General features: G+C 37.4%; 52 protein-coding genes and 1 riboswitch (1 of these 53 only partly in view). Of the genes, 7 read left to right on the top strand and 45 right to left on the bottom strand.

Annotated elements, in window-relative coordinates; translation table 11 throughout:
• Positions 1–297 precede the first annotated feature (297 nt).
• The 3 genes from IGI49_RS03630 to clpB form a co-directional block, all read right to left on the bottom strand.
• Positions 298–1,617, bottom strand: coding sequence for a nucleobase:cation symporter-2 family protein (locus IGI49_RS03630; protein ID WP_429964960.1), 1,320 nt, complete (start codon positions 1,615–1,617; stop codon positions 298–300).
• Entirely contained in the window at positions 1,614–2,195 is a 582-nt protein-coding gene (locus tag IGI49_RS03625) for a xanthine phosphoribosyltransferase (protein ID WP_429963386.1), read from the bottom strand. Before IGI49_RS03625 ends, IGI49_RS03630 begins: the two co-directional genes overlap by 4 nt.
• A gap of 72 nt (positions 2,196–2,267) precedes the next feature.
• A riboswitch (purine riboswitch) is annotated at positions 2,268–2,365 on the bottom strand.
• Between the two features lie 103 nt (positions 2,366–2,468).
• Positions 2,469–5,072: an ATP-dependent chaperone ClpB gene (gene clpB, locus IGI49_RS03620; protein ID WP_429963385.1), complete on the bottom strand. Its 2,604-nt coding sequence runs from the start codon at positions 5,070–5,072 to the stop codon at positions 2,469–2,471.
• A 151-nt stretch (positions 5,073–5,223) separates the two neighbouring features.
• Here clpB and IGI49_RS03615 point away from each other — a divergent pair, with 151 nt between their 5' ends.
• Positions 5,224–6,234, top strand: coding sequence for a zinc-binding alcohol dehydrogenase family protein (locus tag IGI49_RS03615; RefSeq protein WP_207703325.1), 1,011 nt, complete (start codon positions 5,224–5,226; stop codon positions 6,232–6,234).
• 16 nt (positions 6,235–6,250) lie between these two features.
• Here the strand turns inward: IGI49_RS03615 and IGI49_RS03610 are convergent, their stop codons facing one another.
• From IGI49_RS03610 to pcrA, 31 genes are all read right to left on the bottom strand, one after another.
• Positions 6,251–7,300 (bottom strand): lysylphosphatidylglycerol synthase transmembrane domain-containing protein, encoded by a 1,050-nt coding sequence (locus tag IGI49_RS03610; protein WP_429963384.1) that lies wholly within the window; start codon positions 7,298–7,300, stop codon positions 6,251–6,253.
• Between the two features lie 147 nt (positions 7,301–7,447).
• Positions 7,448–8,677 carry a peptidase T gene (pepT, locus tag IGI49_RS03605; protein WP_429963383.1) on the bottom strand — a complete coding sequence of 410 codons (1,230 nt, stop codon included), beginning with the start codon at positions 8,675–8,677 and terminating at the stop codon, positions 7,448–7,450.
• 22 nt (positions 8,678–8,699) lie between these two features.
• Positions 8,700–9,815, bottom strand: coding sequence for a Nif3-like dinuclear metal center hexameric protein (locus IGI49_RS03600; RefSeq protein ID WP_429963382.1), 1,116 nt, complete (start codon positions 9,813–9,815; stop codon positions 8,700–8,702).
• Entirely contained in the window at positions 9,802–10,512 is a 711-nt protein-coding gene (locus IGI49_RS03595) for a tRNA (adenine(22)-N(1))-methyltransferase (RefSeq protein ID WP_429963381.1), read from the bottom strand. Before IGI49_RS03595 ends, IGI49_RS03600 begins: the two co-directional genes overlap by 14 nt.
• A gap of 114 nt (positions 10,513–10,626) precedes the next feature.
• Positions 10,627–11,553 (bottom strand): primosomal protein DnaI, encoded by a 927-nt coding sequence (gene dnaI, locus IGI49_RS03590; RefSeq protein ID WP_429963380.1) that lies wholly within the window; start codon positions 11,551–11,553, stop codon positions 10,627–10,629.
• Positions 11,553–12,881 carry a replication initiation and membrane attachment family protein gene (locus tag IGI49_RS03585; RefSeq protein ID WP_429963379.1) on the bottom strand — a complete coding sequence of 443 codons (1,329 nt, stop codon included), beginning with the start codon at positions 12,879–12,881 and terminating at the stop codon, positions 11,553–11,555. The genes dnaI and IGI49_RS03585 overlap by 1 nt, the downstream gene beginning before the upstream one ends.
• Before the next feature lie 64 nt (positions 12,882–12,945).
• Positions 12,946–13,434 (bottom strand): transcriptional regulator NrdR, encoded by a 489-nt coding sequence (gene nrdR, locus IGI49_RS03580; protein ID WP_429963378.1) that lies wholly within the window; start codon positions 13,432–13,434, stop codon positions 12,946–12,948.
• A 94-nt stretch (positions 13,435–13,528) separates the two neighbouring features.
• A complete protein-coding gene (coaE, locus tag IGI49_RS03575; protein ID WP_429963377.1) occupies positions 13,529–14,128 on the bottom strand; it encodes a dephospho-CoA kinase in 600 nt (199 codons plus the stop codon).
• A gap of 5 nt (positions 14,129–14,133) precedes the next feature.
• Positions 14,134–14,964: a DNA-formamidopyrimidine glycosylase gene (mutM, locus tag IGI49_RS03570; RefSeq protein WP_429963376.1), complete on the bottom strand. Its 831-nt coding sequence runs from the start codon at positions 14,962–14,964 to the stop codon at positions 14,134–14,136.
• A gap of 45 nt (positions 14,965–15,009) precedes the next feature.
• Complete coding sequence (polA, locus tag IGI49_RS03565) at positions 15,010–17,649, bottom strand: DNA polymerase I (RefSeq protein WP_429963375.1); 2,640 nt, start codon at positions 17,647–17,649, stop codon at positions 15,010–15,012.
• 156 nt (positions 17,650–17,805) lie between these two features.
• Positions 17,806–18,486, bottom strand: coding sequence for a Bax inhibitor-1/YccA family protein (locus IGI49_RS03560; RefSeq protein ID WP_429963374.1), 681 nt, complete (start codon positions 18,484–18,486; stop codon positions 17,806–17,808).
• Positions 18,479–18,934, bottom strand: a complete 456-nt coding sequence (locus IGI49_RS03555; protein WP_207703368.1) for a MaoC family dehydratase — start codon at positions 18,932–18,934, stop codon at positions 18,479–18,481. The genes IGI49_RS03560 and IGI49_RS03555 overlap by 8 nt, the downstream gene beginning before the upstream one ends.
• A gap of 146 nt (positions 18,935–19,080) precedes the next feature.
• A complete protein-coding gene (gene murC / locus IGI49_RS03550; RefSeq protein ID WP_207703313.1) occupies positions 19,081–20,415 on the bottom strand; it encodes a UDP-N-acetylmuramate--L-alanine ligase in 1,335 nt (444 codons plus the stop codon).
• 112 nt (positions 20,416–20,527) lie between these two features.
• Positions 20,528–20,983, bottom strand: a complete 456-nt coding sequence (locus IGI49_RS03545) for a SprT family protein (RefSeq protein WP_429963373.1) — start codon at positions 20,981–20,983, stop codon at positions 20,528–20,530.
• Entirely contained in the window at positions 20,976–23,156 is a 2,181-nt protein-coding gene (locus tag IGI49_RS03540; RefSeq protein ID WP_429963372.1) for a Tex family protein, read from the bottom strand. Before IGI49_RS03540 ends, IGI49_RS03545 begins: the two co-directional genes overlap by 8 nt.
• A gap of 87 nt (positions 23,157–23,243) precedes the next feature.
• On the bottom strand, positions 23,244–24,149 hold the full coding sequence (locus IGI49_RS03535) for a DMT family transporter (RefSeq protein ID WP_429963371.1): 906 nt from the start codon (positions 24,147–24,149) through the stop codon (positions 23,244–23,246).
• 111 nt (positions 24,150–24,260) lie between these two features.
• Complete coding sequence (locus IGI49_RS03530) at positions 24,261–24,992, bottom strand: metallophosphoesterase family protein (protein WP_429963370.1); 732 nt, start codon at positions 24,990–24,992, stop codon at positions 24,261–24,263.
• 35 nt (positions 24,993–25,027) lie between these two features.
• Positions 25,028–25,399, bottom strand: a complete 372-nt coding sequence (locus tag IGI49_RS03525; RefSeq protein ID WP_429963369.1) for a VOC family protein — start codon at positions 25,397–25,399, stop codon at positions 25,028–25,030.
• Between the two features lie 69 nt (positions 25,400–25,468).
• Complete coding sequence (locus IGI49_RS03520) at positions 25,469–26,860, bottom strand: L-cystine transporter (RefSeq protein ID WP_207703307.1); 1,392 nt, start codon at positions 26,858–26,860, stop codon at positions 25,469–25,471.
• A 205-nt stretch (positions 26,861–27,065) separates the two neighbouring features.
• Positions 27,066–27,452: a DUF1149 family protein gene (locus IGI49_RS03515; RefSeq protein ID WP_429963368.1), complete on the bottom strand. Its 387-nt coding sequence runs from the start codon at positions 27,450–27,452 to the stop codon at positions 27,066–27,068.
• Positions 27,453–27,484: 32 nt separating this feature from the next.
• Positions 27,485–28,099 (bottom strand): HAD-IA family hydrolase, encoded by a 615-nt coding sequence (locus IGI49_RS03510; protein ID WP_429963367.1) that lies wholly within the window; start codon positions 28,097–28,099, stop codon positions 27,485–27,487.
• Between the two features lie 34 nt (positions 28,100–28,133).
• Positions 28,134–28,802, bottom strand: coding sequence for a 2,3-bisphosphoglycerate-dependent phosphoglycerate mutase (locus IGI49_RS03505; RefSeq protein WP_429963366.1), 669 nt, complete (start codon positions 28,800–28,802; stop codon positions 28,134–28,136).
• Positions 28,803–28,849: 47 nt separating this feature from the next.
• Complete coding sequence (locus IGI49_RS03500; protein WP_429963365.1) at positions 28,850–29,269, bottom strand: hypothetical protein; 420 nt, start codon at positions 29,267–29,269, stop codon at positions 28,850–28,852.
• Between the two features lie 782 nt (positions 29,270–30,051).
• Positions 30,052–30,183 carry a hypothetical protein gene (locus IGI49_RS03495; protein WP_278253114.1) on the bottom strand — a complete coding sequence of 44 codons (132 nt, stop codon included), beginning with the start codon at positions 30,181–30,183 and terminating at the stop codon, positions 30,052–30,054.
• 3 nt (positions 30,184–30,186) lie between these two features.
• Complete coding sequence (gene rlmD / locus IGI49_RS03490; protein WP_429963364.1) at positions 30,187–31,551, bottom strand: 23S rRNA (uracil(1939)-C(5))-methyltransferase RlmD; 1,365 nt, start codon at positions 31,549–31,551, stop codon at positions 30,187–30,189.
• A 121-nt stretch (positions 31,552–31,672) separates the two neighbouring features.
• The gene (locus IGI49_RS03485; RefSeq protein ID WP_207703302.1) at positions 31,673–32,680 is read right to left on the bottom strand and encodes a diacylglycerol kinase; all 1,008 of its coding nucleotides are present in this window, start codon (positions 32,678–32,680) and stop codon (positions 31,673–31,675) included.
• 13 nt (positions 32,681–32,693) lie between these two features.
• On the bottom strand, positions 32,694–34,124 hold the full coding sequence (gene gatB / locus IGI49_RS03480; RefSeq protein ID WP_429963363.1) for an Asp-tRNA(Asn)/Glu-tRNA(Gln) amidotransferase subunit GatB: 1,431 nt from the start codon (positions 34,122–34,124) through the stop codon (positions 32,694–32,696).
• Entirely contained in the window at positions 34,124–35,593 is a 1,470-nt protein-coding gene (gatA, locus tag IGI49_RS03475; protein WP_429963362.1) for an Asp-tRNA(Asn)/Glu-tRNA(Gln) amidotransferase subunit GatA, read from the bottom strand. Before gatA ends, gatB begins: the two co-directional genes overlap by 1 nt.
• On the bottom strand, positions 35,593–35,898 hold the full coding sequence (gatC, locus tag IGI49_RS03470) for an Asp-tRNA(Asn)/Glu-tRNA(Gln) amidotransferase subunit GatC (RefSeq protein ID WP_207703299.1): 306 nt from the start codon (positions 35,896–35,898) through the stop codon (positions 35,593–35,595). Before gatC ends, gatA begins: the two co-directional genes overlap by 1 nt.
• Before the next feature lie 190 nt (positions 35,899–36,088).
• On the bottom strand, positions 36,089–38,119 hold the full coding sequence (gene ligA / locus IGI49_RS03465) for an NAD-dependent DNA ligase LigA (RefSeq protein ID WP_429963361.1): 2,031 nt from the start codon (positions 38,117–38,119) through the stop codon (positions 36,089–36,091).
• An 11-nt stretch (positions 38,120–38,130) separates the two neighbouring features.
• Complete coding sequence (gene pcrA / locus IGI49_RS03460) at positions 38,131–40,377, bottom strand: DNA helicase PcrA (protein ID WP_429963360.1); 2,247 nt, start codon at positions 40,375–40,377, stop codon at positions 38,131–38,133.
• 161 nt (positions 40,378–40,538) lie between these two features.
• On the opposite strand from pcrA, the gene IGI49_RS03455 reads away from it, so the two are divergent.
• Positions 40,539–42,080, top strand: a complete 1,542-nt coding sequence (locus tag IGI49_RS03455) for a ClC family H(+)/Cl(-) exchange transporter (protein WP_429963359.1) — start codon at positions 40,539–40,541, stop codon at positions 42,078–42,080.
• A gap of 68 nt (positions 42,081–42,148) precedes the next feature.
• On the opposite strand, the gene IGI49_RS03450 is transcribed toward IGI49_RS03455, so the two are convergent.
• Positions 42,149–43,609, bottom strand: a complete 1,461-nt coding sequence (locus tag IGI49_RS03450; protein WP_429963358.1) for an alpha-amylase — start codon at positions 43,607–43,609, stop codon at positions 42,149–42,151.
• A 161-nt stretch (positions 43,610–43,770) separates the two neighbouring features.
• Here IGI49_RS03450 and IGI49_RS03445 point away from each other — a divergent pair, with 161 nt between their 5' ends.
• From IGI49_RS03445 to IGI49_RS03435, 3 genes are read left to right on the top strand one after another with little or no spacing between them, the layout of a single operon-like run.
• The gene (locus IGI49_RS03445; RefSeq protein ID WP_429963357.1) at positions 43,771–44,523 is read left to right on the top strand and encodes a DeoR/GlpR family DNA-binding transcription regulator; all 753 of its coding nucleotides are present in this window, start codon (positions 43,771–43,773) and stop codon (positions 44,521–44,523) included.
• The gene (gene pfkB / locus IGI49_RS03440) at positions 44,520–45,434 is read left to right on the top strand and encodes a 1-phosphofructokinase (protein ID WP_429963356.1); all 915 of its coding nucleotides are present in this window, start codon (positions 44,520–44,522) and stop codon (positions 45,432–45,434) included. Before IGI49_RS03445 ends, pfkB begins: the two co-directional genes overlap by 4 nt.
• Before the next feature lie 12 nt (positions 45,435–45,446).
• Positions 45,447–47,363, top strand: coding sequence for a PTS fructose transporter subunit IIABC (locus IGI49_RS03435; RefSeq protein ID WP_429963355.1), 1,917 nt, complete (start codon positions 45,447–45,449; stop codon positions 47,361–47,363).
• A gap of 46 nt (positions 47,364–47,409) precedes the next feature.
• Here IGI49_RS03435 and IGI49_RS03430 read toward each other — a convergent pair whose 3' ends face one another.
• Both IGI49_RS03430 and IGI49_RS03425 read right to left on the bottom strand, forming a co-directional pair.
• Entirely contained in the window at positions 47,410–47,592 is a 183-nt protein-coding gene (locus IGI49_RS03430) for a hypothetical protein (RefSeq protein ID WP_429963354.1), read from the bottom strand.
• 15 nt (positions 47,593–47,607) lie between these two features.
• Positions 47,608–48,933: a hypothetical protein gene (locus IGI49_RS03425; protein ID WP_429963353.1), complete on the bottom strand. Its 1,326-nt coding sequence runs from the start codon at positions 48,931–48,933 to the stop codon at positions 47,608–47,610.
• A gap of 122 nt (positions 48,934–49,055) precedes the next feature.
• On the opposite strand from IGI49_RS03425, the gene IGI49_RS03420 reads away from it, so the two are divergent.
• Positions 49,056–49,208, top strand: a complete 153-nt coding sequence (locus tag IGI49_RS03420) for an SPJ_0845 family protein (protein WP_429963352.1) — start codon at positions 49,056–49,058, stop codon at positions 49,206–49,208.
• Here the strand turns inward: IGI49_RS03420 and yihA are convergent.
• The 8 genes from yihA to IGI49_RS03380 all read right to left on the bottom strand — a co-directional run bounded on the left by yihA (position 49,205) and on the right by IGI49_RS03380 (position 57,072).
• Positions 49,205–49,801 (bottom strand): ribosome biogenesis GTP-binding protein YihA/YsxC, encoded by a 597-nt coding sequence (gene yihA, locus IGI49_RS03415; RefSeq protein WP_429963351.1) that lies wholly within the window; start codon positions 49,799–49,801, stop codon positions 49,205–49,207. The genes IGI49_RS03420 and yihA overlap by 4 nt on opposite strands.
• A 52-nt stretch (positions 49,802–49,853) precedes the next feature.
• Positions 49,854–51,098, bottom strand: a complete 1,245-nt coding sequence (gene clpX, locus IGI49_RS03410) for an ATP-dependent Clp protease ATP-binding subunit ClpX (protein ID WP_207701616.1) — start codon at positions 51,096–51,098, stop codon at positions 49,854–49,856.
• Between the two features lie 154 nt (positions 51,099–51,252).
• Entirely contained in the window at positions 51,253–52,674 is a 1,422-nt protein-coding gene (locus IGI49_RS03405) for a GH25 family lysozyme (RefSeq protein WP_429963350.1), read from the bottom strand.
• A 169-nt stretch (positions 52,675–52,843) separates the two neighbouring features.
• The gene (gene tig, locus IGI49_RS03400) at positions 52,844–54,127 is read right to left on the bottom strand and encodes a trigger factor (protein ID WP_429963349.1); all 1,284 of its coding nucleotides are present in this window, start codon (positions 54,125–54,127) and stop codon (positions 52,844–52,846) included.
• Between the two features lie 101 nt (positions 54,128–54,228).
• Entirely contained in the window at positions 54,229–55,164 is a 936-nt protein-coding gene (locus IGI49_RS03395) for a hypothetical protein (protein ID WP_429963348.1), read from the bottom strand.
• On the bottom strand, positions 55,151–55,732 hold the full coding sequence (locus tag IGI49_RS03390; RefSeq protein WP_429963347.1) for an RDD family protein: 582 nt from the start codon (positions 55,730–55,732) through the stop codon (positions 55,151–55,153). Before IGI49_RS03390 ends, IGI49_RS03395 begins: the two co-directional genes overlap by 14 nt.
• Before the next feature lie 3 nt (positions 55,733–55,735).
• On the bottom strand, positions 55,736–56,758 hold the full coding sequence (gene sppA / locus IGI49_RS03385) for a signal peptide peptidase SppA (RefSeq protein WP_429963346.1): 1,023 nt from the start codon (positions 56,756–56,758) through the stop codon (positions 55,736–55,738).
• A 26-nt stretch (positions 56,759–56,784) separates the two neighbouring features.
• Complete coding sequence (locus IGI49_RS03380) at positions 56,785–57,072, bottom strand: hypothetical protein (RefSeq protein ID WP_429963345.1); 288 nt, start codon at positions 57,070–57,072, stop codon at positions 56,785–56,787.
• Positions 57,073–57,462: 390 nt separating this feature from the next.
• On the opposite strand from IGI49_RS03380, the gene glmS reads away from it, so the two are divergent.
• On the top strand, positions 57,463–57,671 hold the 5' portion of the coding sequence (glmS, locus tag IGI49_RS03375) for a glutamine--fructose-6-phosphate transaminase (isomerizing) (protein WP_429963344.1). 1,600 nt of this gene lie beyond the right edge of the window; 209 of the gene's 1,809 nt are visible here — the first part of the coding sequence; the start codon lies at positions 57,463–57,465; the stop codon falls past the right edge of the window.

Below are 57,671 nucleotides of genomic sequence, written 5' to 3'. Positions count from 1 at the left end.
CCTTTCATTATGTCATTCACATTTTAACAAGCAATTAAAATGAAGTCAAAACAATATTCGAATAATAGACATAGAATCTCAGCTATTGTTCGTATTTAATTAGATATATTGGTCAAAATTTCTGATTTTCCACATAGATTACTGAGATAGTTACCATTTCCTTAATGAGCATTCTAAATAATATTTTTCTAAACAAAAAGGCAATCCAAAGAGCAATTTGTAATGACCATAAAAAGTTAAATTTTTAATCTAACTCTTAGGGATCGAAACAATTAGCAGTTTGGATTACCTTGCTATTTACGTATGTGAATTAGTTGCTTTAATCGAAGCTTTTGTTTTACCAGAATAACCGTGAAAGACTAGATTTAAAACAATTGCTGATAAACTGCTCATAACAATTCCGTTACCAGTAAACATTTGAACAGTTGCTGGCAGCTGATTGAACAAGGTCGGCATTGCATTGAAGCCTAGACCAAAACCAATTGAAATTGCAACAATCAACAAATTTTTTTCGTTATGAAAATCAATTGTTGAAAGCATCTTCATACCTTGAACAGCCACCATGCCAAACATTACCAGCATGCCGCCACCTAATACAGGCTCAGGAATAATTTGTGCTAGCGCCCCAATTTTTGGAAATAAGCCTAAGATAATCAGAAAAAAAGCTGAGAAATAAATTGGTTTACGGGTCTTAATACCGGATAGTTGAACCAGACCTACATTTTGCGAAAAACCAGTATAAGGGAAAGTATTAAATATTCCACCTAAAACAACTGCCAATCCCTCTGCACGATATCCTCGTTTCAAATCATCTTCTTGTATTTTCTTTCCTGTGATATCACCAAGCGCAAAATATACACCCGTTGACTCCACCATACTAACAATTGAGATAATAATCATCAGTAGAATTGAAGAAATATCAAAAGTCGGCGTCCCAAAGTAAAAAGGCTGCGGCACATGAAATAACGGAGCATGACCAATTGCCGAAAAGTCTACTCGATTTAAAACCATCGCTAAAAGTGTTCCACCAACTAAACCGACTAACACTGCAATGGAACGAATAAAACCTTTACCAAAAATTTGAATGACTAATATAAGTGCGATAGTTACGAAAGCCAACAACAAGGTTGTCGGATCACCAAAATTCGAAGCAGAAGCATCACCACCACCCATTTTTGTGATCGCAACTGGAATTAGAGTCAATCCGATCGTTGTAATTACCGTACCGGTAACTACTGATGGAAACAGCTTTTCAACCTTTGAAAAGAACCCTGCAATCAAGACAATAAATACTCCAGCAGCAATGATCGAGCCATAAATAGCACCGATACCCTTTGTCTGACCGATTAAAATTAATGGTGCTACAGCTTGAATTGCACAGCCTAAAACAACAGGTAGCCCAATCCCAAAAAACTTGTTTACTGTTAGCTGAAGTAATGTGGCTATTCCACACATAAAAATATCAATGGAAATTAGATACGTCATTTGTGATTCGTTAAATCCTAAACCTGTTCCGATTAATAAAGGAACAGCTACCGCTCCAGCATACATCGCTAATAAATGTTGCAGCCCTAAGACAGCGGCCTTTCCATTTCCATTTTGATTTGACAAAATTATGCATCCTCCTCTAAAAATGCTACTTTACCGTCATGAAGTGAAGCAATTCTAGCAAGTGAAACAACTGGAATACCCATGTCTTCTAATAATTGACGTCCATCTTGAAAAGATTTTTCAATTAAGATACCAATGCCAGCTACCTCAGCACCCGCTTGGCGACATAATTCGATCAAGCCTTTGGCAGCTTGGCCATTTGCTAAGAAATCGTCTATCAAAAGTACACGGTCTTCACTAGACAAGAATTTTCGAGAAATTGAAATAGTGCTAGTAAGCTGTTTAGTAAAAGAATAGACAGAAGAAGTTAATAATTCTTCATCCATGGTTAGGCTCTTTGACTTGCGAGCAAAAATCATTGACACTCCTAACGCTTGAGCAGCATAGACTGCTGGAGCGATTCCGGAAGCTTCGATAGTAACTACCTTTGTAATTTTTTGATCTGCAAAGACTTCAGCAAAACGTTTACCAGTTGCTTCCATCAATATTGGATCGACTTGGTGAGTCACAAATTCATCGACCTTAAGTACCCCGTCGCCTAATACACGTCCATTTTTTTTGATGCGTTCTGTCAATTCTTTCATAATCCTCTTCCTCTCTATGGTAAGTTTAAACAAAAGACGCACCAATTCTGCATAAAGCAAAAAAGGTACGCCAAACGTACAATTTTTGCTTATAGTCTTGCGTTTACGGCACAAGGTAGAAACTGTCATCCCTATCATGACGATATATAAGCTTTAAAAATATAGTAGCATTATCCACATTTTGAAAAGAAAAAGCAAGTAAAAATGATGATTCATGAAAACTTTCATCACAAATTCATCATTCTCACCTGCTCCGTTAATTAAGTGTAGGAATTATTCTTCGATCGGTTCTTTTAGAAATACTAATTGATCATTTAATAATTCGAGTGTTACCCGTGTTTTTGGCAATATTCGCCCCGCAATAATTTCTTTTGCCAGCGGTGTCTCTACTTCACGAGTAATGAAACGTTTCAGAGGTCGTGCCCCGTACTGAGGTTCATACGCATTTTCAGCAATCCAAGATTTTGCCTGATCAGTAATAATCAATTGAATTTCCTGATCCTCTAACCGAAGTGAAAGCTGAGCAACTAATTTTTCTACGATCCCTTTCACGTTTTCCAAACTTAATGGTGTAAACAATATTGTATCATCAATTCGATTCAAGAATTCAGGCTTAAAGTGCCCTCTCAGCATGTTCATAACCTGTTCCTGAACTGATTCAGGTATTTCTCCATCAGCAGTTACACCGTCTAACAGTACCTGTGAGCCGATATTACTAGTCATAATTAACACAGTATTTTTGAAGTCTACGACACGACCTTTAGAGTCGGTCAGACGCCCATCATCTAACACCTGCAACAAAATATTGAAAACATCCGGATGGGCCTTCTCAATTTCATCCAATAAAATGATGGTATATGGATTGCGGCGAACCGCTTCTGTCAGCTGACCGCCCTCTTCATAACCTATATATCCTGGAGGGGCTCCAACCAATCGTGAAACAGCATGTTTTTCCATGTATTCACTCATGTCTATTCGAACCATATGGTCCTGTGAATCGAACAGATTTTCAGCTAATGCCTTTGCTAATTCCGTTTTTCCGACACCCGTTGGTCCCAAGAACAGGAAAGAACCCAATGGGCGATTTGGATCTTGCAACCCAGCTCGAGATCGAAGCACTGCATCACTTACTGCATCAACTGCTTCATCTTGTCCGATTACACGTTGATGCAATGTATCGTTTAGGTTCAACAGTTTCGCTCGGTCACCCTCTACTAGCTTAGTTACCGGAATACCCGTTGAACGAGCAACCACTTGGGCAATTTCATTTTCAGTCACCGATTCTTGAACCATCCGAATATCATTGCTTTCATTCTTAGATTCAAGGTCTTCTAATTCTTTCTCCAACTGAGGGATTGTCCCATGACGTAACACTGCGGCTCTTTCTAAATCATAATTATTCTCTGCATCTTCTAATTCATGTTTCGCCTGATCAATTTCGGCTCGTTTATTAGAGACCGCATTAACTTCTTCCTTTTCTGTTTCCCATTGCAAACGCATGGCATTCGCTTCTTCTCGCAAGTCTGCTAATTCTTCCTGCAGATTACCTAAACGTTTCTTACTAGCATCGTCAGTTTCCTTTTTCAATGCAGCTTCCTCAATCTCCAACTGCATTAAGCGTCGAGTAACTTGATCCAGCTCTGTCGGCATAGAATTCATTTCTACACGAATGCTTGCACTAGCTTCATCCACTAGGTCTATTGCTTTATCAGGTAAAAAGCGATCCGTAATGTATCGATCAGATAATGTGGCAGCAGCCACTAATGCATTATCATGAATATTAACACTATGATGGATTTCGAAACGCTCCTTTAATCCTCGCAAAATACTAATTGTATCTTGGACTGTCGGTTCTTTTACCAAAACTTTTTGGAAACGACGTTCTAACGCTTTATCTTTTTCCATATATTGTCGATATTCATCTAAGGTTGTTGCACCAATTAAATGCAATTCTCCACGAGCTAGCATGGGTTTTAGCAGGTTTCCAGCATCCATACTTCCCTCCGTTTTACCAGCACCTACAATATTATGGATTTCATCAATAAAGAGTAGAATTTGTCCGTCGGATTTTTTAACTTCCTTTAAGACAGATTTTAATCGTTCCTCAAATTCTCCCCTGAATTTTGCTCCAGCGATAAGTGATCCCATATCTAGCGAAAAAATAGTTTTGTTTTTTAGATTTTCCGGTACATCTTTGCGAACAATCCGTTGGGCCAATCCTTCCACGATAGCCGTTTTACCAACTCCAGGTTCACCAATTAAGACCGGATTATTTTTGGTCTTACGAGATAGAATTCGGATGACATCTCGAATTTCTTCGTCCCGACCAATAATTGGATCTTGTTTACCATTTTTTACTTGTTGAACTAAGTCAACTCCATATTTTTCTAATGCTTTATAGGTTTCTTCTTGATTTTGAGAAGTCACACGATCTCCCCCTCTAATATCTTCAATATTTTTTTGTACTTCTTTTTTGTTTAACCCAACTTGATTAAGGTATTTCGTCAAGCGATAATTTTTCAAGCTCATTAATGCAAGTATTACAATCTCAGTAGACAAATATTCATCTTGATAGTGTTCTCTTAATTTATCTGCTTCCCTTAACAAGGAAAACAAATTTTGGCTAAGATTTTGTCCGTAAACAATATTTTCACCGGCGACTGTAGGATAGTCATCTAGCGCACGATCAATTTCTATTTCAAATGCTTCCACATCTATACCAGCATCTGTGTAAAAATTGCGGCCGAAATGATTAGGCTGTAATAATATTTTCCATAGATGGGCAATATCAATTTCTTGATGTTGACGCGTCATAGCAATTTGTTGAGCCTCAGCAATCGCCTCTTGTAAGGTAGTAGTCATTTTTTCAATATTCATTCAATTACCTCCTCTAAACCTTTTGAGGTTTCCCTCACGAATAAAATTATACTCTTTTGGTCAGAATTGGTCAAAAGTTTTCTATTTGAAAAGCATAACTTTCGTAGACTTTTAAGTAAAATGCTACAATTTTATCAAAGGAGATGAGTAGATGATTTCTAGAGCCATTGGATTTGAGAAAGGGTTTGAATTATCAGAAGGTAATTTTTTTGAAACTTTCGAAATTATGCTGCCTAAACTAATGAAATATGACGTGATGGTTCAAAACATCGCGATATCAATAAATCCTGTTGACACTAAATTACGTCAAACAGGAAAAGGAACTAAAGCTCCTCACATTTTAGGTTTTGACAGTGTTGGAATTGTTACACAAGTGGGCGATCAGGTTCCTCACCTTGTTGCTGGCGACCGCGTAATTTTTGCGGGAACAACCAACCGCTACGGCAGCTACAGTGAAAAACAAATTGTGGATTCACGCATCGTTGCAAAACTACCGGAAAACATTCCTGCTGAAAAAGCAGCAGCCTTGCCCTTAACATTTTTAACAGCTTATGAACTACTTTTCGAGAAAATGGATTTGGTTTCAAAAGAAAACGGAAATGATGCAACATTATTAATCATAAATGGTGCCGGCGGAGTAGGTTCGATCATGATTCAATTAGCTAAGTGGGCAGGTCTTACAGTTCTAGCAACTGCTTCAAGGCCAGAAACAGCAGATTGGTGCGAGAAGTTAGGGGCCGATCAAATCCTGAATCATCATAAAGACTTGACTAAGCAAGTCAAGAAGTTAGGTTACGATGCCCTTCCTTATATTGCTGTCTTACATTCTTCTGACCATTATTATGATGAAATGGCTGACTTATTAAGTCCTTTTGGTTATCTTGGTTCAACTGTAGCAACTGCTAAGGATCATAATCTGGCTAAGCTAAAAGCAAAATCAGGCAGCTTTGTATGGGAGTACATGTTTGCAAAAACTGATTATGACTATCATATTAAGTCACAGGGAGAAGCCTTAACACTCTTAACTCATCTATTGTCTACCGAAAAAATTCAATCGACCCTGACCGAAACCTTAGATGGACTTTCCCCTGAAACATTTTATCATGCTCATCAAATAGTAGAAGCGGATAAAATGATTGGTAAATTGGTTATCCGCTATTAATACAAAAAAAGGAAGCCTATGACTGGTTGTCGGCTTCCTTTTTATTTTCTTTTGCTTCTTCAAATTCTGTTTTAATTTCTTTTTGTTTTGTCACTAGCACATAGACCATTCCTATAAAGAAAGGCATTAAGTAAGTTGCATACCTATAAAGCAGCAATGAGGATACAGCATCTACATTACTAACAACATGTTTAAAGAGCAAGACGTAAACAAATTCTAACCCACCAATGCCTCCAGGTGCTGGTAAAACTCCGCCTAAAGTAATTGTAAAACTAATAAGTGCTATCGACAAAGATAGTGAAAGGTTGGGATAACTCTGACTTAGAATAAAATAAGGAATAGCATACCAGACAGCTAGCTTAGCCATATTTGAGGCAAATACCTTAACCACTACATGTTTATTTTTGATAAAAGTTTGAATCGTTTCTCTCAATGAATAAAACTGCAAATTGGCCTTGTCTACAAGATCACGCCAGCGTTGTCTTTTAAAGATACGATTGGAAATTTTCACAAAAATTACTTGTGCACTGACATTCAAGCTAAAAAGCAATAATACTGTTACGATTGCTAACGTTACCGACATACCAATTAAAACCAGCATAATGCCATTCGGTACTTCTTGACGCAAAACATCTGATTCCAAGACCAAAAATACTAAGGCCCAAATCATAACAGCAATTTTATAAGTTACCATTCGTAAAGCAGTGACACCCGTTCCTTGTGAAAGCTTCAAGCCTTTTTTTCGATAATAGATAACTTCAGCTACTATTGACCCCGTTCCGAACGTGACCACTCGATAAAAAGTCGCATAAGCTGATCCAAAGAAACCATCCATAATTGTAAACGATGGATTATACTCTGAAGCAATATTTTTTATTGTGTAACCTTCAATCAATTGACTCACTACACCTAATACTGTAACACCTAATACAATTGGCCAGGATGTTGTCGTTAGTTCTTCGAAAATCTCACCTAAAGAGTCACGGATTACAAAAATTATTAATCCGATAACAACCAAAAATAAAAGGATGTTTAAGATCAACTTTCGATTAACAGAAAGATTCATTTGGGACCCTCATTCATCTATTTTGTACTAGCCTATCATACTATTTATTCTGGAGCAAAAAAACAAGTCTAAAAAACAAACTTTTTACGCAAAATCCTCAAGAGTAAATTGGGATTTTCACATAAAAAGTTTGTTCATTGTACTTAATTATTTTCCATTGTTTTCAATAATTTTGACGATGACGTCGACTGCCTTTTCCATCGTTTGCAAGGAGACAAACTCAAAACGTCCGTGCATATTTTCGCCACCGGCAAAAATATTAGGAGTAGCTATTCCTAAGAAGGAGATCTTCGACCCATCTGTTCCCCCACGAATTGGTTCAATTACAGGAGTAACATTAACTTCTTCCATAGCTTGTTTAGCCAATTCAATGACTGTCATGTCCTTTTCGATAATTTCGCCCATGTTGTAATATTGATCATACATATCAACTACAACACGCTCCACATCAAATTGCTGGTTCATTTCTTTTTGAATAGCCAAGATTTGCGCTTTGCGAGCTTCAAATTTTTCACGATCATGATCGCGAATGATATATGTCATTTTTGCTTCTTCAACATTTCCATCCAAAGCTAATAAGTGATAAAATCCTTCACGACCTTCAGTTTTTTCTGGTCGATCTGCTTCTGGCAACTGATTATGGAAATCAATAGCTAATTGTAAAGCATTAATCATGGTATTTTTAGCTGTACCTGGATGGACGTTCTTACCTACTAATGTGATAGTCGCTTGAGCTGCGCTGAAAGTTTCATATTGAAGTTCACCCAAAGGACCGCCATCCATAGTATAAGCAAAATCTGTATTAAATTGTTTAACATCAAATTTATCTGCTCCAACGCCTATTTCTTCATCCGGACCAAAACCAATACGAATTTCTCCGTGTTTGATTTCAGGATGATTGATCAAATATTCCATCGCGGTCATAATTTCAGCAATTCCGGATTTATCATCTGCTCCTAAAAGAGTTGAACCATCCGTAGTAATCAACGTTTGATCTTTATAATTTTTCAAGTTAGGAAAATCTTTTGTATTTAACGTATACTTTCCATTTTTGTCCAATTTAATCGTCGACTCACCATCATAGTTTTCTATGATTTGTGGATTCACACCCTCAGCATTGAAATCAGCAGTGTCCATGTGAGCAATAAAACCAATCTTACGTACCTTTTTGTCGATATTACTTGGCAAAGTTGCGATGACATATCCGTTACTTTCATTGTAAAGAATATCCTGCATCCCTATTTCTTCTAATTCCTTCATCAACTCATGAGCAAAAGCTACCTGAGTTTGAGTAGTTGGAGTGGTGGTACTTGTCGCATCAGAACGAGTTTCTGTTTTTACATAGCGTAGAAAACGAGGTAATAAATTTTCGTACATACTGCTTCTCTCCTCTTATATATTATTTAAAAGAAAAAGGATTGGTTGAGACTTCTGAGACATAGAATGAAACATCCCAATCCTCTTCGTCTTTCCATTGATTAAATAGTTCGACCATTTTTCTCTTGCACAAAGCTTCAATATAGTGCCCAGGATCAATAACCAACATACCTGATTCTTGCATATCATGAGCGGTATGATAATAGACATCTCCAGTAATGTATACATCAGCCTGCTGACGAAGAGCATCCTTATAAAATTTTTCAGCACTTCCGCCACAGATAGCTACTCGTTGAACGGTAGCTTTTGGTTGTTTCGGATAAACTACTCTTAGCCCATCCAAATTAAAAACCTTCTTTACTTGCTGAATAAATTCTTCGGTTGATAGGGGCGCAGCTAAAGTGCCTACACGGCCAATCCCATATTTTAACGGTGGATTATCTAGCTGATAAATATCGTATGCTGGCTCTTCATAGGGGTGAGCTGTCAGCATTGCTTCCACTACCTGCTCTTCTAAAATAGCTGGAAAAATAACCTCGATTTTACTTTCCTGAACCTGTTCCTGTCGATTCAATTCACCAATTGTCGGATTTGCCTCACCAACTGAAGTAAAGCGTCCAGTTCCTGAGAGTGTATAGGAGGTAGCTTCATAATTACCTTGCTTGCCAGCTCCTGCTTCGGCTAACGCTGTTCGCATCGCTTTACTATCGTCCATTGGTACATAAACGGCTAACTTTTTTAGAGGAATCGACTGACTCTCCACTAAATAAGTAGTATTTTTAACCTCTAGCAATTCACAGAACCAGTCGTTTAAACCATTAGGAATAATGTCCATGTTCGTATGTGCAGCATAGACAGCAATATCATGCTTTAACAAATCTACATACATTTTTGTTTGAAAATCATCCGTCGTCAAACGATCAATAGGGCGAAAAATAGGCGGATGTTTAACAATCAGCAAGTCAATCTTTTTTTCAATCGCTTCTGCTACTACTGCTGGACGAACATCTAAACTCATCATGACTCTTTGGATATCTTTATTTAAAGTACCAATGTGCAGCCCGACAGGATCCCCATCTTCTATTAACCATTCGGGACAATACTGTTTGAAACGCTCAATAAATTTACTTGCTTTCATCTAAAGCCTCCTTGATCCATTGAATCTCCCGCTCAACTTGAATAATTTTATCCTCAAGCTGCTGATCGCTTTTGGCTAAATTGGCACGAACCTTTTCTAGTTTTCCAAGCTGATGCTGCCATTTCTTCAAGAAAACAGTTGACCGCTCCTGCAATAAATGTGGTCCAAAAAGTAATTCATGTTGCGTGTAACTCGTAGTTGAATCTAGTTTTTCAGCTACCATCACTTCATAGATCTTGTGATGATCTTCAAGAATTGTCTCAGCAATAATTGTGTAGCCCTCTGCTGCTAACCACTCTCTCAATTGTTTTTCACCAACATTAGGCTGCAAAATCAATCTTTCTTTGCCTGAAAAGCGATGCATTCTTTTTCCACGCTCTAAAATATCTCGTATCAAAACACCGCCCATTCCACAAATTGTGACGGCTTCGATGTTATCTTCTAGGAAAACAACTTCCATTCCATCACCTAAGCGTATCTCAATAAACTGCTCTAATCCATTTTTAGATACTTGTTTTCTTGCTGCTTCATACGGACCTTGAACCACCTCACCAGCAATCGCATACTGAATTCTTTCATTCCGCACTAAAGCTATAGGTAAATATGCATGGTCGGAACCAATATCCGCTAGTCGAGCTTTTTTTGGCACATAATTAGCCACTACTTGTAAACGTGGCGATAATTCATTAGCATTCATTTCGTCACTTCCTATCATTGATTATAGCACTCATCAAAAAAAGAACCTCAAAAAAAGGCGAGTCAACTTCGCTTTTTAATGAGGTATTTTGTTTCTTCTCAGTAAATTCTTTTTTTAGCCATTTCGACGATTTTCACCGATCATCCAAATCTCACGACTTAAATAACGAATACGCTCCATAATTCGTTTCGCCTTCAATGGTTCTTCATCTCCCCGCTGCGTCACAGATAGATGCTCCTCCAATTGTATCATGTCAAAATTTGATGAAAAGAAAGTAGGCAGTTGTTCTTGCATGCGATATTGAAGGATGACTCCTAAAACATCGTCTCGAATCCAAGCACTCATTGAGTCAGCTCCAATATCATCGATCATTAAAATTGGAGCCCGCTTAACGCTGTCTAATTTCGGTCCAACTTTATCTGTAGAAATCGCTTGTTTCATTTCACCAGCAAAAGTAGGAAAATGAACTAACGTTGTCTCATACCCTTTTACTGCTAGCTCATGGGCCATGGCTCCTAGCAAGTAAGTTTTTCCAACTCCAAAATCTCCTACTAAATATAATGCTTTATGAAAATCCTTTGGAGCAGCATTATATTGGTTTATGAAATCTAAAGAAGCTTCTAATGCTTCACTTCGACCAGAAGTCACTTCAAAGGTCCGAATCGATGCCTGACGAATATCTTTAGGCATATCAACCGAGTTAATTCGATTGCGAATCTCTTCTTCTTTTTTGCGCATCAATAATTCATCAGTAGGAACATAGGTTACATCAATAAAATGAAAATTAAGCGTTAATTTAGGTTCATATCCAGGAGCGATCATAGTAGGATCATCTGCCAAAAATTTTTTCTTTTCTTGAACAAATTCGTACAGCTTGGCAAAGGATTTCTCGATATCTTCTTGTGTCAATTTTGCCTTATGTCGCTCTATAAAATCACGTACATCGGAATCTTGAAGTACTTCCTGCATCATTTGCTGGTACCTGCCATCTACTCCACGTGACTTAATAATTCGATTCAGTTCTTTGCCTACATCTTCCATCAGCTCTCACCCTCTTTGTTCAGATATTCCGCCAGCTTGCGATTCAACTCGGCCTCTTTTTCTGGACTAATCTTCTTCTCTTTTGGTGGTTCTTTAATGTGCGTCGGCAGAATTTCTTTTCTACCTTGTGTCTTCCGACCAGCAGCATTATTACGGCGATTGGTGGTCTTTTTCTTGACCAGCTTTTGGTCCGCTTGACGAACATGTACAATGGCTTCTTCTGGTCGTTGAATCTTCCTTTGAGCCCAATCATTAGCGATTGCATTCAGATAGTTTTGATTAATTACTGCCTGATTCTGAATCACTAATATGTAGTTAATTAGTATATTCACTACACTATTTGGAAATAAGTGACGACTCAGCAAATCTTCAATCAAGCGAATTTCTTGATTAGTTTCGTACCCACCCTTTTGCTTTTTAATTGCCTGCAGATATTTGATTGGTGGTATCCTTTCACTTTGACGAATTATTTCCTGTTCGGCCTTTGAAAATTCTCCTGATAAATTTCGATTATCAGCTAATTGTACTTCTGTCTCACCGTCTACGGATTTTATTTGTTTGCTTTTTACAATTAAATTTCTTAAAAAAGTTAACTGAATCTGATTTCGTTCACTGGATTTTACAGCAAAATCCAGCATTTCCATTTCATCAATCCCGTACATTTGATGTAAAGCCTCGATTTTTTTTTGATCTTCTTCCTCTAATGTCAAACTAAACTTCTCTAGCTGCTGATTGAAGAAGGTCCAGTCAAAAGTACTAGCTGCTACTTTTGGTTGAATAAATTTATCATGGGTATCATCAAATAGTTCCGTATTCGCAGCAAACCTCGTTTCTTCAAATCGATAACTATCGCGAAACCGTTTTGTAATGTTGGTTAATCCTTCTGTTGGAACTACCTTTCGACGGAAACGTTCAACTAATCGTTGAAAACGGCGTTCACCAATTTTTTCCATTAACAAATAACACATTAATGCGTCCTGAAAAAAATCGATAGGCATTAACGGAGGAATTAATTGATAAAATAGCATCATCCCCAATTCATTATCTTCTTTCTGAAAAGTATTTAATAAGCCGATACCTTCCAGCTTTTCACGGGCTTTCAACATTGCAGCTAACCCGTTATCTATGGCGGCCAATAAATCAGCATGCATCAACTCAGGGCTTTTTCCTTCGACTGTAATGTCGCTAGATAGGTTTAAATACAGACTCAGAGCTTCCGCACCTATAATCGGTTGGTATAAAAATAATAGTGCTTGCTGGCGGCTCTCATCCAGCAGAGGACTGCCATAGACGGAGTAAATAGTCGTTGGCTTTAATTCAGTTGTCACAAACTAGCCCCCTAAAATATTCAGTAACAATCAGTTCGATAATTGCCTCAGTTCCTGTCAAAGTTTAAAACAAATCCTGTTCTTTTCCATCAGCAGATTTGGCTTTATCTACGATTTCCTGTAATTCTTTTAAGAACACCGACATGTCCTTAAATTGGCGATAAACACTAGCAAAACGAATATATGCAATTTCATCTACATTCATTAAATCTTCCATGACATATTCACCGATTAAACTGGTAGATATTTCATTTTCACCTAAACCGCGAACACGATTTTCTACATGATCAACAATCTGTTCCATTTGCTCCATGGCAACAGGACGTTTTTCGGCCGAACGAATTAGCCCGCGCAGAATCTTGTCGCGATTAAATTCTTCCCGATCGCCATTACGCTTAACAACTAAAAGCGGTGTAGCTTCAATCCGTTCAAAAGTTGTAAAACGGAAACCGCAATTTTCACATTCTCTGCGTCTTCGGATGGCACGTCCATCATCGGTTTGACGACTATCAATGACTCTTGAGTTATTATGATTACATCTTGGGCAACGCATTTTTTCACCTCTCAGATGATAGTATTTTATTGTAACACGAGTTTATCATATCCTAATGGCTAAAAAAAGCTTTGTTATGCCATTTTTCGAATCTTTATTCAATAAAGGCTTGTTTTTTTAACCATTTTATCACTTGGTCAGCTGTTTCCTCTAAAGTTCCGCTATTATCAAAAATAACATCTGCCAGCTGCTTTTTTTCATTTAGAGGCATTTGGCTGTTAATTCGGTTCATTGCTTCCATTTCTGATAATTGATTTCTAACCATCAAACGTCTCAATTGAGTAGCATGATCGATATAAACAACAGCAATAGCATCCATTTGGTTTTCATAATGTCCTTCATAAAGTAAAGGGATATCAGCAATTACTAACGAATTACTTTTTCTGGCAACTTCTATCTGCCGATCAATTTCATTACGAATAAAAGGTTCAAGTGTTCGGTTAAGTTTTTTACGTTCTTCTTCATCCCTAAAAATAAGATTGCCTAATTTTCTTCGATTTAATGTTCCTTTAGGTGTAATGATCATTTCACCAAAAGCTTCAACAAGTGCAAAAAGACCGGGAGTACCTGGCTCGACAACTTCACGAGCCACTACATCCCCGTCTACAATAGGAAATCCAGCTGAGCGAAATACATTAACTACTGTCGATTTTCCACTAGCGATACCACCAGTAATCCCTAACACATAACTCATTTTTTTCACCTCTTCAGTTGTTGGCAATGTGGACAATAATGGGTTCCACGTTGAGCAACTTTCATCTTAGCTATGAGCGTCCCACAACGCGGGCAAGGTTTTCCAGTTTGTCCATATACATTAAGCTCCTGCTGAAAATGTCCGGCTTCCCCTAAAGCATTTAGATAGGTTCTGATAGTTGTCCCACCTGCTTCTTTTGCCTTATTAATGACAGCAATAATCGCTTGATGTAAAATTTCAACTTCTTTAGTTGTTAACGTATTGGCTGGCTGCTCTGGATGTATTTTTGACAACCACAATACTTCATCTACATAAATGTTCCCAAGACCCGCAACAATTTTTTGGTTCAACAACAAGGGCTTAATCATCGTATGCGCCTTATTTAAGCGAGTCTCAAACTCTGCTAAATCAAATGTTTCATTCGTAGGCTCAGGGCCTAACTGTTGAATTCCTTTATATTGCAAACCAGTATTTTTTTTCATTAAACTCATTCGACCAAATTTACGCACATCATTGTAAATTAATTCAGAATCATCAGTAAAAACGAAACGTATGTGACTATGCTTATCTAACGTTGTAGCTTCAGGGAAAAATTCGTATTTCCCTTCCATTCTTAGATGAGATACCATATCATAATGAGTAAAATGAAAAATTAAATATTTACCTCTACGGCCAACATCTTCAATAGTCTCTCCTACCAGCTCATTTCGAAACTGATCAACTTCTGGGGATTCAATGATTTTGGGCCAAAGAACATCGACCCTGCGAATAGTTTTTCCTATAACTAAAGAAACTAATCCACGGCGGACTGTTTCAACTTCTGGTAATTCTGGCACTTTTTTCACTCCTAAGGGAAAAGCTGGAAAAATTCCAGCTTCTAGTTATTTTGCTTCATACCAAGTTTTTCCCCAACTGCTATCAGTAACTAATGGAACATCCAGCTGTACAGTATTTTCCATTACTTCCTTAACTAGCTTATCTAATGTTTCTAACTCTGCTTCAGGTACTTCAAAAACTAATTCATCATGTACTTGTAACAGCATGTTCGCTTGTAGTTTTTCCTCTTTTAATCGTTTATCCAATTCAATCATAGCTAATTTTAATATATCTGCTGCGCTTCCTTGAATAGGGGTATTAATAGCTGTTCGTTCAGCAAATGATCGAACATTGAAATTACGCGAATTAATATCTGGCAGATATCGACGACGATTGTACAAGGTAGCAGAATATCCAAGATCCTTTGCTTCTCGAACACTTTCTTCCATATACCGTTTTACGTCTGGATAGTTTTCGAAATAAGTGTCAATATACTCCTGAGCTGCTTTCCGAGATATTCCTAAATTTTGAGACAATCCATAATCAGAAATCCCATACACAATACCAAAATTGACTGCCTTAGCATCCCGACGCATATTTGGGGTCACTTGATCTTTTTCTACACCAAAAATTCGCATTGCAGTACTAGCATGGATGTCCATGCCTTCCTTAAAAGCCTCAATCAAATGCTTATCTCCAGAAATATGAGCCAACACCCGTAATTCAATTTGAGAATAGTCAGAAGAATAAATTAACCAGTTTTTCTCACTGGGAACAAAAGCTTCTCGAATTTTCCGGCCCTCTTCCAAACGGATAGGAATATTTTGTAAATTGGGATCCACTGAACTTAAGCGACCAGTTTGTGTTAAAGTTTGCAAATAACGCGTATGCACTTTGTTATCTGATTGAATAACCTTCAAAAGACCCTCAACATAGGTTGATTGGATCTTAGCAATTTGTCGGTAATTCAAAATATCATTTACTATAGGAGCTTGTTCTCTTAATTGCTCTAAAACATCTACCGCAGTTGAATAACCCGTTTTCGTCTTCTTAATCACAGGAAGGTGCATCTTCTCAAATAGGATAACGCCTAACTGTTTTGGTGAATTGATATTAAATTCTTCGCCTGCTTCTTCATGAATCCTTTGCTCAATTTCCTGAAGACGTTTAGAAAACTCTCCGCGCATACTTTGCAGGCGTTGAGCATCGACCTTGATACCAATAATTTCCATTTCAGCTAAAATACGCGACAGCGGTAATTCCATCTTATAGAACAGCTCATCCTGTTTCTTTTCTTCAAGTTCTTCTCCAAGATGGTCACTTAAATAGTTGATTGCTTTGATTTTACGTGCCAAATGATTGTAGAAAACTTCTTCATCTTCTGGCAAACCCTTTTTAGCACCTTTTCCGTAAACCTGTTCATCTGGTTGAATTTCCGTATAGCCATAATGCTGTGCTACCCCAGCGATATCATTGCTATTATCGTTCGTATCTAAAAGATATGCTGCTAACAATACATCAAAGTTTATGCCTTCGGTTTTACCGATGTAACGATTTAACGCTACATAGGTACGTTTGGCATCATAAACCTTCTTGCTATTTGATTCTTCTAACCATAATTTAAAATCAGAATTGTCAAAAATAGCTAAATCGTCTGTCACATATACTTGTTTCTTAGTTCCCCAAGCTACACCAACAATATCTGCAGTATGATAATTATCCTCAAGCATTTCTACATATAAGCCAGCATCTGGAGAGAACATGGAAGCATCATACTCATTGACAACTTGATACATGATATCTTCCAATTCGATCGGTTCCTCTTCAATATTCAATTTACTTAAAAATTGTTTGAAGTCCATATCTTTGTAAAAAGTTACCAGCTTGTCTAAATCCTTGCCAAAATAAGCCAGGTCTTCTAGCGAAATTGCTACTGGAGCATCTGTTATGATGGTTGCAAGCTCTTTAGACAAGAAGGCCTGATCTTTATCGTTGATCAAATTATCTTTCATCTTGCTTTGTTTCAGTTCATCAATATTTTCATAAACACCTTCAACGCTGCCATATTCCTTCAAAAGTTTTATAGCTGTCTTTTCACCAACCTTAGTCACTCCTGGATAGTTATCGGAAGTATCCCCAGCTAATCCCTTCATGTCAATAATTTGATTAGGTGTCAGTCCATCATATTTCTCCGCTACATGTTTTGGTGTGTAAGACTCAATATCGCTGACACCCTTTACAGTAATATCAACAGTAACCTTATCGCTAGCCAATTGAGTCAAATCACGGTCACCAGAAAGGACCACCACATCAAAATCAGCATCAGAAGCTTGCTTTGCTAAGGTTCCGATGATGTCATCTGCTTCATAGTTATCTAGTTCGTAGTGCTTAACACCTAAACCTTGTAATAATTCACGAATATAAGGAAGCTGTTCTCGAAATTCACCAGGTGTTTTTGAACGTCCACCTTTGTACTCTTTGTACATCTCTGTTCGAAAAGTAGTTTTGCCTGCGTCGAAGGCTACTAAAACATGCGTTGGTTTTTCCCTATCCATCACATTTTCGAACATATTGTTAAAAGCATAGATTGCATTGGTGTGCAATCCGTTTTTATTTTTAAACTTTTCCAACGAATTATGCAACGCAAAAAACGCACGAAAGGCCACACTGTTTCCATCTACTAGTAATAATTTATTTTTAGCCATTGTCTCGACTCCTTTACGTTTTCATTTTAACAAAGTATTCCCTACTTTGGAAAGCATCCAATCCCTTAAAAAAATTTTCGACTTTTTCAAACTTTTAGTCATTTTGTAAAACCTAAAAAAACTGTTACTCATGAAAAAAAGGCGATTGCTCGCCTTTTAATTATTATTACCGAAAATTCGCAAGAATGAGATAAACAGATTGATAAAATCAAGGTACAGTTGCAAGGCCATGAAGACCGCTACCCCTGAACCAGCCTGACCATTAGTTTGCTGATAAATTCTGCGAATCATTTGATTGTCATAAGCTGTAATTGCTGACATTATAACTACCATCAAAATAGAAATAAATAGATCTACCACACCACTGTGTAAGACAAAGATATTCAAGAACATTGCTATGATAATCCCTATTAAGCAGCTAAGTGCCGCCCGGCCAATGCCAGATAAATCACGCTTAGTAAAAGTACCGATTAACGACATTGCAACAAACGTTACCGATGCTGTTACAAACGCTTGGGTAACTGTTCCAATATCATACATCGCTAATGTGACAGCTATAGTCAATCCATTCAATACAGAATAACCAATGAAACCGCCAATCGCTAAGCTAGGATTTGATTGGGCCTTAGCTCCTAATATAACTACCAAGATAATTTCAGCAATCCATAAACCGAAGAATCCTAAAGGGAATCCGTTGATAAATGCTGCAACTTGATTGGTCATTGGACCTAACGCCAAATAAGAAATAAATGCACTAATGCCAATTCCTAGTGCTAGATAACCATAAATTTTCCCATAAAATCGATTTAAGCCCGTTACTGCTTGTTGATTATTCATTTGTTTCCTCCTCCAATTTAAACGCAGGTGGTTTCACCATTACTACAGCATCTAAAATTCGTTTTTCTTCACTATTTTCTGCTTCAACTGATATGGTTACAACATCCTTCATTTTGTCTACCTTAATTACTTCAAATTCAAAAGTCAGAGTCTCATAATGATACACTGGATCAATAAAATTGATCGAAAAATTTACGACATGAGAACCTGGACCAGGCAGATGTTTAGAAATAGCACTAGTAATAATACCCATCAGCATGATAGATGGAACTACCGGCCGTTCATATTCAGTATCTTTGACAAAATCATGTTGGATGTATAATGGATTTGCATCATTGGTTAAGCCCAAATATAAGAGCAACTGATTGTCTTCGATTGATTCCGTTAAGGACAGCGAGTCGCCTTCTTCGATTTCATCAATCGTCTTTCCAATTTTTCTCGCCTTCATATTGTACAAATCATTTCCCTCCGTTGTTTAATCTAATACATATTTTATCAGAATGCAGTAAAAACACAAGAAGCTTCCATTTTAGTCATATACTTAAGATACTAAAAAACCGATCTAACCTTGATTGATTAGATCAGTTAAAGTTTTTATAATACGTTTCTAGTTGTATTACTTAATAGGTTTTCATAAGCTCGTTCAAACCGTTGGACGTCACCAGCTCCCATAAAGATCACTACTGCATTCTCATAGTCCAATAACGGAGACATATTGTCTTCCTGCATCACTAGCCCACCCTTTTGAATCTTATTGCCAAGATCCTCAATTTTCACTTCTCCGCTAGTTTCGCGGGCTGATGAAAAGATGTCTAAAAGATAAACATGATCAGCCTTATCTAAAGCTTCAGCAAATTCATCAATCAGAGCAATTGTCCGGCTGAATGTGTGAGGTTGAAAAACAGCAATTAATTCTTTCTCAGGATATTTTTGACGAGCAGCATCAATGGTTGCAGTAATCTCCGCTGGATGGTGCGCGTAATCGTCAACAATCACCATGTCTGCGACTTTTTTCTCGCTAAAACGACGTTTCACTCCAGAAAATGTCAACATTTCTTCTTTTACTTTATCCATGTCTAACCCTTCAAAATAGGCTACAGCTATTACTGATAAAGCATTCAAAATGTTGTGTTTTCCAAATGAGGGTACAGAAAAACGTCCAATAAAACTTTCTTTGTGATAGACGTCAAAAGCAGAACCGTTAGTAGTTCGTACGATATTACGTGCTTGAATATCATCGTCATCAGATAAACCATAAAAATAAATTGGCACATCTGATTTTAACTTACGCAAATATTCATCATCACCATAGGCAAAAATTCCTTTTTTTACTTGAGACGCCAAAGTTTGGAAGGCTTCATAGACGTCATCAATACTTTTGAAATAATCAGGATGATCAAAATCAATATTAGTCATGATCGCATAATCAGGAGAATACGCCAAAAAGTGACGTTGGTATTCACATGCTTCAAAAGAGAAAAATTTAGCATCTGGTACGCCGTGACCTGTACCATCTCCAATTAGGTAGCTAGTTGGTGCGATTCCGCTAAGTACATGTGAAAGCAACCCAGTTGTGCTTGTCTTGCCGTGAGACCCAGTTACTGCAATGCTAGTATAAGGTTGGATAAATTGTCCAATAAAATCATGGTAGCGGACAATCTCCAAACCTAACTCTTTCGCACGAACAATTTCTTCGTGAGTATCAGGAAAAGCATTGCCGGCAATAATAGTCATTCCCTCTTGAATATTATTTTTATCAAATTGCAGAATACTAATTCCTGCTTTTTCCAAATCCCGTTGAGTGAAAAAATATTTTTCAACATCTGACCCTTGCACCTTGTAGCCTTTTTCAAATAAGACTAATGCCAGCGAACTCATGCCAGAGCCCTTAATTCCAACAAAATGATAAAGCGTATCCTTGTTATTCATCTTATCCCTCTATCCTCTTCTTTGGTACGTTTATTCGTTTCACATTATCGTATAAAAATGACAAAATAGCAATTTTTTCTTCTCTTATGTAAGCAACCGATCCCTTAAAAGTCTAAGAAGAAGCTTTTACAGTATTTACAAAAACTAATTTCCCATGACAATTGCCGCAAACATAACGTTTAGTATCAATTTTCCGGCGTCTTTGAACACTTTTTCCACAACTTTGACAACGATACAACTGAATTGCTACGCTTGCCAATGGTGGTGCGTAACGAGATCCGCCAGTTTGTTTGAGCAATTGTTTGAAATCTTGATCTTTATGCTGATAGCCTCTTCCAGTTAAATGAAGATGGTAATGACAGAGCTCATGCTTAATCACATTTATAAGTTCCTCTATTCCATAACGTTCAAAGATCAATGGGTTAAAGTCCAAATTATGACTATTTAAGTGATAACGGCCGCCAGTCGTTTTCAAACGGCGATTGAAGCTGGCTTGATGTAAAAAAGGTTGCTGGAAAGATTCCAGCGAAACCTTTTCTACTAACAGTTGTAATTCCTCTTTAGTCATTAGCTGATATCGGAATCATCGTCAAGCTGATTCGAGCTTTCTTTAAATCCACCGCTTCTACCCAAACGGTAACAACATCCCCAACTGAAACTACATCAGTTGGATGCTTCACAAACTTTTGGCTTAACTTAGAAATGTGAACTAAACCGTCTTGTTTCACACCAATATCCACAAAAGCTCCAAAGTCGATAACATTTCGGATTGTCCCCTGCAGCTCCATTCCTGATTTCAAGTCTTCCATACTTAAAACATCTTGGCGAAGCAATGGCGCAGGCATCTCATCACGCATGTCGCGACCAGGTTGTAACAAAGATTGTAAAATATCTTGAATTGTCTCTTTACCAGTTCCCAAGCTCTGAGCCAATTGATTAACATTCAAGTTTTTTAGTTTCTTAACTGCCTCTTCGGTACCTAGGTCTTTTAAAGAAACACCAGCTTGTATTAAGATTTCTTTCGCACTATCATAACTTTCTGGGTGAATGGAAGTATTATCCAATACATTTTTTCCGTTTGGAATACGCAGAAAACCAACTGCCTGTTCATAAGCTTTTGGACCTAGACGGGGCACCTTTTTCAACTGCTGGCGAGCAATGAAGCCGCCGTTCTCATCACGATAAGTTACAATATTTTGTGCAGTAGTTTTGTTAAGTCCAGAAACGTATTGCAACAATTGTGGACTAGCTGTATTTACATTAACACCAACTTGGTTTACTGCAGTTTCTACCACAAAATCAAGTTGTTCAGAAAGACGCTTTTGTGAAACATCATGTTGATACTGCCCTACACCTACGGCTTTGGGATCAATTTTAACTAATTCAGCCAAAGGATCCTGTAAACGTCGAGCAATGCTGACGGCACTGCGCTCTTCAACTTGTAAATCAGGAAACTCAGTTCGAGCAATTGTACTTGCTGAATAAACTGAGGCTCCAGCTTCATTAACGATTACGTAAAAAACTTCATCTTTCACTTGCTTTAATTGTTCGGCAACAAATAGTTCTGATTCTCGGCTGGCAGTACCATTACCGATTGCAACCATCTCAACGTGATGCTTTTCAATCAATGCCCGTAATGCTGGACCCGCCGCTTGGCGTTTTACTTGAGAAGCAGGTTTATGTGGATAAATTACTTCAATTGCCAGTACTTTTCCGGTTTCATCAACAACAGCCAATTTACATCCTGTGCGGTAAGCGGGATCAAAACCTAATACTATTTTTCCTTTTAATGGTGACTGCAATAATAAATTACGCAGATTTTCACCAAAAATAGCGATTGCTTGTTCATCTGCTTGCTCGGTTAATTCATTACGAATTTCTCGCTCAATCGCAGGTCCAATGAAGCGTTTATAACTGTCTTTATATGCTTCACGAACAAATTCTACCGTAATTGACTGACTATTTTCAATTAACTTTCGTTCAAGATAACTGAAAACTTTTTCTTCGTCCACGACGATGTCTACTTTTAAAACCTCTTCTTTTTCACCGCGATTTGAAGCTAAGACACGATGAGAAACCATTTTTTTAATTGGTTCTGTGAAGTCGTAATACATTTCATAAACTTCTTTGTCATCCTTGTCAGCATCTTTTACTTTACTTTGATATAAACCATAATTCTTAGTATAGTCACGAATCCATGTTCGATAATCTGGGTGATCACTTACATGCTCAGCCAGGATTTCATGAGCGCCTTGCAATGCTTCATCAGGAGTGTCTATTTCATCATTCACGTAAGACGCAGCTTCAGCATAAACATCCCCACTTGTTGGAAAACTCATTAAGTACTGAGCCAACGGTTCTAAACCGTTCTCCTTGGCAATAGTAGCCTTTGTACGTCGTTTTTGCTTGTAAGGGCGGTAAAGATCCTCAACTTTCTGCATTTTAACAGCAGCTTGGATGGACTGAGACAATTCTTCAGTTAGCTTACCCTGTTCTTCAATTAAACGTAAAACTTCTTGTTTTCGCTTCTCTAAGCCTTCAAGATAATGATAGCGTTCCTCGATTTCGCGAATTTGAACTTCGTCCAAACTGCCAGTCCGTTCTTTCCGGTAACGGGCGATAAACGGAACGGTATTTCCTTCATCTAACAATTCTAAAACAATTTTAGTCTGCTGCGGGCGATATACTGTTAACTCTTTATTTAATAATTGGACGATTTCTTGATTGATGCTCATGACCATTCCTCGTTTCTACAAAATCTTATCTATTTTACCATAACGATAGCATTTGTTGAACTTCTAGCAGCAGATTATCATTACTTTCACTTATTAACGAGACTTTACCTTCATTCGCCGCTGAGCAGCTATGTTCGGCCATTCTGATAAAAATAGGCCAGACAACGTCAATAGTATTCCAATTCCTGCTTTAATAGTTAACTGTTCCCCTAACAAAATAACAGATGCTAACGTAGTTAACATTGGAATCGAATAAATATAGATGGCCGCTCGAACTGCCCCTAACTGCCTTACTGAAAAATTCCAGGTTACAAAGCACAAAGCAGAAGCCCCAACACCTAAAAATAGTAAATTCCCCATATTTTTTATATCAGCAAAACGCGCCCAATCAAAGCCATCGATTGAGTATAAAAACACTGGCGTCATAAGTAATAATCCATAAATGAAAATACGTTGAGTTATTGCAATCGTTGAATAACCAAACTGTCCAATTTTTTTAATCACCAACGAGTAGCCCGCCCAGAAAAAAGTTGCAATGAACGCCAAGCCGTCTCCAATTGGGTTTACGTTAAGAGTACCAGTCAAACTGATAAAACAAATCCCAATAATCGAACAGAAAAAGCCTAAAATAAATAGAGGCTTCAATTTGCCTTCTTTTAACAAAAATCGGCTAAGCAATGCTGTAACAAAAGGACTGATTGAACCAATAATTCCTACATTCATAGCTAAAGTATAGGTTAAAGCGACATTCTCTAAATAGTAATAAAGAAAAACACCAAAGATACCCGCTAAGGCAAAATATCCTTCTTGCCTCCAACTAGAAAATGGCAAAAGCTTAGGTGAAACTATTAAAAGAACGACTAAGCCTAACAAAAAACGAATAAACAGGATTTCAATCGGTAAAAATGAAGACAGCAATACCTTAGTCGAAATGAAGGTTGATGCCCAAATGATAACTGTAACAATTGCAGCTAAATGACCCTTTACATTATTTTCCATCTCATTCCTTCTCTCACCCTTATTCAATTCTTAACTATGCCACAAAAGTATCAGAATCACTAGGTTTTTTACAAAAAAATCTGACACCTAAATGTCAGACCTACTAATTATTTAAAAATTTGGCTTCCATGGGCCCTTCAAATTCGGTAACTCATGGTCCTCTATAATTCCACTATTATTAAAAAGCACTCCATGGAGTGAGCCGCCAAAAACTGCGCCTCCATCAACGCCAATTTTATTATCTGACTGCCAAAGTGCGGTAGTTTGCATATCCCCGTACAACATAGGTGTAATAGTGTGCCCAAAAACAATCACTTTGCCTGTTTGATTTTTGCCTGTATGAAAAGGTTCGCGAATCCACAAAAAATCATGTAAATCAGTGTTTCGCCAATTGCTTTTTGCCAAATCAATTCCTGCGTGTACAAACACATACTGCTTCCATTCAAAATAGAAAGGACGGTGACCTAGAAACTCAACCAGGTCTTTATATCGACTTCTGATAAACATTGCTATTTCAGTTGGAGAATATTCTTCTGTTGCCCCAGCATGAAGCAAGCTTTCAATTGTCTCTTTTCCACCATTATAAAGATAACTCTCAAACCAGTCTTCAGGATTTTTTAGAAACTGAAGAAAATACTCTTCATGGTTTCCTTTAAGATAAACTGCCTGATATTTCTCCACCAACTGTTTCCCCAACAACCAACAGTCTTTACTTTTTGCTCCTCGATCATTTAAATCACCAATTAGAACCAATTGCTGTGTTTGCGGCTCAAAAAACTCCAGCATTTTTACAAATAAATCATATTCCCCATGAACATCCCCAATAACAAAAACCTGGTCCATCTTTCTCATCTCTTTCTTACAGAAAACGTCAGTATCTACTGACCAGACACAACAAAATAATTGCCATCCAAATCAACAAAGTTGAAAACATATTCTTCACCAATTTGAGCAATCTCACCTACTTGAACATTTTCTCCTTTCAATTTTTTATACAATTTCAACACGTCATCACTACTAAAAATCAAGGCAGGAGATGGCTCCACCGTTTCACCAGAATTGGTCTCAACAAACTGACGATCATAAATCACTAAGTGAGTTTCACTGGTTTCACTAACGGCCAATTCAGCCACAAATGACCCATCTATTTCATCCAAACTAATTTGAAAAAAGCCTAACGATTGCCAAAACTCATTCGATTTTTTTACATCTTGAGCATATAGAATGATCTTCAACCGATTATTAAACATTTTATTCATCACCTCTGGAAAAGTGTACCAAAAAAGGCTTGGTCGCGCTAGCCAAGCCTTCGAATTCTTTTATGAATTTACTTCAATTGAAGCATCTTTATCCTGTAAAATCTCCCGATCCAATTCATGTATGCGTTCACTGGTTACCACACCAGCTACCATACTGCCGCTTACATTGACAGCAGTACGAGCCATATCAATTAATGGCTCAACTGATATAACTAAACCAACAATCGCTACCGGCAAATTCATAGCACCTAATACGATTAATGAAGCAAAGGTCGCTCCACCACCGACACCAGCTACACCAAATGAACTAATCGTAACAATAGCTACCAGCATAATGATGAATTGTAAATCAAAGACATTTACACCAACTGTTGGGGCAACAATTGTCGCCAACATGGCTGGATACACACCAGCACATCCATTTTGACCAATAGAAATTCCAAAACTTCCTGCAAAATTTGCAGTCGCTTCATCAACTCCTAAAGCCTTTGTTTGAGTTTCAATATTCATTGGCAATGTTCCTGCGCTTGAACGTGATGTAAATGCAAAACTTAAAGCAGGAAAAGCTTTTTTGAAAAAGTTCACCGGACTTACTTTGACTAAAATTAAGATTAATGAGTGAACCAATAACACAGCAATTAAAGCAGCATAAGAAGCTACGATAAATTTGCCTAAGTTGAGGATTGCCTCAAAGTCACTTGTTGCTAATACATTAGTCATTAACGCTAACACCCCGTAAGGAGTTAAACGCAATACTAAAGTAACAATACGCATGATTACTTTGTACAGGCTGTCAATCAAATTGGCAAAAAATTCAGCCTCTTTGGGTGCTTTTCTTTTAATACCAAGATAGGCTACTCCAACAAAAGCTGCGAAAATTACTACGCCAATAGTACTTGTTGGTCGAGTTCCAGCAAAATCAGCAAATACATTGGTTGGAATAAATGCTAAAATTTGTTGCGGAATTGAAAAATTCTGTACCATTTCTTGTCGTTCAGCTAATTCGCTGATACGAGCAGATTCAGCAGCACCTCTAGTAAAAGTTGCACCATCTAATCCGAAGATTATCACAGCTGCAATGCCAATTAATGCAGCAATAGCTGTAGTAGCTAATAATACAAATAGGACATTTGCACTAATTTTGCCTAGTTTACTGCTGGACTTCATTTTAGTAAAGGCACCAACAATCGAAATAAATACCAATGGCATGACCAACATTTGTAATAATGAAACATAACCATTACCAACGATTCCGATCCAATCCATGGCTTGAGTAATAACCGTGCTTCCATTTCCCAAAAGCAATTGTAAAAGACCACCGAATACGATTCCTAGTCCTAAACCTGTAAAAACACGTGTTGAAAACTTCACATGTTTTCTTTGCATTTGATAGAAGCCTACAAGCATGGCAACAAAGATCGCAACCACTAATACAGTGAGCAGAGTTGTCATTGTATTCCTCCTTAAAAAAACATATTAGAATGACAAGTCTGTCAAAGGAAGTAAAGGTTCCCGGGGAATATTCTTCAATATCCCACCCTAAAAAATAAGTGCGCGACTCTTGAAATTTTTAGTGACTGTATCATTATAACCTACATCCAGCATTCTGTCCTTTCAAAAAGCTTACAAAAAAAGAAACTTCCGCAATGGAAAAGTTCTATTGAGCAGTTGGCGAAGCAAAATTAATTTTAATTCCTGGTTGATCCAAGGTAATTTCAGTCATTTCATAGATCATGCGCTCCACTAGCCGGAAGAGCGGCTTCACCATTTCATTCGCCTCCGCCTCATTCATGTCAGATTGGTTTCTGATTTGTCGATTGATTACGTGGTTCACTTGTGACACGGTCCCACTGACAATAAACGCATCAAAAGGTAAAACAAACTCAAAACGAACACCCATAATACTGTTTTCTTTCGGATAATTTTGATCGGTTGACTCTAAGGGACTGAAGTTAATCTGTATTTTCTGCTTAACCTCCTGATCCCTTGGTGGCAACCCATAATTAAAGGCTTCAACAAGCTCTTGATCACGTATTATTTCCATATCGCACCCCCCCCTTAAAATTATAACATAGTCTACTGGTGAAAAAGAGAGGATATTTCTTTTAGATGTGTAATTGTATAAGTCGCATTTACCTTTGTATCGAGAGGGTCTCGGTTGTAAAAGCATGTTGCAATTTGTGCATTTTCTCCTGCTTCAATATCTAATTTTCGGTCACCAATCATGATAGTTTCTTTACGGTCCAATCCATAGTTTTTGATTAGCGCATTCAAAGAGCTCGGATCAGGTTTTCTTGGATAACCTGAATCACTGCCAATAATATCCTCAATTAAACTATCCAAAAAATCTCGTTTTAAGAGCTTCCAAGTTGCATCCACCGTACGATGAGTTACAATAAAATGCCGGCCACCTCTTAACTTCAAGTTTTCCAAAGTTTGCTTGGCATCACTAAAGGGAAATGAATCCTTCAAAATTTGGTTCTCATACTGATGAAAGACTCGGTTAAATGAGTCTTCAGGTAAGTTTTGCTGTTCAATCAAATAGCGAATCGATTCTGCTTTGATCATTTCGTAAACTTGATGGCGTTCAGCCTTTACTTTGAAATCTTGTAAAGCTTGCATCAAGGCATCCATCATTACCGGATAAGTATCATAAAGTGTACCGTCAAAATCCCAAATAAAATTCTTCATCTATTCGTCTCTTTCTATGCTTTACATAATAATTTTATAGTTCCGTTTTATTCTTAATTGTAAAATTTGAATCAAAAGAGTATAAGATTGGAGTCGCATTGGGTACTTGAATCTCATCTACACAATTTTCAGGAATTCCCTCTAAATATTGAATTAGTGCTCTCAAGCTATTACCATGGCCACAAACTAGAACAGTCTCTCCATTTTTTAATCTAGGAACAACTTGGTCTTGCCACAGAGGTAGAACTCTTTTTGAGGTCATACTCAAACTCTCTCCTCGAGGAATTAAGCGTGGGTCTAAATTTTTATATCTTCGATCCAATTGATTTTTCTTAATTAACGGTGGTACTTCGTTAAAATCTCGACGCCACTTTTTTATCTGATCCTTACCAAATCTCTCGGCCATTTCATCTTTATTCTTCCCAATTAGATCACCATAATGACGTTCATTTAATCGCCATGATTTTACTTCAGGAACAAAAATGGCTTTAGCTTCCTCCAACACTAATTCTGCTGTTTTGATTGATCGTTTTAAAACTGATTCAAAAGCACAATCAATCATTAAGCCAGAATTTTTAATTCGCTTTCCTGCTTCACGAGCCTGTTGACTGCCTTTATCAGTCAAATCAACGTCCAACCAGCCAGTCCAGTAGTTAGCAAAGTTAGCCTCACTTTCACCATGTCTAATTAAAATTAGCTTCATCCGATCACCTCTTGAATAGAATATCAGAAAAGGCCTAGTTTGGTATACTAGACCTTCTTGATAAATTGTGTATGACACTTTTTACAGGTAACTTTTATCTTGCCCCTCCCACTTGGAGCACGCATCTTTTGCTTGCAAGAAGGGCATTTAAATTGGCGATAGGACCGATCAATACTAAAATCTCTTTGTTTGATTTTTTCTACCATCCGCAGATATTTTTGGTTTTCATTACTTCTTGGATAAATACGTTTAGAGAAGAAACGATAGAAAATAATAGATAGTATGAACAAAGTTAGCAAATTTCCAATAGAGTAAGGAATCCAGCGATTAAACAAGGATATGATTAATCCAATAATCAGCAATGTTTTATTTAAAAAATCAAATCTACCATAACGTCCCTGCATAAACTGCACATATTTCTGATAAAGCTTGAGTAAACGTTGCATCCAAATTCCTTGCAATTTCATTCTCCTTTGATACTAATTCTTTAAAGCTTTTTCCAGTGAGAAAATATCACCACTCTGTGTTGCTGATAGATAAGCATTTATTTTATTCTTTGGCCAATTCCATCATTAATTATCTAAAAGGTTAGAAATTATATTCTCTGGAAATCGCTGTTTGATCATTTTTGTTGGCACTTCCCCAACAACTATGTAGGCAGGCACGTTCTTAGTAACCATAATGCCCTTGCCCTAATTACAGCTCCATCTTCAATGGTAACACCAGCTACGAGGTTAGCCTCATAGCCAAATCCAGACATCATTTCCGATAACTATGTTGCCTTTGTTATCCCAGTCATTGGTCATTTCACTCTTCAAAAACAAAAGGAAAGTGTAAGTAGAGAGAGGATTGGCTGTGATTTTCACTATTGAATAAAAATTTTGCACCACATAGTATCGAACAAAATTTTCCAATTATCAACTTATCATGATTAATCGGGTAATGATAAAGATCAATATTCTCTTCGAAATCTCTTGGATCATTTATAAAGTCATTATAGATCGTATATGCTCCACAGCGATGTTAGGATTATTAATAACAACTTTTAGATAAACAATTTTGCATATCATTTCGATGTGTATAGATTTTGTTGTAGGAATAGTCATGATAAAACTCCTACTTTTAGTTTTATCAGTAGTTTCAACTATTTCCACTTGAACAATGCTTCATCCCATTAAGTCACTTCTTTTGTCAAAAAGAGTATTGTGATCACGAAATGACTTCAAGCGAGAATTTTCTTTGCCAATAATTACTTATTGTAAATCTTTGGTCCTTTTCGCATGTTTTTCCGATCATTTTTGGGTGACTCCATCTTTTTAGATCTTCCACCACCGGCCTGTTTTTTCTTAATTAATTCCATCATCTTTTCTTTCGTATTCATTTTTTACACCGCCTTCGTTAACAACACAACTGCTTCGATATGATAAGTTTGTGGGAATAAATCGACTGGTTGAACTTTTTCTGCTTGATAACCAAGTTCGCCAAAACGCTCTAAGTCACGAGCTAAAGTTGCTGGGTTACATGAAATATAAACAATTCGATCTGGATTCAACTCAGCAGAAGCTTGAATAAATTCTTCAGCTAATCCTTTTCTAGGTGGATCAACAAAGATTACATCAGGCTTAATTCCTAATTGTTCCCATTGCTTCATTACCTTCTCTGCTTTACCAATTTGGTAGGTCACATTCTCAAGCCCATTTACTTGAGCGTTATATTGAGCGTCTTCAATCGCTTGAGGTACAACTTCGACTCCATAGACATGTTTTACTTGTTCAGCAAAAGATAAGCCAATTGTTCCGATACCGCAATAAGCATCAATGACAACATCTTCGGGTTTCAATTGAGCGAAATCAATCGCTGTTTGGTATAGCTTTTCAGCTTGTTCAGTATTTACTTGATAAAATGATTGTGGCGAAATACGATAAGTTCTGCCAAACAATTGGTCTTCAATGGTTTCTTTTCCAGCTAATAAGATGTCTTCTTTACCCATAATCACATTTGTCTTTTCGCTATTTACATTTTGTATCACTGAAACAGTTTCCGGCAATTCAGACTGAATCGCTTCAGCAATCCGACTTCCTTGGAAAAATTTTACAGTCCTAGTAACTAATATTACCATCATTTCATGGGAATAATGTCCGCGTCGGATGATAATATGCCGTAAAAAACCAGTATTTTCTTCTTCATTATAAGGTTTGATTTTGAAACGTTGCAGAATATCTCTTACAACAAGAATTGCTTTGTCGATTTCAGGGTCTTGAATGAAATAATCTTCAATTGGTAATAACTCATGAGAATTTTTCCGGTAAAAACCGGTAGCTAATTCATCATTTAACTTTCTAACTGGGATTTGTGCTTTGTTGCGGTAAGCATAAGGCTCAGCCATTCCAATAGTTGGAAGTACAGGGACATCCGGCATATGAGCAATTTTATTCATTACACGTTTTACTTGTTCTTCCTTGAAGTCCAACTGATAATCATATTTCATATGACTAAGAGGAGCAATTCCGCTTCTTAATAAATCCATGTCCTTAACAGGTGTACGGTTAGTACTTTCAGTTGATCGTTGTAATACTTTTCCGTAAGCAAACTTTTTACCTGTTTTTACAATTAGAATTTCTACATCTTCATCTGGTAGAGCATTCTCAATAAAAATTGGAAATCTTTCAATATGAGCAACACCCAGTCCCTCATGGGTTAGATCGTCGATAGTAACATTGTAAGTTTGATTTTTTTCAATAGTTTTCATTATTTCCTCCTTAAGGAAGTGCTTTGCTTAGTTTAATGAATAAAAGGTGAAAAAGCAACAGTTCTAGCGACAAATTAAAAAGGTATTTCCACTATAAAAGCAGAAATACCTTTATCAATAATTATTGTTCCTCTTGCTCTTCTAACTTCTTATACTCCTTGACAAGTTCTTCACCGGCTTCTTTTTCTTCTAATTCAATTCCTTTAATAGCATCATCTGATATTTCATCAGTGTTCGCGTAAAACTCAATATGCTGATGTAAATTCTCAAATCGCATAGGCGCATCTCCACCATATTCGCCATCTAAATTAATCATCATCCGCTTATTGCCATCCAAAGTGGAAGCTTCGAGAAAATTAGTTTTAACGTACAATACTTTCGGGTCATTTACATGTTTGCCACCATTCAATACTAAAGTAATTAAACGAACAATTTCAAACAAGTTAGCAGTTTTTACAACAATTAGAGAGAATTTCCCATCATCCAACATTGCATCGGGTGCAATGGTCTCAAAACCGCCAATTGAATTCGTTAAGCCGAGAAAGAACATAGACGCATCGCCTTCGTATTCCCCACCTTCATATTTTAAACGCATTTTTATCGGTTTAATTCTAGGAAGCATTTCTGCTCCCTTAGCAAGGTAAGCTAAATAACCGAAAATACTTTTCAATTCAGAAGGAACATCATAAGTCAGTTCAGTTAAATAGCCACCAGCCGCGATGTTAATAAAATATGTCTCGCGTGCTTTACCAATATCCATTTTGACTGTTTGATGCTTTTGAATTACTTCAGCAGCTGCTTTAACATTACTTCTTGGTATTTTTAAAGCCCTAGCATAATCATTAGTGGTTCCAGCAGGAATGATCGCCATTTTAGGTCGATTTTCTAAAGGAGCAATTCCATTTACTACTTCATTAATCGTACCATCGCCACCTGCAGCTATAATCAGATCAAAACCAGCTTCGGCTGCTCGCTTTGCCTCATTTTTAGCACAATCTGGTTCTGGCGTAGTCGCAAAAGCGCTTGTTTCGAAGCCAGCCTTTTCGATTGCATCCAAAATATCTGCTAGGTTGTTACGCATGATTTCTTTGCCAGATACCGGATTGTAGATTAATCGTGCTTTTTTCACAATAGGACTCCTTCTAGCGTTTCGCTAATTCCTCTTGCAATAATTGATTAACTACTCCAGGATTTGCTTTGCCTTTAGTAGCTTTCATAATTTGACCAACCAAGAAACCAACAGCACGGTCCTTACCATTTTTGAAATCATCAACTGACTGCTGGTTATTATCCAGAACCTCATTAATCATTGGCAGCAACTGGGCAGGATCAGATAGTTGAACCAAACCTTTTGCCTCAACAACTTCTTTAGCGTCCCCGCCACTTTCAATTAATTCGCGGAAGACTTTTTTAGCTATCTTAGAACTGATTGTACCGTCGTTAATTAATTTGATCATACCCGCCAAGTTCAATGGTGTTAATTTAGTTTCCGCCAAGTCCAGCTTTTCACTGTTTAAATAAGCAGAAACTTCACCCATCAACCAATTAGATGCTTGTTTAGCATCAGCACCTGCTTTTAAAGTTTCTTCAAAGAAATCAGACATCTCACGAGTTAATGTTAAGACCATTGAATCATACTCAGGTAAACCTAATTCATTCACATAGCGTTCTCTTCTTGAAGCAGGCAATTCTGGTAATTCTGTTCGAACTTTTTCAATCCATTCATCATCAATAATAAAACGAGGGATATCTGGTTCTGGGAAGTAACGATAATCACTTGATCCTTCCTTAACCCGCATTAAAATAGTCTTATTTGTAGATTCATCATAACGACGCGTTTCTTGTTGAATGGCACCACCAGAAAGAAGCACTTTCGTTTGTCGTTGTACTTCGTAAACTAAACCCTTACGTACAAAACTCATTGAGTTCAAATTTTTCAATTCCGTCTTAGTACCAAACTCTTCTTGACCATAAGGTCGCAAAGAAATATTGGCGTCACAACGCATTGAACCTTCTTCCAGCTTAACATCACTAACATCAGTAAATTGAATAATTGAACGTAGGGCCTCTAAATAAGCATAAGCTTCGTCAGGAGAACGCATATCTGCTTCAGAAACAATCTCGATTAATGGTGTTCCTTGACGGTTCAAATCAACATAAGAATAGCCGCCGATACCGTGCATATTTTTACCAGCGTCTTCTTCTAAATGGACCCGTTCAATACGGATCGTTTTCTTTTTGCCGTTTACGTCAATTTCAATATGTCCATCATGGCCGATGGGTTCATCAAATTGAGAAATTTGATAAGCTTTTGGATTATCTGGATAGAAATAATTTTTACGATCAAAATGCATATTTTTTGAAACTTGGCAGTTCAATGCTAAGGCTGCTTTCATACCAAATTCTATAGCTGCTTTATTCATTACAGGCAGAACTCCTGGGTAACCCCAGTCGATAATGTTTGTATTCGTGTTTGGATCAGCTCCAAAATTTACTGGCGCAGGCGAAAAGATTTTAGAATTAGTTTTCAGTTCTACATGGACCTCAAGTCCGATGACGGTTTCTAAGTTCATTACTTGCTCCCCCCTAAAATCACTGGTTTTAGCTTGTGATGATCGGTTGCTTGCTCAAAAGCATAAGCTGCTTTATACATGGTTGATTCATCAAAATGATTACCAATCAGTTGCAATCCTACTGGTAAACCACCAGATAGTCCAGCAGGTATTGACATTCCAGGTAACCCAGCTAAGTTTACTGGAATTGTTAAAATATCGCTTTGATACATTGTAATTGGATCGTTAATATTTTCACCGATACCATAAGCAACTGTTGGCGAGGTTGGCCCAATAATTAAATCGTAATTTGCAAAAACTTTTTGGAAGTCTTCCATAATTAATGTACGAACTTGTCCTGCTTTTTTGAAATAAGCATCATAATACCCAGCAGATAAAGAGAAAGTTCCTAGCATGATCCGACGTTTTACTTCCTCGCCAAAGCCTTCTGTACGAGTATTAACATACACATCTTCTAGGCTTTGTACGTCTTCAGAACGGAAACCATAACGAATACCGTCAAATCGCTGCAAGTTAGAACTTGCTTCAGATGAAGCGATAATGTAGTAGACTTGTACACCATATTTTGAATGTGGCAAACTTACTTCTTCTACTGTCGCACCTAATGCTTTAAAGGTATCTACAGCTTTCAAAATAGCTTCTTTGACTCCTGCATTTACGCCTTCACCTAGATACTCTTTTGGCAAAGCAATTTTCATCCCTTTAATATCGCCAGTTAAACCAGCGGTAAAATCAGGTACTTCAACACCTGCAGAAGTGCCATCTTTTTCATCGTAACCACTAATCGCACTTAACGCTAACGCATTATCCTTTACAGTACGTGTAAACGGACCAATTTGATCTAATGAAGAAGCAAAAGCAATTAAACCAAAACGTGAAATACGTCCATAAGTTGGTTTCATTCCAACTACCCCGTTAAAGGCTGCTGGTTGACGAATACTCCCACCTGTATCACTACCTAAAGAAACTGGTACTTGACCAGCAGCAACAGCCGCAGCTGAACCGCCAGAAGAACCACCAGGAACTTTCGTATGATCCCAAGCATTTTTCGTCTTCTTAAAGTAAGAGGTTTCTGTTGAACCCCCCATAGCAAATTCATCCATATTTAGTTTGCCAACAGTAATCATGTCAGAGCTATAAACCTTTTCCATAACAGTGGCATCATAAATTGGACTAAAGTTTGACAATATTTTTGAAGCTGCCGTTGTTAACAAGCCCTTTGTTACAATATTGTCTTTAATCCCGATTGGAATACCAGCTAAACTATTAGATTCAGTAATTCCTTTTTCATCGGTCGATTTAGCAGCAGTCATAGCATTTTCTTCATTTAAAGTAATAAAGGCTTCTACTTGTTCTTCTGTTTCATTGATGCGTTTAAAAGTATCTTGAGCTAAATCAGTTGCTGTGATTTCTTTAGAAACAAGCAGGCTGTGTAATTCTTCAATTGTTTTATCGTATAATCTTTCCATTATGCACCCGCCTCTCCGTTATCAATAATTGCAGGAACTTTGATGAAGCCGTCTTCGCTTTCAGGGACATTCTTCATTAGTTCATCCCGTGACCAACCCTCGGTTGCTACATCTTCACGCATTACATTCACAGTGTCAATTACATTAGAGGTAAATGGTACTCCTTCTGTATCTGCTTCACTTAATTGTTCAACCATATCGATGATTTTACCAAGTTGATCGGTAAAACCAGTCAATTCGTCATCAGAAAAAGAAAGTTTCGCAAGTTTCGCAACATGCTTGACTTGTTCTTCATTGATTGCCATATTATCCCTACTTTCTATCGACGATTCCGCCAATTTTCATCATTTTATCATATCTCTTTCAGATTACACGCTTTTTCCAGAAATTTTTCAGCTCAAGAGCTGATTTTTCTTTTGCTTATTTCCTCAGAGACATATGCTTTTTTATAATACTCGTTTTTTATGAAACTCGTCAACTGCTCTTTTGTCTTTATTACTCATCCAAATAGCTAGTTTCGATTGCCTGAATCATTTGTGTTTCATCCCAAACATCAATTCCTAAAGATTGAGCTTTGGTCAATTTACTTCCAGCATCTTCTCCAGCAACTACGATATCTGTCTTTTTAGATACACTTCCTGTGACCTTTCCACCTAGATTTTCAATCTTTTCTTTCGCATCTTCGCGGGTATAATCTAGCAATTTACCAGTTAATACTATTGTTTTACCTTTAAATGGGGATTCAACTTCTTCCAACTGGCTGGTTCGTAAGCCCTTATAGATAAGATTAACTCCGCGATCGGCTAATTCCTTCATCAGATCATGAACTTCATCGTTTTCAAAGTAGGTAACGACACTATCTGCAATTGTTTCACCCATCGTATTCAATTCAATAATCTCTTCTTTTGTTGCTTGGCTTAAGTCGTGAAGACTACCAAAATGTTCAGCCAATATACGAGCCGCCTTAGAGCCTACATGGCGAATTCCTAGACCAAAAATAAGTCGCTCTACAGAATTCTCCCGACTAACATTAATTGCTTGTAAAATATTTTTGGCAGATTTATCTTTAATTTTATCCAAGGTTAACAATTGCTCTTTTTCCAAAGCATATAAATCAGCAACATCACTAACTAAATGTTTGTCATACATTTGAGCGAGTACACTTGGTCCTAGTCCGTCAATATTCATAGCATTGCGGGACACGAAATGATTCAATCCTTCTTTGATTTGAGCAGGGCATTTCGGATTAATACACCTTAAAGCAACTTCTTCATCTAAATGAACCAGTTCACTATCGCAAATCGGACAGTGAGTGGGAACTTCATAAGGTGTACTATTACTTGGACGTTTTTCCATAATCACTTGCGCTACTTCTGGAATAATGTCTCCTGCCTTATAAACTAAAACAGTATCATTCAAACGTATATCTTTTTTCTCAATATAATCACTATTATGTAAGCTAGCTCGACTAACAGTTGTTCCTGCTAAACGTACTGGATTCATAATAGCTGTGGGTGTAATTACACCCGTGCGCCCAACGGTCCATTCGATACCTTCAATAATTGTCTCGGCTTCTTCAGGGGGAAACTTGTAAGCAGCTGCCCATCGGGGTGCCTTAACTGTAAAACCTAATTGATCTTGCAAATCAAAATCATTCACCTTGACGACAATACCATCAATTTCATAAGAAAGTTGGTTTCTTTTTTCATGGAATGCTTCAATATACTCCCAAACCTCGTCAATCGTGTCACACAGTTTCCGTTCATCATTTGTCCGGAAACCTAATCTTGCTAGTTCACTTAGAGCCTGATCTTGAGTAGTCGCTTCTAACGGACCAAAATCAGCCAGAGTGTACAAAAATGTACTCAGATTGCGATGAGCAGTAACTTTTGAATCTAGCTGTCTCAAGCTGCCAGCTGCAGCATTACGCGGATTAGCGAATACTTCTTTTCCTTCTTCTTCACGACGCTCATTTAATTTAACAAAGGATTCTTTTGGCATATAGCATTCCCCGCGCACTTCAACAGATAACGGTTCAGTTAATCGTAACGGAATTGACTTAACAGTTTTTAGGTTTTCTGTAATGTTTTCGCCGATACTTCCATCCCCGCGAGTTGCTCCTTGAACAAACAGACCATTTTCATATTTTAGAGAAATCGATAGCCCATCTATTTTTAACTCACAACAATAAGAAACGGAATGTCCGACTGTTTTTTTTACACGTTCATCAAAAGCAATCAACTCATCTTTATTAAACACATCATTCAAACTATACAATGGTGTGTCATGAATGACTTTTACAAAGCCTTCCAGTACTTTCCCACCCACTCGCTGAGTTGGTGAATCCGCAGTGATCAAATTAGGATAGTCTGTTTCTAAATTCACTAGTTCTTGGTATTTTTTATCGTACACATAATCTTCAACAGAAGGCTGATCCTTGACGTAATATTGATAAGCGTATTTATTCAACTCGGTGCGTAACGCCTCTGCTCGCTGTTGTGCTTTTTGGAAAGTAAGTTGTTCCACTCCGTCTCCTCCTAAATTTTTTCAATTGGAGCAAAAGCTGCTAATAATCGCTTCACTCCTTGTTGTGGAAAAGCAATATCTAATTCTATATCGTTTGCATTCCCAGAAACCTTTACCACTGTCCCGATTCCCCATTTTTTATGTTTTACCTTGTCCCCAGGATTCCAGTCTTCTTTTTCGCCGCCAGACGCAGTTTTACTACTGATCGGTTCACGAATTGCTTGTTGATACTTAGCCTGTTTTAACGATTGCGCATTCGAAAACGGATTAGATGTTGCTGGATTTTTTTGCGGCTGCATTCCTTCTGGTTTTACTAAAGAATCACCAATTTCAGCCACAAAACGAGAGGGCTGGTTGTATTGTGTTTTACCATAAAGTGTCCGGGAAAATGCGTTAGTCAAATACAAATTTTCCTCAGCACGAGTAATTCCTACATAAGCCAATCGGCGTTCTTCCTCTAATTCAGATTCCTCCATTAATGAACGAGAAAGCGGAAAGAGATTTTCTTCCATACCAATCAGAAAAACAATCGGAAATTCTAGTCCTTTCGCCGCATGCAACGTCATCAGAGTAACCTGAGCACTGTCTTCTTGGTAATCATCCAAATCAGATACCAAAGCTAAATCATTTAAAAAAACTGCTAATTTTTCTTCTGGTGCTTCTGCATCTTCTTCATCCTGTAATTCATAACGTTTATCAAATTCCTGAGTAACTGTTCGGAACTCTTCCAAGTTTTCTAAACGGGATTCCGCTTCTAGGGTACGCTGATTTTTTAGTTCTTCTAGATAACCGCTTCGTTCCAATACCTGATCTACTAGTTCTGTCACTGGCAGATAGGGAACCATTTCCCGAAACTGCTCCATCATCACAGCAAACTCGGCAATCATACGTCCAGCTTTGCCAGAAATATTAGCCAACTCTACATTCTGGGCCGCTTCTAACATCGACCAATCATGCATCTGAGCAAAGGCACGCAATTTATCTACAGAAGCAGCACCAATTCCTCGTTTTGGTGTGTTAATAATTCGTTCAAAGCTTACACCATCTCTTGGATTATTAATGACATTCAAATAAGCAATAATGTCTTTAATCTCTTTTCGATCATAAAATTTATGACCACCAACCATGGTGTAAGGTATATTAGACTTTACTAAAGTATCTTCAATAGTACGAGATTGGGCATTCGTCCGATAAAGTACCGCAAAATCATTGTAGCTTCGATCACTGTTTTGAGCTTCCATTTTAATTTTACTCACAACAAATTGTGCTTCATCCCGTTCACTATCTGCCCGATAATATGTTATTTTTTCACCATCTTTGTTGTCTGTCCAAAGATCTTTTTTCCGTCGATTACTATTATTTTGAATCACTTGATTTGCTGCATCCAAGATTTTTTTTGTTGAACGATAATTTTGCTCCAATAGGATGACTGAAGCATCTGGATAGTCTTTTTCAAAGTCCAAAATATTTTGCATATCTGCGCCACGCCAACCATAAATACTTTGATCTGCATCTCCTACCACACACAAATTCCGGAAACGAGCCGCCAGCATATTTACCAATGTGTACTGAGCATGATTGGTATCTTGATATTCATCTACATGCAAATAACGGAATTTATGCTGGTAATACATTAGAACATCGGTTTCATCTTCGAATAAACGAATGGCATTCATAATTAAATCATCGAAATCCATGCTTTGATTGTTTCGTAACGCTTTCTGATATGCTTCATAACAGCGGGCAACAATTTCTTCAAAAAATGATCCTTGCATTCCCGCATATTTTTCAGGAGTCAGCAGTTCATTTTTAGCATTGCTGATAGTACCTAGAATGGAACGAGGATCATATTTCTTAGGATCAATATTCAATTCTTTCAGGATACGTTTCATCAGGGTCAGTTGATCGGAACTATCCAAGATCGTAAAATTACGGTCATATCCAATCTTGTCTACATCTCTACGAAGAATACGTACACACATAGAGTGAAAGGTAGATACCCATACATCTTCCCCACCTTGACCTAAGATCCCATTCACTCGTTCTTTCATTTCTCGAGCAGCTTTATTAGTAAACGTGATCGCCAAAATATTCCAAGGGTTAATTTCTTTTTCTTCTATTAAATAAGCAATGCGTTGTGTCAGCACTCTTGTTTTGCCACTACCAGCACCAGCCATAATCAAAAGAGGACCTTCTGTATGTAAAACTGCTTCTTTTTGCTTAGGATTAAGCCCTGCCAACAACTCTTGTTTCTGCATGCAAAACTTCCTTTCTGTTTTCAATCCTATCAATTATAGCATTTCTCATACATTCGTGAAACTAGCAGCCATTAAAAAAAAGCTAATTTTCTTTGTTATTTTCCTTGCCTTCTTTTTAAAACAGCGCTACATTATTTAAGTATTATTATTGGAGGGTTTCTATGGATAACACACATGAAATTAAACGACTAGACAACACAAAATTAGTGTTTATCGGTAAAGGAGTTTTGATTGGTTTACTAGCAGGTCTCTGTGTTAGTCTTTTTCGATTGCTGATTGAAAAATCTGTATATTTTGTCGAAAAATTTTACATATATGCGCAAACAAGTCCTATTTCCCTTATCCCGTGGGTGATAGTAATGCTTTTTTTAGCCTGGATCATTTCTAAACTGATTCGTTCAGAACAGCATATTAAAGGTAGTGGTATTCCGCAAATTGAGGGAGAGTTGCAAGGCGAATTACAACAGGATTGGTTTTCAGTGCTATGGAAAAAGTTTATTGGCGGAATTCTTTCAGTTGGTGCGGGACTTTTTTTAGGCCGAGAAGGACCCTCAATTCAATTGGGAGCAATGGTTGGCAAAGGGTTCGGAGTAAAGACGGGTGCTAGCACTTCTGAGAAAAAAATTTTTATTTCTAGTGGTGCCGCTGCTGGTTTGGCTGCTGCTTTCAATGCACCAATTGCTGGCTTGCTTTTTGTTATTGAAGAAATCCACCATACCTTTTCGCCATTAATTTGGCTGACTTCCTTAACTTCTGCTTTAACTGCTAATTTTGTTTCTCTTAATTTTTTTGGCCTAAAACCAGTTCTATATCTTGGTAATATTCCACAACTTCCGCTGCGCTATTACGGACATCTGATTCTCCTAGGAATTCTTTTGGGAATTTTTGGCTATATTTACCAATCGACACTGCTTGCCTTGTCCAAGCTTTATCTGCTAACTAATTTACCCGAACATTTCTATGGAATAATTCCATTTCTACTAGTTATTCCGATTGGCTTTTTCTTTCCTCATTATTTAGGGGGTGGGAATCAGTTGATTTTAGATTTTAACCATGAACAGTTTCCTCTTATTTTCTTGATTGGCCTCTTTTTACTGCGCTATTGTTTTTCAATGATTTCCTATGGAGGAAATCTTCCTGGAGGAATCTTTTTACCAATTTTGACGTTAGGAGCAATTCTTGGCGGGCTTTACGGAACTGTCTTAAATAATTATTTAGGTATGGATAGTATGTACATCAGAAGTTTCGTTATTTTTGCAATGGCGGCTTATTTCACCGCAATCGGTAAAGCACCACTTACTGCAATTATCTTAGTAACCGAAATGGTAGGAAATATTACTCATCTAATGCCCCTTGCAGTGTGTTCCTTAACTGCATACCTTATGAACGATCTATTAGGTGGTAATCCTATTTATGAGTCTTTGTTAGAGAAATTGCTTAAACATCACTTTGTCTCAATTAGCGGAATTAAGACCGTTATTGAATATCCAGTCACAGTAGAAAGCAAACTAGATGGAGTTATGATTCGTGATTTCCAATGGCCTGAAGATATGCTTTTAATTTCCATTCGGCGAGGATCTTCAGAAATTTTGACTCATGGAAATACGGTTATGAAGGCGGGGGATCAGTTAATTATTTTAACTGCTGAAGATCATGTACCACTTGTCAAACGAATGATTCACAAAACCTCTCAACTTTTCTAGTAGTAGAAAAAGAAGTTAAAAATAGAGTGTCTCTTCTTATAGGAACTTTTTGAAGACACTCTACTTTTTTATTCGTGTAATTGTTGAACTAATTTTTCATTAACGTAAACTGAAACCTGCCCGTCATTTACTGGGAAAACGCCCTGACCATTATCACCTAAAAGTACTTTGGCTTCATTATTTCCGAGTATATCTACAAAGGTTTCTCCTTGATGAATGGCACTGATAGTCATCTCTTTTTCTCCACCGCCAGCATTGGTCAGAATCACAGCCATACCAGAATGCTCACTCTCAAAGTTACCTGTACAGGTCCATCCGATTATACTAGGATCGTCAAAGTAATCCGCTTGGCTGCCAAAAGTTAATTGTTCTCGTAACTTCATCATAGTTGTAAGGTTGGAACCAACAGCTTCCACATTCTTCGATCCATAAAGATCACCCCAAAAGACTACTGGCGTACCTTCATTCCGTAAAAGTGTTAGCGCATATGCATGACTCTTGAACCAACCCTCTACCCAGGATTCCAAACTTTGCCCTTTTTGGGTATCGTGGTTATCTACAAAAGTTACCGACCAATCCGGACGAGTTTCAATTAACGTTCCTGCAAAAATTCCCCGCATATCAAAATTCCCCATAGAATTAGCAGCCTGATAAAGATTAAAGTGTAATGGAACATCAAATAGTAGAATTAAGTTACCTGATAAGTCTAGATATTCATGTAACTTATCTAACTCATCTGTCCAGTATTCGCCTACCACAAACAATTCCTCATGCTTCTCTTCCCGACGATGCAATAACCAATTAACAAACAAATCAAAACGGATATGCTTTACTGCGTCTAACCGATAACCATCTACATCTGTTAACGCTTGATACCAATTACCCCACTTGTCTAATTGCTCTACAGTTTCAGGATTTTTCATATCCAAATTACAGCCCATCAAATAATCAAAATTCCCATTTTCGTCGTCAACTTGCGACTCCCATCCTTTTTCAGCGAAATTGAATATGGCATGATCCTTATTACGGGCATCATAATCTACACCTGAAAAGTTTTGCCAGTGCCATTGATACTGATTGTATTTCCCCTTTCTCCCTGGGAAAGTAAACTTTGTCCAAGCCTTAATTTCTTTTTCATCTGAAATAGGTTTTGTTCTATCATCAAAACTATAAGCCACAGCTCGAACAGTCTCCTCTTCGTCAGCTCCCATAAAGTGATCAAAAACTATATCAGCATAAACCTTCATATCGTATTTCTTCAGTGCTTGGATGCATTGTAAATACTCATCTTTCGTTCCGTATTTGGTCGGAACCGTATTTTTTTGATCAAATTCTCCTAAATCGTATAGATCATATGTTCCGTAGCCAACATCATCAATCCCCGCAGAACCTTTATACGCAGGAGGAAGCCATACAGCAGATATTCCTAGTTCTTTTAATTCTTCTGACTTTTTAGATAAACGATGCCAATGTTTGCTATCTGCTGGCAAATACCATTCAAAAGCTTGTAAAATCGTCTCATTTTTCATACTTACACCTCATTTTCTATTTTATTTTACTAGATAACGAGTAAAATTCGTATTAAAATGCCCGTATTAACAACTAGTAAAGATATTTGGATGTTTTTGACCGTTTTTGATTGAAATGCATAAATTTTTGTGGTAATATACTTGTTGAAGGAGGGTTGAAAATGCTTACAGACGAACGGCGTAAGAAAATAGTTGGACTATTGGATCAATATTCTATTCTCAAATCTCAGGATCTTATAACTTTGCTAGATGCTTCAGAATCAACTATACGAAGGGATTTACAAGATTTAGAAAATGCTGGTTTGTTAGAAAGAGTTCATGGTGGAGCAAGACGTCCCCAATACTTGGAACAAGAATTAGGTATGATCGAAAAATCATTCAAAAACGTTCAACAAAAACAGGCAATTGCCCAATTAGCAGCTGATTATGTCACAAGTGGAGATGTTATCTATTTAGATGCTGGAACTACAACTCTAGAAATGATTCCTTTACTTAAAAGAAAAGAAGTTACCGCAGTTACTAACTCAGTTGGATTGGCTTCCCGTTTAGTTGAGCAGGAAATTAATACCATCGTTTTAGGTGGACGAATTAAATTGACAACGGATGCAGTAATTGGTACTCAAGCCATGGAACAGCTAGCTAATTATCGTTTCAATAAGGCTTTTATGGGCATGAATGGTGTTCATATTGAACACGGTTTTACTACTCCTGATACAGAGGAAGCCTCTTTGAAACGCTTAGCAATGGACCATGCCCAAGAGGTGTTTGTTTTAGTCGATTACAGTAAGTTCAACCAAGTTAGTTTTTCACGCGTTGCCGATTTGGAAGCTGCAACAATCCTCACTGACAAATGTCCGCTGATTGTTTATGACAAGATTAAAGAGCTGACAACTATTAAGGAGGTCGCTGTATGATTTATACAGTTACACTGAATCCTTCAATTGACTATATTGTTCATGTTGATCAATTAGCAATTGGAGATATTAATCGAATGAAAAGTGATCTAAAACTGCCTGGTGGCAAAGGAATTAATGTTTCGCGTATTCTAAAAAGAATTGATACCTCTTCTACAGCTTTAGGCTTCGTGGGTGGTTTTACTGGACATTTCATTAAAGAATGGCTGAAAAAAGAAGAAATCAGAACCGATTTCACAGCAGTTAAGGATGACACCCGAATCAACATTAAACTAAAAGCTGCTGAAGAAACTGAAATTAATGGCTTAGGTCCCAATATTTCGCAAGAGGAAATGAGTGGCTTAAAACAAAAATTAGCTGATGTTTCAGCTAATGATGTCGTGATATTATCCGGCAGCAAACCTGCTAGTGTTCCTACCGGATTTTATCAAACACTAATAGAAATCATTCGAGATAAGGAAGCAACATTTGTGATTGACACTACTGGTGAAGACTTAATGGATGCGTTATCAAAGAAACCTCTATTGGTCAAACCTAATAATCATGAATTGGCTGAATTGTACAATACAACTTTTAATTCGATTGAAGATATCTTCCCTTACGGACGTAGATTGTTAAAAGAAGGGGCACAGCATGCCTTAGTTTCAATGGCTGGTGATGGTGCACTATTATTCACAGAAAATGGAATTTATCAATCAAACGTTTTGAAACGTCCTGTAAAAAATTCTGTTGGAGCAGGCGATTCAATGATTGCCGGATTTGTTGGCAGTTTTACTAAAACACAAGATCCAATCGAAGCATTTAGATGGGGCGTCGCCTGCGGAAGTGCTACTACTTTCTCTGATGATTTAGCAACAAAAGATTTTATTAATGAACTGTTACCTGAAGTTAAAGTTACAAAGATTGATTAGGAGGAATTATAAATGGATATCAAAGATCTATTGATCAAAGATGCAATGATTATGGACCTGCAAGCAACTGATAAAAAAGGTGCAATTGATGAAATGGTTCAAAAAATGTACGACGCAGGACGTATTACTGATATTGCTACTTACAAAGAAGGCATCTTGGCTCGTGAAGCTCAAACATCAACTGGATTAGGTGATGGAATTGCTATGCCTCATGCTAAAAATAGTGCAGTGAAGGAAGCAACTGTTCTATTCGCTAAAAGTAATAAAGGTGTTGATTATGAATCATTGGATGGACAACCAACTTATTTGTTCTTTATGATTGCAGCTCCAGAGGGCGCAAATGACACGCACTTGCAAGCTTTAGCTGCCTTATCACGTTTGTTAGTAAATCCTGATTTTGTTGCTGAATTAAAGCAAGCAACAACTCCCGATCAGGTACAACAATTATTTGATTCAGCTGAAAAAGCTAAGGAAGAAGAAGAAAAGCAAGAAGCAGCAGAAGAAGAATTAAAAGACTTCAACCGTGAATATATTGTAGCTGTAACTGCTTGTCCTACTGGTATTGCCCACACTTATATGGCGGAAGATGCTTTGAAGAAAAAAGCAAAAGAATTAGGCGTAGACATTAAAGTTGAGACTAATGGATCTGAAGGAATTAAGCACCGACTAACTGCTGAAGATATTGATCGAGCATCCGGCGTTATTGTGGCAGCAGATAAAAAAGTTGAAATGAACCGTTTTGATGGTAAAAAGTTGATTAATCGTCCCGTTAGTGACGGTATTAGAAAGCCCGAAGAATTAATTGAAATGGCTTTAAGTGGAAAAGCACCAATTTATCATGGTGATGGTTCTGGTAGTTCTGAGGACGAAGCTAGTGATAATGGTACAGTTGGCCAACGTATTTATAAAGACTTAATGAATGGTGTTTCTCATATGCTGCCATTTGTAATCGGTGGCGGAATCATGATTGCGCTATCCTTTATGATTGACCAATTTATAGGTGTGCCAAATTCTGAATTAGCTAACTTAGGGAATTACAATCAAGCAGCAAGTATGTTCAATCAAATCGGTGGTGCAGCTTTTGGTTTTATGCTACCCGTACTAGCTGGTTTCATTGCTTCAAGCATCTCAGATCGTCCAGGTTTAATCGCAGGTTTTGCTGCCGGTGCATTGGCTAACACTGGAGGTGCTGGCTTTTTAGGAGCATTAATTGGCGGTTTCTTAGCTGGCTATGTTATTGTCTTGTTGCGTAAAGTATTTAGCGGTTTACCAAAATCATTGGACGGTATCAAATCTATTCTGTTCTATCCATTCTTTGGCTTGTTAATTACAGGTTTTTTGATGTTATTGATTAATATCCCAATGAAAGCAATTAATGATGGATTAAATGGTTTCTTGACTGGTTTGGGCGGATCAAATGCAATTCTTCTAGGTGCACTTCTTGGTGGTATGATGGCAATTGATTTAGGTGGTCCAATAAATAAAGCAGCTTATGTTTTTGGTACTGCAACCCTAGCTACTACTGTGGCAACTGGTGGTTCAATCGTTATGGCTGCAGTTATGGCTGGCGGTATGGTTCCTCCATTAGCAATTTTCGTGGCAACTCGTCTCTTCAAAAATAAATTTGAAAAGAGTCAAGTTGATGCTGGTTTAACCAATATTGTCATGGGACTGTCCTTCGTTACAGAGGGAGCAATTCCATTTGCAGCTGCAGACCCTATCCGCGTAATTCCAAGCTTCGTTGTTGGATCTGCAGTAGCGGGTGGTTTAGTAGGAGCATTCAGCATCAAATTATTAGCTCCTCACGGCGGTATTTTTGTAGCTTTATTAGTTAGTAATCCAGTTATGTATCTAGTGTTTATTCTTATTGGCGCTATTATCTCTGGTGTTATCTACGGGTTAATAAAAAAACCGGTTGAACAACAATAATACAAAAAAGGAATCAGAAATTCTGATTCCTTTTTTTCTGTTTAAATTAGTTTCTACGTTCGTTTCTTCTAACTTTGATAGGCTGCAGCTTTGGCTGAACAAAGTAGGCTGTTATTACTACAACAAATAGCAACGTAATATAGACTGTTTTAGCCATAAAAGAAGGTAACGCAACTATTGATAATACTACTACAAACATTAATCCAACCCTTTTTATCATTTGACTCATCGTCTTCCCCTCCTATCAGGTCTGAAGCATATTGATTTGTCCATTTCTAGAGATTGATCTTTGATCCGCAAACACAACCATCAATCGATTTTTCCCTTTTTCTAAGGATAGCTGAATAGTGTCATTTTCTTGGCTAAGTTGTTGCACAGTTATATCTTTCAATTTTTGCTTTAATCCGTCCACTGGAAAATCCTTAAAAGCGCTATCTGGAATAAAAAATTGTAAAATTGTAGTGTAATCTTGATAGCGTGTATCGGAAAGTTCTAACTCAATCGCATCTCTTATATAATACTCATAAGCCGCTAAACCTTGATCTAAAGTTCTTTCTGGATAAAGGATATGATAATTCATCATCTTCTCTTCCTCATCATCAATCCAAGGAAAATAGGCTAAGGCATTCAAGGCACCTTTCATGCGATGTACTCGGTACTGATCATTAATAAAATCATAGGTCCGAGTAACAAAATAGGAAGCCTTATTTTTTTCAGCAGGTTGAAATTGTTCATTCTGATATTGTACAGTCTGAACAACAGTGTCCTCAAAAGCGAATTCAATGTAAGGTTGTTTCAACAAGCCAACGCCATTTGTAAAGGACAACTGTGGAACCCCTAATTGATTCCTAAATAGTCGTTGAAATCTTAAATTTGCTGGTTCTTCCCACTGAAAAGGATTTTTGTATAACTCGATTTCTACACCAGTGCCTACTTCAACAACTCGTTCAACTTGTTGAATCTCTAACAACAACTGTTTGGGAAATAACTGCTTGTAAGCCTCTCCGAAGAACATTTGCCAACAAGAGGTTAAACAATACCCTGTATGAAAAACGTCGTAGCCAGGAAAACTGTTACAGTCTACAATGATTTCTCCATTAATCCCACGCATTTTAGGAAGCGTTTGCGTTTTTTCTGCACTTTCAAAGCGTCTCCGCTTTTCAATTTCGCTAGTATTGTGGTACAAATATTCATCGTAAGAACGAATACAAGCAAAGAAACCATATGTTTCTAAGCGTTGTTTCAAATAATCGCGATAGACAGGCTGCCAATGATAATAAGTAGATTCATTTAACAAGCTTTTCTCAAATACGGTATTCCCAAGCACATGAATGGTTGATTCTTCATCCCCCTTTTTCACCTGTAACCACTTGTCATCGTTTGAAGAAAGTTTATCAATAATTTGTTCCATTATTGGTAAATCAAATACTTCTTCTGCACCGTTAATTGACATTTCATCAGGTTCAAACAACAGGCGCGCCATTATTAACCAATCTTTAACGGCTTTATTTGCTGCAGCTCCATCTAACTTCTGTAACTGACTCACACTATATAACTGACGTTCCCCCATCGCTCTCACTCCTATCTATATTTCAATTATACCGTACTGATGTAAAAATACATAAATAATTGTTTGCTCCGTTTGTAATCTTCTACAAACGTGCTAAACTATGAAGATGGAGGTGAATTAACATGGGCTTAAAATTTGAACGCTCTGATGATCTAGATAAATTATTTGAAGAATTTGCTGTAGATCCTGACAAAAAAAAGGATATTCAAGAAAATAAAGATATTGAAAAATTCCTTAAACCAAAAGACGACAAAAAGAAAGACGAGCAATCCTAAATCAGCTCGTCTTTCATTTTGTTCTCAATAGCCCGCCAGGCATCTTCTTTTCCCATCTTTGTTTCTGAAGAAAACATAATAAAATCATCGTTTGGATCGAAATCCAAAGCCTTCTTAATCACACTCACATGCTTATTCCATTTTCCACGAGGGATTTTGTCCGCTTTAGTAGCAACAAGAATAACCGGAATCTTGTAATATTTCAAAAACTCATACATTTGAATATCTTCTTTACTAGGCTCATGTCGCATGTCCACTAATGAAACAACTGCTCTTAGTTGCTTACGCGAAGTAATATACGTCTCAATCATTTCGCCCCATTTTGCACGCTCCGTTTTGGATACTTTTGCATATCCATAACCAGGGACATCAACAAAGTGCAAACAATTCTCAATTAAATAGAAATTCAATGTTTGGGTTTTCCCTGGTTTTCCTGAAATTCGAGCCAGATTTTTTCGGTCAATTAAAGTATTAATAAATGAAGATTTCCCAACATTTGATCGTCCTGCCAAAGCAATTTCTGGAAGATTTGTCTCAGGATACTGTTTTGGTGAAACAGCACTAATGACAATTTCCGCCTGATGAACTTTCATTTTTTTCTCCCCTCTAAAAAAGAGCCACAATAAATTGCGGCTCACTTCTTTATTATCCAGCTTTTTTCTCATCTAGATATACAATCACTGGTTTCCCTGTACCTTCAACTGAATCCTCGGTTATAATGACTTTTTGAATAGTATCATCCGAAGGAATATCAAACATTACGTCCATCATAATATCTTCAATAATCGAACGCAATCCACGTGCTCCCGTATTACGGGAAATAGCCTTATTGGCAATTGCTTTCAGTGCACCATCTTCAAATTCTAATTCTGCTTCATCGTAAGAGAGAAGTTTTTGGTATTGTTTAACCAAAGCATTCTTTGGTTCGGTTAAAATACGGACCAAATCATCAGTAGTCAATTTTTCTAGTGCAGTTGTTACTGGCAAACGACCAATAAATTCAGGGATTAGCCCAAATTTTAATAAATCTTCTGGGATAATTTGCTGCATCACACTAGCGTTATCATCAATTTTCTTATTGTTGGTACCAAAACCAATTGTCTTTTCACCTAACCGATTTTTAACGATAGTCTCAATGCCATCGAAAGCTCCACCAACAATAAAAAGAATGTTAGTTGTATCGATTTGAATAAATTCTTGATGTGGATGCTTGCGTCCACCTTGTGGCGGCACACTAGCAACAGTACCCTCCAAAATTTTAAGCAAGGCTTGTTGTACACCTTCACCAGAAACATCTCTAGTGATCGAAACATTTTCGCTTTTACGAGTAATCTTGTCGATTTCATCGATATAGATAATCCCTTTTTCAGCACGCTCAACATTATAATCCGCAGACTGCAGCAATTTCAGCAGAATATTTTCAACGTCTTCCCCAACGTATCCTGCTTCTGTTAAGCTCGTTGCATCAGCAATCGCAAATGGTACATTTAATGTCCGTGCTAAAGTTTGGGCTAGGAATGTTTTACCAGATCCAGTTGGTCCGATTAAACAGATGTTACTCTTTTGCAATTCAATTTCGTCCACCTCTTCGGCTTCCGTATTGACACGCTTGTAATGATTATATACAGCCACAGACAATGCACGTTTAGCACGGTCTTGACCAATTACATATTCATTCAATACATCCAAGATTTCTTTGGGTTTTGGAACGTCGATGAATTCACGTATTGCTTCTTCGTGAAATTCTTCATCAATGATCTCTTTACAAAGATCAATACATTCGTTACAAATGTATACGCCAGGCCCCGCAACTATCTTTTTAACTTCTTCTTGGGTTTTTCCGCAAAAAGAACAGCGAACTGTATCCCCTGCGCCAGTGCTCTCATACATGGCTTTCACCTCTTGATTCATTTCCTACAAGTGTTTCCACGATTGCAGTCTTTATCTATAATACCATATTCATTGAAAAACACAAAGATAGCAAGTGAATTTAGTTGTTTTTTAAAGAAAAAAGAAGCTCTCAAAAGAGAACTTCTCATCAAAGTTATTTACCGTACCATGCAAGTCCTTCATAACGCCAACCCAATCGCACTAAATTATTTTTTTCGTTCACATTCATTGTATAATGATGAGATCCCGCTTTAGCATTTGGATTATACAGCCTTAACAAAGTAATGTTCCCACCCGAATACCATGAAATACCTTCATAACGCCAGCCTAATCTTACCAAATTCTCTTTTTCATGAAAATTCAACGTGTAGTGATGATCTCCGGCATTGGGATTATATAGTCGATAGACTGGTGCTCCCGATGTTGGGGCATTCCAGCCAATACCTTCATAACGCCAGCCTTTTGACACTAATATATCTTTCTCAATACCATTTTGTGTATAGAAGTGCTCAGAACTGTTTGGATTGTACAAACGATGCATCGCGACAGTATCGGAAGCTTGAGGGTTGATGAACGCTCCAGTGTAATCAGCGGAAATATCAAAGTTGCCACCTACATTAGGGAAGCGCAGTTGTGAATTCCATTGCCAAGCTCCGTACTGCGTATACAAATTATTTTGAGACAGATTATATGGATAAGCGGCTACCCAAATATTTTTATTTCCTAAAACACCTGTATTAATTCGACCACCTGTAATCCAATGTAGCCCCACATAGTGACGAACATTTGCAAATCCATGTTGATTTAATCGAGAACCGAATGCTCTGGAATTTGACGTATGATCGCCTTTTCCTGCAATACTGGGATCCTCAATATCATTAACCATAACAGTTTCCTTCGCTAATCCCAGAGAATTAGCTGATGTTGCAAAATAGTTGGCTTCGGCAATCGCCTGAGCATCTGTAGTAAATTCGCTATAATGATAAGCTGAAACCTTAAGACCAGCAGCTCTTGCATTATTAATCTGAGAAGCAGCCAGCGGGTTTTTATACCAAGTGCCTTGAGTCAATTTAACTACCACGCCAGTAACACCATATTTCTTCATGCCTTGATAAGCCTCGACGGAAATAGTCCCATTATGCGAAGAAACATCAATAAAACTTTTAGTCGGTGTATTATTATTTGTTGCTTGAACTACTGGAATGGAAGTAGCAGCTCTCGCGGCTCTAAAAAGCGATGGTGCATCAGAACGCCCACTGGGTAAATAAAATGTTCCCTCTTCAGTAGTGATTTCCGATGGATTTATGTCCTCTTCATCCTGATTAGGTTCTTCTTGAGACTCACTCTCTTCTGAAGGCTTCACTTCTTCCAAACTATTAGCAATCTCAGAAGACGAATCAGAAGATTGTATTACCTCCGTAGTTTCTGATGTCTGAACCTCAACCGAGTTTTCTGCAGTACTAGTAATCGTATTTCCACTAGAATTAGTTTTTGATACATCCTCAGCAAAAGCATTTGATGTTATATTCAGACAAAAAACAGCTAACAGACTCATACCTAAAATTTTTTTCTTCATTCTTTCTCTCCTTTTTTATTAAGATTTTCTCTTCTTCATTTTAACAAATATGACTGAAAATTTGAAGTTATATTATTGGTTTTTTGTTTTTTTATTTTGGAGTACATTTTAATCATCGTTATATAAAAAGAACTTCACCGCTTAAGAGCGGCGAAGTTCTAAGGAAAAATTATTTTTCAATAGCTGTTCCAGTAACTAATTCAACAGCTTGTTTCATTTTAATGTCGTGTTCCAACATATCTTCTGTAAGAACTTTACGGATTTGGTCTTCTGGCATTTGGTACATTTCTGCTAATTGTTTTACTTCATTTTCAACATCTTCGTCTGAAACTTCAATGTTTTCTGCCTCAACAATTGCTTCCATGACAAGATTCGTTTTTACTCGGCCTTCAGCTTCACCTTCGAATTGAGTGTGCAAATCAGCCTCAGTAGATCCTGTTAATTGATAGTACATTTCTGGAGAAATTCCTTGGCGTTGCATATTGTTTAAAAATTCATCCATTGAACGGTGTACTTCATCGTGAATCATTACGTGAGGAAGATCTGTAATTTCAGCATTGTCTACTGCTTGTTTAATTGCAGCCTCATCTTTGGCTTCTTTCGCTGCTTGTTCACGTTGGTCAAGCAATTCTTTGCGGTATTTCTCTTTCAGTTCATCTAACGATTCAACTTCATCGTCAATATCTTTAGCAAACTCATCATCTAGTTCCGGTAATTCCTTCGCTTTTACTTCATGAATTTTTACTTTAAAGACTGCTTCTTTTCCAGCTAAGTCATCTGCTTGATATTCTTCTGGAAAAGTAACTATTACGTCAAACTCGTCCCCAGCTTTATGACCTGCTACTTGATCTTCAAATCCCGGAATAAATGAACCCGAACCTAATTCAAGAGAATAGTTTTCACCTTTCCCGCCTTCGAACGCTTCATCGTTAACGAAACCTTCAAAATCAATTATAGCTGTATCACCAGTTTCAGCAGCTTCATCTTCTTTGATTACTAATTCTGCTTGAGTTTCTTGGTCACGTTTTAAACGATTTTCAACATCTTCATCTGAAACTTCTACTGTTTGCTTTGGAACTTCTAGGTCTTTATATTTACCTAGTTTAACTTCAGGTTTTACAGTAACTTCTGCTTTGATTACCCAGTCTTTACCTTTTTCCATCGTATCAACATCGATTTTTGGTTGAGATACAGGCTCGATGTCTGCTTCCTTAACAGCAGCTTCATAGGCTTCTGGCAAGACAACATTTAAAGCATCTTCATATAAAGCTTCTTCGCCGTACATACGGTTAAATACCTGACGAGAAATTTTACCTTTACGGAAACCAGGTACTGATAAATCCTTTTTCACTTTGTTAAATGCACTCGTCAATCCTTTTTGAATAACTTCTTGATCGATTGAGAATGTTAATACACCTTCATTGGTGCTTGTTTTTTCAAAAGTTGCTGTCAAGTTTGTTCCCTCCGAATACTAAAATACTTGCTATTTGCATACTACTAAATAGTACACTAATGGTTATCAATTGTAAATATAAAGCTATGATTCTGCACACTTTATCCTTCATAAAACCCATTTAATTCTTTCTTGATTTTCTGCCTGATCGATTCGACTTTCTGATCTAACGACAATTCTTTTTGAAGGTATTCTGAAAGATAGCTATTTACCCAAAAATCACTTTTATCATAAAGTTGATGCAATGGGTATAGAAGTGCCATCTCCAACTCTACTTCCTCTTGTAAATTAGCTAATAATACAGGATCTTGGTTTTCTAAAAAATCGGTCAGTTTCTCCAAAATAGTTCGTTTCAGTGTGCTGTCATTTGAAGTTCCTATTTCATATGGATAAAGACTATGTTTGTAACCGTCAACGGCTAAAATAGAAACAATATCCTTGGTGCCCAACTTCACCAACTCTTCAAATAAAAAGTTTCGAACTAAAGGAGAAACCTGAGTATTTACCAATATTTTTTTTGACGTATCCAACAAATCTTTTTGTGGAAGTTCTTTGAATTTTTGAGCAGTTTGCAGTTGGTATACCTTTGGAAGCTTTGGCAGTTCCTCTAGTTCTTTCTTTATTTCTCTTATCAAACTTCGTTGCGTGTGCTGATAGAAGGCTTCTTGCATCTCTAACAAATCCGTAAAACTTTGAACCTTTTCTTTCTTTAATTTACCTTGCTTCTGTATTTCCCAAATTAATTTCCGAGCATCTAAAAAATTTTTTTGCATTAAAAGATTCTGCAGGTATAATTCCGCACGACTTTCTTCCTCTAAATAAAATTTGGGAAGCTCCTCTATATATGAAAGGCTTTTTGAATATTCACCTAACTCAAATGCCGTGCTTGATATCATCCAATTGACAATTGGATCGTGTTCTATTTGGTAAGCTGCTTCTAGTTGAATTAAACCTTCAGCCAAATGGTGCTCCACTAGTGCTTCTTGTCCTTTTCGTAAATAGTTCTCATAGTTTCCAGGAAAATCAATACTGCTCATGATAGTTTAGTGCTCCTTCGTGTTCTGCAGCTTTCAGCATATTTAGAGTAACCACACTAGTTTCAGTAAATAAATCTCCTAAATGCTGTTTATTCGGAGTAAAAATAGCAACCAGGTAGCCTAATGAGAATAGCGTGTTCTTTAGAATAAACCGACAGGCGCCTTCACGAACCAGTACAGTTGACCAACTCAGTTTTTCCTCACTAAAACAAATTACTTGAATACCAAAAATCATCTTGCCAAGTGTTTGTCCATTATTTAATTTAGTTAGTAAAACAAAGTATGCCAGATATACAACTAAAGAAAGTATGCCATAAACCGAAAACAGCTGACTAGTTCTTTCTAATCCTAGTAGGTTAAAAGGCCCACCTATTATAATGGTAGTAAGAGCGGTAATGCACAGGTTATCAACTAAATAAGCAAAGAAGCGAATCCAAAAACCTGCATAAAAGTAATTAGGGTAACGATGCTCATTTGTTTTAGATGAATTACTTTTCAGCGTGGCATTTTCCTCTTGGTTACCAACCAGTGGTGATACTGCTGGACGTCCTAATTCTTCATTTGCCATTTTTTACTCCCCTCCATAAAGATACATGGCCTTGGGTGATTGCGGTGTACCCACCTGTTCAATAATGTTAGCAATTTGTTGTTCTTGAGTAGGTTTTAAATTCTGGATTTCAGCCATTTGATTGCCTAACCAACTATTAATAAAGTCGGTATTGCCCTCACTATACTCAATTACTTGTGCATCAGATAAGCCTTTATCAGCTTTTAAAGCCTCCATAGCATCTTCAGGATAACCAATTGCGTCAATTAAACCATTATCTAAAGCTTGAGCACCATCATAGATTCGGCCATCGGCTAACTCCTTCACTCGTTCTTCTTTCATATCTCTGCCTTCAGAAACAACTTTCACGAAACGACCGTAGCTGCTGTCGATATAAGATTGTAGCACTTCACGATCTTGTTCAGTTTGTGGCCTTGAACTAGAACCGATATCTTTTAACGCACCACTCTTAACCGTAGCATCAGTAATTCCCAATTTCTCCATCAAACCAGAATAATTGGTGTTAGACATAATAACACCAATTGAACCAGTAACAGTATCCTCGCTTGCAAAGATTTTTTCAGCATTTGCCGATACATAATAACCACCGCTAGCTGCTTGATTTTCCATTGAAACGTATACTGGTATCTCTTCTTCGATTTTCTTAAGTTCTTTAGTAATTTCAGCTGTTTCATAAACGGCACCACCTGGTGTGTTTACAACTAAAAGAACGCCTTGAACAGTCGGGTCGTTTTTGACCAGTTCAAGCTGCTGCATAAAAGCTTCATGATTGTAGCCGGTACTTGAAAATATACTACTAGGTCCAGTGTTCAATATAGTACCTTCAATCGTCAATTTAGCAATTTTCTGGGTACTGTTACCCGGTTCTACCACAATTTCCTGAGGCTCACCATTTCCGTAAAGCAGTTCATTTATTTGCCCCATACTTTCTTTTGTTTCTCTAATTCTAGTTACACTGGATGTAATTGCTGAGAAAATCAGTAAAAAAAAGGCGATTCCCACAGCTGCCCAACGACGTTTATTCATTTCTCTCCCACTTCCTATTTTGCTTGTTAGTACAAATTGCGAATAATTAACACTTTCTCAATTGGACCAGTTGCTTTCATTTTTTCAGCTTTTTCAAGCAATGAATATCCCTGGAAAATCTCATGATTTAACGGATCCTCAATTTGAAAAATTTTCGCTTCTTCAATACTTAACGCATTAGGAGCGATTTCCTGAATACTGTCCCACCCTGTATCTAAAAAGATTTTCGTATCTTCAGTCACTGCTTTTTGTTTTTCTAGTTCAGCTAAAAACCTGCGTAATTGTCCAACAGTTAAATTTTCTACTTGCTGCATACTCTGCCTCCTTTTTTTCTATATTCTACCTTATTAGCCGAAAATATGAAAATTATGCACGATCTAACCACCCATCTGACCTGTACCATTTAACACTAAAGATTAGACCAATTTATTTAATTTAGTCTACAGGTTGACTTAGTCTCTAATTTATATTATATTAATCAGTGTTTCCGTTAGCAATACCAAAAATCATTATTGAGTAGACCAATAATGATAGCGCCAGGTCTCTAAGAGATGACGAGGAAGAAGCTCATCGAAATATTCGGCGGATGGCTTCAGGGTGACCACGCTCTACAGATAGTTTTAAAACATTTCTGAGAAGGAAAAACAGAGAAACTGTCACGTGGTACGGGAGCAGATAATGAAAAGAAAGTAGGAAAAGTCATTATGTGTGGAATTGTAGGAATTGTAGGAAATGAGCAAGCAGCAAATATTTTATTAAATGGATTGGAAAAATTAGAATATCGGGGATATGACTCAGCAGGCATTTTTGTTGCTGATGATCACAATGATTTCTTAGTCAAATCACAAGGACGTATTAAGAAATTGGCGGACAAAATGACTAATGATGTTCATGGTACTATTGGGATTGGCCA

It is taken from the genome of Enterococcus sp. AZ071 (assembly GCF_050499065.1).
In the GTDB taxonomy this organism is placed as follows: Bacteria; Bacillota; Bacilli; order Lactobacillales; family Enterococcaceae; genus Enterococcus_A; species Enterococcus_A ferrettii.
The sequence above is the reverse complement of the archived record's forward strand: the minus strand, read 5'-3'. Positions and strand labels throughout refer to the sequence as shown.

Bases quoted from the DNA above. Each gene is read 5' to 3' on its own strand.
- IGI49_RS03555 (WP_207703368.1), bottom strand. From the start codon at position 18,934: ATGAAGGCGAGAAAAATTGGAAAGACGATTGATGAAATCGAAGAAGGC.
- dnaI (WP_429963380.1), bottom strand. From the start codon at position 11,553: ATGGAAGATGTAGGCAAAGAACTGAATCGAATTATTAAGTCACGTGGA.
- gatA (WP_429963362.1), bottom strand. From the start codon at position 35,593: ATGGAAAGATTATACGATAAAACAATTGAAGAATTACACAGCCTGCTT.
- IGI49_RS03450 (WP_429963358.1), bottom strand. From the start codon at position 43,609: ATGAAAAATGAGACGATTTTACAAGCTTTTGAATGGTATTTGCCAGCA.
- nrdR (WP_429963378.1), bottom strand. From the start codon at position 13,434: ATGCGTTGCCCAAGATGTAATCATAATAACTCAAGAGTCATTGATAGT.
- IGI49_RS03530 (WP_429963370.1), bottom strand. From the start codon at position 24,992: ATGGACCAGGTTTTTGTTATTGGGGATGTTCATGGGGAATATGATTTA.
- IGI49_RS03390 (WP_429963347.1), bottom strand. From the start codon at position 55,732: ATGGCAAATGAAGAATTAGGACGTCCAGCAGTATCACCACTGGTTGGT.
- gatC (WP_207703299.1), bottom strand. From the start codon at position 35,898: ATGGCAATCAATGAAGAACAAGTCAAGCATGTTGCGAAACTTGCGAAA.
- IGI49_RS03435 (WP_429963355.1), top strand. From the start codon at position 45,447: ATGGATATCAAAGATCTATTGATCAAAGATGCAATGATTATGGACCTG.
- IGI49_RS03545 (WP_429963373.1), bottom strand. From the start codon at position 20,983: ATGACTAAAGAGGAATTACAACTGTTAGTAGAAAAGGTTTCGCTGGAA.
- IGI49_RS03600 (WP_429963382.1), bottom strand. From the start codon at position 9,815: ATGAAAGCAAGTAAATTTATTGAGCGTTTCAAACAGTATTGTCCCGAA.
- IGI49_RS03540 (WP_429963372.1), bottom strand. From the start codon at position 23,156: ATGGTCATGAGCATCAATCAAGAAATCGTCCAATTATTAAATAAAGAG.
- IGI49_RS03535 (WP_429963371.1), bottom strand. From the start codon at position 24,149: ATGGAAAATAATGTAAAGGGTCATTTAGCTGCAATTGTTACAGTTATC.
- IGI49_RS03445 (WP_429963357.1), top strand. From the start codon at position 43,771: ATGCTTACAGACGAACGGCGTAAGAAAATAGTTGGACTATTGGATCAA.
- IGI49_RS03420 (WP_429963352.1), top strand. From the start codon at position 49,056: ATGGGCTTAAAATTTGAACGCTCTGATGATCTAGATAAATTATTTGAA.
- IGI49_RS03455 (WP_429963359.1), top strand. From the start codon at position 40,539: ATGGATAACACACATGAAATTAAACGACTAGACAACACAAAATTAGTG.
- IGI49_RS03405 (WP_429963350.1), bottom strand. From the start codon at position 52,674: ATGAAGAAAAAAATTTTAGGTATGAGTCTGTTAGCTGTTTTTTGTCTG.
- IGI49_RS03615 (WP_207703325.1), top strand. From the start codon at position 5,224: ATGATTTCTAGAGCCATTGGATTTGAGAAAGGGTTTGAATTATCAGAA.
- murC (WP_207703313.1), bottom strand. From the start codon at position 20,415: ATGAATAACAAGGATACGCTTTATCATTTTGTTGGAATTAAGGGCTCT.
- IGI49_RS03515 (WP_429963368.1), bottom strand. From the start codon at position 27,452: ATGGAAATAATACGTGATCAAGAGCTTGTTGAAGCCTTTAATTATGGG.
- IGI49_RS03495 (WP_278253114.1), bottom strand. From the start codon at position 30,183: ATGAATACGAAAGAAAAGATGATGGAATTAATTAAGAAAAAACAGGCC.
- IGI49_RS03510 (WP_429963367.1), bottom strand. From the start codon at position 28,099: ATGAAGAATTTTATTTGGGATTTTGACGGTACACTTTATGATACTTAT.
- pfkB (WP_429963356.1), top strand. From the start codon at position 44,520: ATGATTTATACAGTTACACTGAATCCTTCAATTGACTATATTGTTCAT.
- IGI49_RS03395 (WP_429963348.1), bottom strand. From the start codon at position 55,164: ATGAGCAGTATTGATTTTCCTGGAAACTATGAGAACTATTTACGAAAA.
- clpX (WP_207701616.1), bottom strand. From the start codon at position 51,098: ATGTATGAGAGCACTGGCGCAGGGGATACAGTTCGCTGTTCTTTTTGC.
- polA (WP_429963375.1), bottom strand. From the start codon at position 17,649: ATGGCTAAAAATAAATTATTACTAGTAGATGGAAACAGTGTGGCCTTT.
- coaE (WP_429963377.1), bottom strand. From the start codon at position 14,128: ATGAGTTATGTGTTAGGGATTACTGGTGGTATCGCTAGTGGAAAATCG.
- IGI49_RS03610 (WP_429963384.1), bottom strand. From the start codon at position 7,300: ATGAATCTTTCTGTTAATCGAAAGTTGATCTTAAACATCCTTTTATTT.
- pepT (WP_429963383.1), bottom strand. From the start codon at position 8,677: ATGTACGAAAATTTATTACCTCGTTTTCTACGCTATGTAAAAACAGAA.
- IGI49_RS03380 (WP_429963345.1), bottom strand. From the start codon at position 57,072: ATGCAGCAAGTAGAAAATTTAACTGTTGGACAATTACGCAGGTTTTTA.
- clpB (WP_429963385.1), bottom strand. From the start codon at position 5,072: ATGAATATTGAAAAAATGACTACTACCTTACAAGAGGCGATTGCTGAG.
- pcrA (WP_429963360.1), bottom strand. From the start codon at position 40,377: ATGCAGAAACAAGAGTTGTTGGCAGGGCTTAATCCTAAGCAAAAAGAA.
- IGI49_RS03520 (WP_207703307.1), bottom strand. From the start codon at position 26,860: ATGACAACTCTGCTCACTGTATTAGTGGTTGCGATCTTTGTTGCCATG.
- IGI49_RS03560 (WP_429963374.1), bottom strand. From the start codon at position 18,486: ATGAATAATCAACAAGCAGTAACGGGCTTAAATCGATTTTATGGGAAA.
- IGI49_RS03505 (WP_429963366.1), bottom strand. From the start codon at position 28,802: ATGAAGCTAATTTTAATTAGACATGGTGAAAGTGAGGCTAACTTTGCT.
- gatB (WP_429963363.1), bottom strand. From the start codon at position 34,124: ATGAACTTAGAAACCGTCATCGGACTTGAGGTCCATGTAGAACTGAAA.
- IGI49_RS03595 (WP_429963381.1), bottom strand. From the start codon at position 10,512: ATGAATGCTAATGAATTATCGCCACGTTTACAAGTAGTGGCTAATTAT.
- IGI49_RS03525 (WP_429963369.1), bottom strand. From the start codon at position 25,399: ATGTTTAATAATCGGTTGAAGATCATTCTATATGCTCAAGATGTAAAA.
- IGI49_RS03625 (WP_429963386.1), bottom strand. From the start codon at position 2,195: ATGAAAGAATTGACAGAACGCATCAAAAAAAATGGACGTGTATTAGGC.
- IGI49_RS03430 (WP_429963354.1), bottom strand. From the start codon at position 47,592: ATGAGTCAAATGATAAAAAGGGTTGGATTAATGTTTGTAGTAGTATTA.
- rlmD (WP_429963364.1), bottom strand. From the start codon at position 31,551: ATGAAAACTATTGAAAAAAATCAAACTTACAATGTTACTATCGACGAT.
- IGI49_RS03425 (WP_429963353.1), bottom strand. From the start codon at position 48,933: ATGGGGGAACGTCAGTTATATAGTGTGAGTCAGTTACAGAAGTTAGAT.
- IGI49_RS03500 (WP_429963365.1), bottom strand. From the start codon at position 29,269: ATGAAATTGCAAGGAATTTGGATGCAACGTTTACTCAAGCTTTATCAG.
- sppA (WP_429963346.1), bottom strand. From the start codon at position 56,758: ATGAATAAACGTCGTTGGGCAGCTGTGGGAATCGCCTTTTTTTTACTG.
- yihA (WP_429963351.1), bottom strand. From the start codon at position 49,801: ATGAAAGTTCATCAGGCGGAAATTGTCATTAGTGCTGTTTCACCAAAA.